The 57671-nt window shown below is 49.5% G+C and carries 58 protein-coding genes and 3 riboswitches (1 of these 61 only partly in view); of the genes, 44 read left to right on the plus strand and 14 right to left on the minus strand.

The window, feature by feature from the left end:
* A protein-coding gene (gene glpX, locus ASG02_RS13160; protein ID WP_035410722.1) for a class II fructose-bisphosphatase crosses the window boundary here: on the plus strand, window positions 1-467 show its 3' end. 499 nt of this gene lie to the left of the window's left edge; the window shows 467 of its 966 coding nt (coding positions 500-966); its start codon lies beyond the left edge, outside the window; its stop codon occupies window positions 465-467.
* Between the two features lie 397 nt (window positions 468-864).
* Here the strand turns inward: glpX and ASG02_RS13165 are convergent, their stop codons facing one another.
* Window positions 865-1542: a C40 family peptidase gene (locus tag ASG02_RS13165; protein ID WP_035410719.1), complete on the minus strand. Its 678-nt coding sequence runs from the start codon at window positions 1540-1542 to the stop codon at window positions 865-867.
* A gap of 355 nt (window positions 1543-1897) precedes the next feature.
* Here ASG02_RS13165 and rho point away from each other — a divergent pair, with 355 nt between their 5' ends.
* A complete protein-coding gene (gene rho, locus ASG02_RS13170; RefSeq protein WP_056064138.1) occupies window positions 1898-3271 on the plus strand; it encodes a transcription termination factor Rho in 1374 nt (457 codons plus the stop codon).
* A 91-nt stretch (window positions 3272-3362) separates the two neighbouring features.
* A complete protein-coding gene (locus tag ASG02_RS13175; protein ID WP_023469546.1) occupies window positions 3363-3608 on the plus strand; it encodes a type B 50S ribosomal protein L31 in 246 nt (81 codons plus the stop codon).
* Between the two features lie 35 nt (window positions 3609-3643).
* Here ASG02_RS13175 and ASG02_RS13180 read toward each other — a convergent pair whose 3' ends face one another.
* The gene (locus ASG02_RS13180; RefSeq protein ID WP_052019115.1) at window positions 3644-4294 is read right to left on the minus strand and encodes a DedA family protein; all 651 of its coding nucleotides are present in this window, start codon (window positions 4292-4294) and stop codon (window positions 3644-3646) included.
* A gap of 183 nt (window positions 4295-4477) precedes the next feature.
* Here ASG02_RS13180 and ASG02_RS13185 point away from each other — a divergent pair, with 183 nt between their 5' ends.
* Entirely contained in the window at window positions 4478-5092 is a 615-nt protein-coding gene (locus ASG02_RS13185; protein WP_035410895.1) for a thymidine kinase, read from the plus strand.
* An 82-nt stretch (window positions 5093-5174) separates the two neighbouring features.
* On the opposite strand, the gene ASG02_RS13190 is transcribed toward ASG02_RS13185, so the two are convergent.
* On the minus strand, window positions 5175-5933 hold the full coding sequence (locus tag ASG02_RS13190) for a carboxylesterase (RefSeq protein ID WP_069201499.1): 759 nt from the start codon (window positions 5931-5933) through the stop codon (window positions 5175-5177).
* Window positions 5934-6000: 67 nt separating this feature from the next.
* Window positions 6001-6102: riboswitch (SAM riboswitch) on the minus strand.
* Window positions 6103-6351: 249 nt separating this feature from the next.
* A riboswitch (SAM riboswitch) is annotated at window positions 6352-6455 on the plus strand.
* Window positions 6456-6541: 86 nt separating this feature from the next.
* On the opposite strand from ASG02_RS13190, the gene ASG02_RS13195 reads away from it, so the two are divergent.
* The 10 genes from ASG02_RS13195 (at window position 6542) to ASG02_RS13240 (ending at window position 16883) form a co-directional block, all read left to right on the plus strand.
* Window positions 6542-7570 (plus strand): methionine ABC transporter ATP-binding protein, encoded by a 1029-nt coding sequence (locus tag ASG02_RS13195; protein ID WP_035410710.1) that lies wholly within the window; start codon window positions 6542-6544, stop codon window positions 7568-7570.
* Window positions 7560-8210, plus strand: a complete 651-nt coding sequence (locus ASG02_RS13200; RefSeq protein ID WP_023469541.1) for a methionine ABC transporter permease — start codon at window positions 7560-7562, stop codon at window positions 8208-8210. Before ASG02_RS13195 ends, ASG02_RS13200 begins: the two co-directional genes overlap by 11 nt.
* A gap of 19 nt (window positions 8211-8229) precedes the next feature.
* Window positions 8230-9048 (plus strand): MetQ/NlpA family ABC transporter substrate-binding protein, encoded by an 819-nt coding sequence (locus tag ASG02_RS13205; RefSeq protein ID WP_056064144.1) that lies wholly within the window; start codon window positions 8230-8232, stop codon window positions 9046-9048.
* A 22-nt stretch (window positions 9049-9070) separates the two neighbouring features.
* Window positions 9071-10276: a M20 family metallopeptidase gene (locus ASG02_RS13210; RefSeq protein ID WP_056064147.1), complete on the plus strand. Its 1206-nt coding sequence runs from the start codon at window positions 9071-9073 to the stop codon at window positions 10274-10276.
* A 183-nt stretch (window positions 10277-10459) separates the two neighbouring features.
* Window positions 10460-10604, plus strand: a riboswitch (FMN riboswitch).
* A gap of 158 nt (window positions 10605-10762) precedes the next feature.
* On the plus strand, window positions 10763-11803 hold the full coding sequence (gene ribD / locus ASG02_RS13215) for a bifunctional diaminohydroxyphosphoribosylaminopyrimidine deaminase/5-amino-6-(5-phosphoribosylamino)uracil reductase RibD (protein ID WP_056064150.1): 1041 nt from the start codon (window positions 10763-10765) through the stop codon (window positions 11801-11803).
* Complete coding sequence (gene ribE / locus ASG02_RS13220; protein ID WP_056064153.1) at window positions 11788-12414, plus strand: riboflavin synthase; 627 nt, start codon at window positions 11788-11790, stop codon at window positions 12412-12414. Before ribD ends, ribE (ASG02_RS13220) begins: the two co-directional genes overlap by 16 nt.
* Complete coding sequence (locus ASG02_RS13225; protein WP_056064156.1) at window positions 12414-13604, plus strand: bifunctional 3,4-dihydroxy-2-butanone-4-phosphate synthase/GTP cyclohydrolase II; 1191 nt, start codon at window positions 12414-12416, stop codon at window positions 13602-13604. Before ribE (ASG02_RS13220) ends, ASG02_RS13225 begins: the two co-directional genes overlap by 1 nt.
* Window positions 13601-14059, plus strand: a complete 459-nt coding sequence (ribE, locus tag ASG02_RS13230) for a 6,7-dimethyl-8-ribityllumazine synthase (protein ID WP_035395821.1) — start codon at window positions 13601-13603, stop codon at window positions 14057-14059. Before ASG02_RS13225 ends, ribE (ASG02_RS13230) begins: the two co-directional genes overlap by 4 nt.
* Before the next feature lie 212 nt (window positions 14060-14271).
* Window positions 14272-15093 (plus strand): DUF6612 family protein, encoded by an 822-nt coding sequence (locus tag ASG02_RS13235; protein WP_035410693.1) that lies wholly within the window; start codon window positions 14272-14274, stop codon window positions 15091-15093.
* 431 nt (window positions 15094-15524) lie between these two features.
* Window positions 15525-16883, plus strand: a complete 1359-nt coding sequence (locus ASG02_RS13240) for a sodium:alanine symporter family protein (protein ID WP_056064159.1) — start codon at window positions 15525-15527, stop codon at window positions 16881-16883.
* A gap of 237 nt (window positions 16884-17120) precedes the next feature.
* On the opposite strand, the gene treC is transcribed toward ASG02_RS13240, so the two are convergent.
* The 8 genes from treC to ASG02_RS13280 all read right to left on the minus strand — a co-directional run bounded on the left by treC (window position 17121) and on the right by ASG02_RS13280 (window position 25626).
* Window positions 17121-18761, minus strand: a complete 1641-nt coding sequence (gene treC / locus ASG02_RS13245) for an alpha,alpha-phosphotrehalase (protein WP_200934386.1) — start codon at window positions 18759-18761, stop codon at window positions 17121-17123.
* Between the two features lie 21 nt (window positions 18762-18782).
* Complete coding sequence (gene treP / locus ASG02_RS13250; RefSeq protein WP_056064163.1) at window positions 18783-20222, minus strand: PTS system trehalose-specific EIIBC component; 1440 nt, start codon at window positions 20220-20222, stop codon at window positions 18783-18785.
* A 182-nt stretch (window positions 20223-20404) separates the two neighbouring features.
* Window positions 20405-21112 carry a trehalose operon repressor gene (treR, locus tag ASG02_RS13255; protein ID WP_056064166.1) on the minus strand — a complete coding sequence of 236 codons (708 nt, stop codon included), beginning with the start codon at window positions 21110-21112 and terminating at the stop codon, window positions 20405-20407.
* Window positions 21113-21240: 128 nt separating this feature from the next.
* Entirely contained in the window at window positions 21241-21888 is a 648-nt protein-coding gene (locus ASG02_RS13260) for a DUF4352 domain-containing protein (RefSeq protein ID WP_056064168.1), read from the minus strand.
* Window positions 21889-21899: 11 nt separating this feature from the next.
* Window positions 21900-23258, minus strand: a complete 1359-nt coding sequence (locus ASG02_RS13265) for an alkaline phosphatase (RefSeq protein ID WP_056064171.1) — start codon at window positions 23256-23258, stop codon at window positions 21900-21902.
* Between the two features lie 169 nt (window positions 23259-23427).
* A complete protein-coding gene (locus tag ASG02_RS13270; protein WP_056064176.1) occupies window positions 23428-24405 on the minus strand; it encodes a hypothetical protein in 978 nt (325 codons plus the stop codon).
* Window positions 24398-25264 (minus strand): ATP-binding cassette domain-containing protein, encoded by an 867-nt coding sequence (locus tag ASG02_RS13275; protein ID WP_035410673.1) that lies wholly within the window; start codon window positions 25262-25264, stop codon window positions 24398-24400. Before ASG02_RS13275 ends, ASG02_RS13270 begins: the two co-directional genes overlap by 8 nt.
* Window positions 25258-25626, minus strand: coding sequence for a GntR family transcriptional regulator (locus ASG02_RS13280; RefSeq protein ID WP_035410669.1), 369 nt, complete (start codon window positions 25624-25626; stop codon window positions 25258-25260). Before ASG02_RS13280 ends, ASG02_RS13275 begins: the two co-directional genes overlap by 7 nt.
* A 157-nt stretch (window positions 25627-25783) precedes the next feature.
* Here ASG02_RS13280 and prfA point away from each other — a divergent pair, with 157 nt between their 5' ends.
* From prfA to mreB, 27 genes are all read left to right on the plus strand, one after another.
* Entirely contained in the window at window positions 25784-26842 is a 1059-nt protein-coding gene (prfA, locus tag ASG02_RS13285) for a peptide chain release factor 1 (protein WP_056064179.1), read from the plus strand.
* Entirely contained in the window at window positions 26842-27690 is an 849-nt protein-coding gene (prmC, locus tag ASG02_RS13290; protein WP_056064182.1) for a peptide chain release factor N(5)-glutamine methyltransferase, read from the plus strand. Before prfA ends, prmC begins: the two co-directional genes overlap by 1 nt.
* The gene (locus ASG02_RS13295) at window positions 27687-28685 is read left to right on the plus strand and encodes an L-threonylcarbamoyladenylate synthase (RefSeq protein ID WP_035410658.1); all 999 of its coding nucleotides are present in this window, start codon (window positions 27687-27689) and stop codon (window positions 28683-28685) included. The genes prmC and ASG02_RS13295 overlap by 4 nt, the downstream gene beginning before the upstream one ends.
* Before the next feature lie 17 nt (window positions 28686-28702).
* Window positions 28703-29218 (plus strand): low molecular weight protein arginine phosphatase, encoded by a 516-nt coding sequence (locus tag ASG02_RS13300; RefSeq protein ID WP_035410655.1) that lies wholly within the window; start codon window positions 28703-28705, stop codon window positions 29216-29218.
* Between the two features lie 5 nt (window positions 29219-29223).
* Window positions 29224-29664, plus strand: a complete 441-nt coding sequence (gene rpiB, locus ASG02_RS13305) for a ribose 5-phosphate isomerase B (protein ID WP_035410653.1) — start codon at window positions 29224-29226, stop codon at window positions 29662-29664.
* Window positions 29664-30203: a TIGR01440 family protein gene (locus tag ASG02_RS13310; protein ID WP_035410650.1), complete on the plus strand. Its 540-nt coding sequence runs from the start codon at window positions 29664-29666 to the stop codon at window positions 30201-30203. Before rpiB ends, ASG02_RS13310 begins: the two co-directional genes overlap by 1 nt.
* A gap of 111 nt (window positions 30204-30314) precedes the next feature.
* Window positions 30315-31574 (plus strand): serine hydroxymethyltransferase, encoded by a 1260-nt coding sequence (gene glyA, locus ASG02_RS13315; RefSeq protein WP_056064185.1) that lies wholly within the window; start codon window positions 30315-30317, stop codon window positions 31572-31574.
* A gap of 77 nt (window positions 31575-31651) precedes the next feature.
* Entirely contained in the window at window positions 31652-32320 is a 669-nt protein-coding gene (locus tag ASG02_RS13320) for a response regulator transcription factor (RefSeq protein ID WP_056064188.1), read from the plus strand.
* Window positions 32317-33672 (plus strand): HAMP domain-containing sensor histidine kinase, encoded by a 1356-nt coding sequence (locus tag ASG02_RS13325; RefSeq protein WP_056064192.1) that lies wholly within the window; start codon window positions 32317-32319, stop codon window positions 33670-33672. Before ASG02_RS13320 ends, ASG02_RS13325 begins: the two co-directional genes overlap by 4 nt.
* 75 nt (window positions 33673-33747) lie before the next feature.
* Complete coding sequence (locus tag ASG02_RS13330; RefSeq protein WP_056064194.1) at window positions 33748-34776, plus strand: ABC transporter permease; 1029 nt, start codon at window positions 33748-33750, stop codon at window positions 34774-34776.
* Window positions 34773-35441 carry an ABC transporter ATP-binding protein gene (locus tag ASG02_RS13335; protein ID WP_056064197.1) on the plus strand — a complete coding sequence of 223 codons (669 nt, stop codon included), beginning with the start codon at window positions 34773-34775 and terminating at the stop codon, window positions 35439-35441. Before ASG02_RS13330 ends, ASG02_RS13335 begins: the two co-directional genes overlap by 4 nt.
* Before the next feature lie 154 nt (window positions 35442-35595).
* Entirely contained in the window at window positions 35596-36552 is a 957-nt protein-coding gene (locus ASG02_RS13340; protein ID WP_056064200.1) for a hypothetical protein, read from the plus strand.
* A gap of 72 nt (window positions 36553-36624) precedes the next feature.
* Window positions 36625-37254, plus strand: coding sequence for a uracil phosphoribosyltransferase (gene upp, locus ASG02_RS13345; RefSeq protein ID WP_023469504.1), 630 nt, complete (start codon window positions 36625-36627; stop codon window positions 37252-37254).
* Window positions 37255-37379: 125 nt separating this feature from the next.
* The gene (gene wecB / locus ASG02_RS13350; protein WP_056064203.1) at window positions 37380-38513 is read left to right on the plus strand and encodes a non-hydrolyzing UDP-N-acetylglucosamine 2-epimerase; all 1134 of its coding nucleotides are present in this window, start codon (window positions 37380-37382) and stop codon (window positions 38511-38513) included.
* Between the two features lie 773 nt (window positions 38514-39286).
* Window positions 39287-39505, plus strand: coding sequence for an AtpZ/AtpI family protein (locus ASG02_RS13360; protein ID WP_023469502.1), 219 nt, complete (start codon window positions 39287-39289; stop codon window positions 39503-39505).
* Window positions 39502-39888, plus strand: coding sequence for an ATP synthase subunit I (locus ASG02_RS13365; RefSeq protein WP_056064209.1), 387 nt, complete (start codon window positions 39502-39504; stop codon window positions 39886-39888). The genes ASG02_RS13360 and ASG02_RS13365 overlap by 4 nt, the downstream gene beginning before the upstream one ends.
* 8 nt (window positions 39889-39896) lie before the next feature.
* Window positions 39897-40640, plus strand: coding sequence for a F0F1 ATP synthase subunit A (gene atpB, locus ASG02_RS13370; protein WP_056064212.1), 744 nt, complete (start codon window positions 39897-39899; stop codon window positions 40638-40640).
* A 75-nt stretch (window positions 40641-40715) separates the two neighbouring features.
* A complete protein-coding gene (gene atpE, locus ASG02_RS13375; RefSeq protein ID WP_023469499.1) occupies window positions 40716-40928 on the plus strand; it encodes a F0F1 ATP synthase subunit C in 213 nt (70 codons plus the stop codon).
* Window positions 40929-41055: 127 nt separating this feature from the next.
* Window positions 41056-41589, plus strand: a complete 534-nt coding sequence (atpF, locus tag ASG02_RS13380; protein ID WP_056064215.1) for a F0F1 ATP synthase subunit B — start codon at window positions 41056-41058, stop codon at window positions 41587-41589.
* Window positions 41589-42122: a F0F1 ATP synthase subunit delta gene (locus ASG02_RS13385; RefSeq protein WP_056064217.1), complete on the plus strand. Its 534-nt coding sequence runs from the start codon at window positions 41589-41591 to the stop codon at window positions 42120-42122. The genes atpF and ASG02_RS13385 overlap by 1 nt, the downstream gene beginning before the upstream one ends.
* Window positions 42123-42141: 19 nt before the next feature.
* Window positions 42142-43650 carry a F0F1 ATP synthase subunit alpha gene (gene atpA, locus ASG02_RS13390; protein ID WP_023469496.1) on the plus strand — a complete coding sequence of 503 codons (1509 nt, stop codon included), beginning with the start codon at window positions 42142-42144 and terminating at the stop codon, window positions 43648-43650.
* A 42-nt stretch (window positions 43651-43692) separates the two neighbouring features.
* Complete coding sequence (atpG, locus tag ASG02_RS13395) at window positions 43693-44544, plus strand: ATP synthase F1 subunit gamma (protein ID WP_035410620.1); 852 nt, start codon at window positions 43693-43695, stop codon at window positions 44542-44544.
* 36 nt (window positions 44545-44580) lie between these two features.
* Window positions 44581-45999 (plus strand): F0F1 ATP synthase subunit beta, encoded by a 1419-nt coding sequence (atpD, locus tag ASG02_RS13400; protein ID WP_053454401.1) that lies wholly within the window; start codon window positions 44581-44583, stop codon window positions 45997-45999.
* Between the two features lie 26 nt (window positions 46000-46025).
* Complete coding sequence (locus tag ASG02_RS13405) at window positions 46026-46439, plus strand: F0F1 ATP synthase subunit epsilon (RefSeq protein ID WP_053454400.1); 414 nt, start codon at window positions 46026-46028, stop codon at window positions 46437-46439.
* Between the two features lie 317 nt (window positions 46440-46756).
* Complete coding sequence (locus ASG02_RS13410; RefSeq protein ID WP_029342736.1) at window positions 46757-46990, plus strand: DUF1146 family protein; 234 nt, start codon at window positions 46757-46759, stop codon at window positions 46988-46990.
* A 251-nt stretch (window positions 46991-47241) separates the two neighbouring features.
* Complete coding sequence (murA, locus tag ASG02_RS13415; RefSeq protein WP_035410617.1) at window positions 47242-48546, plus strand: UDP-N-acetylglucosamine 1-carboxyvinyltransferase; 1305 nt, start codon at window positions 47242-47244, stop codon at window positions 48544-48546.
* A gap of 217 nt (window positions 48547-48763) precedes the next feature.
* The gene (mreB, locus tag ASG02_RS13420; RefSeq protein ID WP_035410615.1) at window positions 48764-49744 is read left to right on the plus strand and encodes a rod shape-determining protein MreB; all 981 of its coding nucleotides are present in this window, start codon (window positions 48764-48766) and stop codon (window positions 49742-49744) included.
* A gap of 260 nt (window positions 49745-50004) precedes the next feature.
* On the opposite strand, the gene ASG02_RS13425 is transcribed toward mreB, so the two are convergent.
* A complete protein-coding gene (locus ASG02_RS13425) occupies window positions 50005-50874 on the minus strand; it encodes a hypothetical protein (RefSeq protein WP_056064220.1) in 870 nt (289 codons plus the stop codon).
* Window positions 50875-51054: 180 nt separating this feature from the next.
* On the opposite strand from ASG02_RS13425, the gene ASG02_RS13430 reads away from it, so the two are divergent.
* The 3 genes from ASG02_RS13430 (at window position 51055) to ASG02_RS13440 (ending at window position 54116) form a co-directional block, all read left to right on the plus strand.
* A complete protein-coding gene (locus ASG02_RS13430; protein WP_056064221.1) occupies window positions 51055-52254 on the plus strand; it encodes a multidrug efflux MFS transporter in 1200 nt (399 codons plus the stop codon).
* A gap of 278 nt (window positions 52255-52532) precedes the next feature.
* Window positions 52533-53321 (plus strand): flagellar hook-basal body protein, encoded by a 789-nt coding sequence (locus ASG02_RS13435; protein ID WP_056064225.1) that lies wholly within the window; start codon window positions 52533-52535, stop codon window positions 53319-53321.
* 12 nt (window positions 53322-53333) lie between these two features.
* Entirely contained in the window at window positions 53334-54116 is a 783-nt protein-coding gene (locus ASG02_RS13440) for a flagellar hook-basal body protein (RefSeq protein WP_035410604.1), read from the plus strand.
* Between the two features lie 50 nt (window positions 54117-54166).
* On the opposite strand, the gene ASG02_RS13445 is transcribed toward ASG02_RS13440, so the two are convergent.
* Together ASG02_RS13445 and ASG02_RS13450 are read right to left on the minus strand one after the other, a co-directional pair.
* Entirely contained in the window at window positions 54167-55015 is an 849-nt protein-coding gene (locus tag ASG02_RS13445; protein ID WP_056064228.1) for an NAD(P)-dependent oxidoreductase, read from the minus strand.
* A 100-nt stretch (window positions 55016-55115) separates the two neighbouring features.
* Window positions 55116-57656 (minus strand): HAMP domain-containing sensor histidine kinase, encoded by a 2541-nt coding sequence (locus ASG02_RS13450; protein ID WP_056064231.1) that lies wholly within the window; start codon window positions 57654-57656, stop codon window positions 55116-55118.
* Window positions 57657-57671: the final 15 nt, after the last annotated feature.

Consider the following 57671-nt stretch of genomic DNA (forward strand, 5'->3'; position numbering starts at 1 on the left):
ATGAAGAAATCATTCAACGGATTCGGGCAACAGGGGCACGGATTCGCTTGATTGGTGACGGTGACGTTGCTGGTGCGATCAATACGGCGTTCCCGCATACAGGGATTGATATCTTGCTCGGTTCAGGTGGTGCACCGGAAGGCGTTCTTGCTGCCGTTGCCTTGAAATGTCTCGGTGGAGAGCTCCAAGGGCGCTTGTTACCAGCAGACGATGCCGAGATCGAACGTTGTAAGAAGATGGGCATCGAAGATCCATCGAAGATTCTCATGATGGACGATCTCGTCGCAGGAGACGACTGTATCTTTGCTGCGACAGGGGTCACGGACAGTGAGTTGATGAAAGGTGTCCAGTTCACGGCACAAGGCGGTCAGACACACTCTGTCGTCATGCGTGCGAAATCCGGAACGGTTCGCTTCGTTGAAGGCATTCACTCGTTTAAGAAAAAACCGAAGCTTGTCATTAAGTAAAAGAGACGGACTCATACGTGAGGACTTGATCGATAAAAAAGAGTTGGTGTTTCGGATAATTTCCGAAACACCAACTCTTTTTGCTATGTTTCTAGGAATCAAGACGTTCATCCTCAACTCCTAGAGGAAAAGGAAACGTGCTAACGTTTTCCGCTTCGTTAAATCGTATGGGAAGATTGCAGTGTCTCCAAATCGCTCGACATGAAATTTCGTTTTGAAGAGCATTGTCTCACGTTTGACGAGCAGGACGTGATTTCATTATCGTACAGATAAGCGAATTCACGACTAAGACCTCTTAGCACCTGTGATGAAGACATGCATCCTATTTCCTTCTTATGAATTGAATGAGATGAAAAAAAGCGATCGAGCCAATGCTCAACCGCTTTGAGATGATGAATTAAAGGTAAGATCCTGCGCCGACAAGGCGTGAACCCCAGTACCCTGATTTGAAGCTTGAGTATTTAACGCCACCTGTTTCTGAGTTAACCATGCTTGACTTACTTGTTGCGATCCCGACGTGTTGAATGCCGCTACCGTGTGAGAAGAAGACAAGATCTCCTGGTTGTACGCTTGAAACGCTGACTTTCTTAGAAGAAGAATATTGTGAAGAAGACGTACGTGGCAATGTTTTACCAGCCGCTTTCTTGTAAACGTAGCTTGTGAAACCAGAGCAGTCGAATCCACGAGTCGTTGTTCCGCCCCATACGTATGGTGTACCTTTATGTTTTGCTGCTTCGTTCAGGATTTTCGTCCGTTTAGAAGATGTGCTTGTTGATTTTTTAGCGCTTGAAGATGATTTGTATGTCTTTGTGTATTGTGAGAAGACATAACGTGTTTTACCGCCGTATGAGATTTTTGTCCAGCTGCCTGATTTGCCTTTGTATGTAAAGACTTGACCAGCGTTGACTTTCCCGACGATGCTTGCTTTCGTAGAAGGAGCTGTCCGAACACGAAGACCGTTGTCCGTGATCTTGACTTTCGTGACTGTTGCTGCTTCAACTTTACCTGTACCCACTGATGTAAAACCTGAAACCACTAAGGCTGCTGTCGCGATCGATGCTAGAAAACGTTTCATGTTAAGAATTCCTCCGTTTTAATGTAGTGTGTTGCGTCCGTAAGTTATATGATGAAATCATTAAGTGTGTGATTAAGCAGTGAACCTTACAACTGTGTAAGAATTTTGTCTGCAGGAATATCTTAGCATGTGCGCCCTTAAAAACGTTTTTTCAGTTAGAAGACAAAATAGATGCTTTTGTAACATAACTGAAATAATATCCTTGAATATTACAAAGTAAGAAACGCAAAGGATTGTTGACGACGAATTTAAAAAAATATGATACCTTTAGTTCACGAAAGAAATTACATACCTCCTGATGTATGTATGGAAGTATGCTGAATGCAGTTGAATTTATAAAGAATAGGTGAAAAACATGCCAACAACTGATAAAAAAGATAAACCTGAACGTTCCTATACTTTGGCTCAATTGAGCCAGCTGACATTAAAAGAATTATATGAAATCGCAAAGACGAAGAATGTCCCGCAATATCGGGAAGCCCGTAAGCGTGAGTTGATGTTCAAGATTCTAAAAGCACAGGCGGAATCAACAGGTCTTTATTTCCTCGAAGGGGTACTTGAAGTCATCCCTGGTAATCCACAAATGCAAAACGATGGTGGCTTCGGCTTCCTTCGCCCTATCAATTATTCCCAATCCTCTGAAGATATCTATATCGCCGCTTCTCAAATCCGACGCTTCAATCTACGTAATGGTGATGTCGTCACAGGTAAAGTACGCCCACCGAAGGAAAACGAACGTTTCCAAGGGTTACTTAGTGTGGAAGCCGTCAACGGCGAAGCACCGGATACAGCGCGTAACCGTTTGTTCTTCCCGGCGCTGACACCGATCTATCCGGATCGTTTAATGCGTCTTGAGACAGAGCCGCGTCATTTATCGGTTCGTGTCATGGATATGATTGCACCAGTTGGGTTTGGACAACGCGGTTTGATCGTCGCACCACCAAAAGCAGGGAAGACGTCACTCCTCAAAGAAATCGCGAACTCGATTCAAGAGAATCATCCGGATGTCGAGCTGATCATTCTATTGATCGATGAGCGACCAGAGGAAGTAACTGACATCGAGCGTTCAGTTCCGGGAGCAGACGTCGTCAGTTCAACGTTCGACGAAACACCGGACAACCATGTGCGGATTTCTGAACTTGTCCTTGAACGGGCGATGCGACTTGTCGAACATAAAAAAGATGTCGTCATCTTGATGGATTCGATCACGCGTTTGACTCGTGCGTATAACTTAACAGTGCCGCAAAGCGGACGGACGCTTTCAGGGGGGATTGACCCAGCAGCGTTCCACAAACCAAAACGGTTCTTTGGTGCGGCGCGAAACATCGAACATGGTGGCAGTTTGACGATTCTTGCGACGGCACTCGTCGAGACGGGATCCCGCATGGATGACGTCATCTATGAGGAATTCAAAGGAACAGGAAACATGGAGCTACATCTCGATCGTAAGCTGTCGGAACGCCGAATCTTCCCGGCAATCGACATTCGCAAATCAGGTACGCGGAAGGAAGAACTCTTGCTTCCGAAAGAGCAACTCGATGCGCTCTGGACGATTCGTCGGACGATGAACGAGTCGAACGAGTTCGTCGATACGTTCCTGCGTAAGATTCGCGACACGAAAAATAATGAAGAATTTTTTGCTGAACTTGAGAAAGAAAAGAAGAAGACGGTCCGACGTGCACCTGCTAAACCGCGTACCGTCAAGAAGGAAGCAACGACGGAAAAATAACTATTGCGACGCGTAAAAAAATCGTTTAGTATAGGAAGGTAACTTACTCTGGCTCAGCAAATGGACCAGGGCGGAAGGAGAGAAATCAACCATGAAACAAGGAATTCACCCTAACTACAACAAAGTAGTATTTATGGATTCAACGACTGAGTACAAATTCTTAAGCGGTTCTACTCGTTCTTCGAACGAAACGATCACTTGGGAAGATGGTAACGAGTACCCACTCATCCGTGTGGATGTGTCTTCAGACTCGCACCCATTCTACACAGGTCGTCAAAAGTTCAACGCGGCAGATGGTCGTGTCGATCGCTTCAACAAAAAATACGGCCGCAAGTAATTACTTGCCGGTTCTTAAAAAACAGCCTGCCTCCATTACGGAAGCAGGCTGTTTTTGTATAGGCTGAATTGCGAACGGTACGTAAGGTACGTCTTTAAGACGAACGAGAAAGCAATCCCGCCGACGATCCCGATCAAGTACGGCATGGCATCTGGATGTGCCAAGATGTAGTCGACGACTTTATGGAACGAGATATGACGACCAACAAAGTAGCCGGCGCCCAAGAACACACTGACCCAAATCAAAGCACCTGTATACGCGTAACTCGCAAAAATGCGAAACGGCATTTTTGAAACACCTGCAAAAAAGGCAGAGAGTTGGCGAAGACCAGGTATGTAGTAACCGATGATCAAGACCGATTTGCCGTAACGACGAAATCCGGCTTCAGCGGAGAGAATGTGTTTTTCTGAGATGCGCATCTTTGGTCCGACGCGATGCAACAGGGGCATGCCGAGTTTTAAGCCCAGCACGTAGCTAATCGTCATTCCGATGCAACTGCCAGCGTAAGCGGCAAGAATCGTACCGAACAGCGGTAGATTGCCTTGATGCATCCAAAAACCGGACAGGACGAGCAAGGTCTCATCAGGAACCGGCAATCCCACGATACCACCTGCGAGAAGGACGGAAAGACCAAGGGCGCCATATTGGTGCAGAATGTCATGTAAGAGATGATGAATCGGGGACACCTTCTTTCGCGAGAATCTTCTTCTTTAGTGTACAGGAAATGGATGAAGGTTGGAATGAAAGGACAAAAATTCTAGGTAAAGAAAAAATGAATTTTGATTTCCGGAAGTCAACCCTTTTTCTCAATACCGTTTCGAGCTATACTCGTTAAAGTGACTATTTTTTGAGGACGGTGTCGGACGATGATGCATGTAATAAATCAGTACGGCTGGATCGAAGTAATTTGTGGTAGTATGTTTTCCGGGAAATCGGAAGAGTTGATTCGTCGTGTCAGACGGGCACAGTACGGCAAACTGCCCGTTCAAGTATTCAAGCCGGCAATCGACGACCGGTACCATGAAGAGCATGTCGTCTCTCACATCGGAAATTCCGTCGTGGCGATTCCAATGGCGACGAGTCGTGATCTCTATGCAGCAGTAGCGGAAGAAACACAAATTGTCGGAATTGATGAAGTTCAATTCTTTGATGATGAGATCGTTCAAGTCATCGAAGCACTTGCGCAAGACGGAAAACGCGTCATTTGTGCAGGACTCGATCAGGATTTCCGGGCAGAGCCATTTGGCAAGATGCCGGAATTACTGGCGCGCGCAGAATTTGTGACGAAACTTCAGGCGATCTGTCTCTCATGTGGCGATCCGGCTTCCCGGACACAACGTTTGATTGATGGAAAACCAGCGAACTATGATGATCCGATCATTTTAGTCGGCGCTTCAGAATCGTATGAGCCACGGTGCCGCCACTGCCATGAAGTGCCAGGAAAGCCGAAGCCGCTCCAAACGATGCAACACCAAAAAGGATAAACAAAAAAGACGAACCGATGATGGTCGTCCTTTGATGTAACAGCTGTTCGCTTCTAAGTGAAGACGAATAGCTGTTTTTTTATTATCCCGTTTCCTGTGAGACACGGCTCGAGCGTTCGATGAAACGAATCGTCTCACGCACGATCAAATCCTGATCATGATCGAGGGTCGCGACGTGGTACGAGTTAAGGAGACAGTAGCTTCTTTTATCATTCGTCCCGATATGCTGATGCAGGTAATCCGAGCTCGACGGCGGAACGACGTGATCGGTCGCCGAGTAAAGAATCAATGTCGGTAGAAGGATCGATCCAAGGCGTCCTTTCGTCTCATCCATCAAGCGGACGAGTTCGAATGCACAACGACTCGGAACGAGGTCATAGATGATTTCGAAAGCAGACCGTTTGATATCCGGTGCCCCTTCAGGTAGGTACTGTGGACCATCTTCAAACGACAGTGCTTCATAAGACGGAACGGAGAGAGCGGCATTGATCGTAACGATGCCTGAAAATGGAATCCCGTCAGCGGCGAGCGATAGTGCGAGCGTCGCGCCCATCGATTGACCGATGACGAAGACTTGATCGCATGTTTCTTGTAAACGTGCATAGCCGTCTTGCAGGCTCTGCTTCCAACATCGAGCAGTCGATTGTTCGAACTCACGGACGTTCGTCCCGTGACCACGCAAACGTGGAGCATAGACAGTGAATCCTTTAGCAGCAAATGCCTCACCGACGTCCCGAACACTTTGCGGGGTCGCATTAAAACCATGACAGATTAAAATGCCGATCGGTCCACCTTGAAGATAAAATGCTTCAGCACCAGTCAATACAGGATAGTTCATCATTACTATTTTTCCTCCATTCGTGAAAAAAACTCGTCAACGTCACTGCTTGGACGCCCACGAGTTTTTCACCGTATCATCCAAAGCCGCGCTTTGCTGGTCGGAGCACCTTACAGATTGCAGGTTGCCGTGAAGTCATAGAGCCAGGTCTCTCGTTCACTCTTGATAAATATCATATTGGAATTGTCGGATTAATCATTGAAACGATGGTAGCACGACCGAAAATGCCTTGTCAAATCGTTCTGGACGAATCGTGATTTGTTCTTTCAGCTAACTCATAACTTATGACTCAATCGATATGCGCCAAATGGATTATTTTTGCAAAGTTGGTTGACTTTTAAAGGTTCGACCCGTAATGTAAAAATTAGTTTTACGACATAAGCAATAACGCAACAACACACATACGAATTTCATACCGCAATACTTATCCAGAGAGGTGGAGGGACTGGCCCTACGAAACCTCGGCAACAGACTCATTATGAGCACTGTGCCAATTCCATCAGACAGATGTCTGAGAGATGAGTGGAGTGGATTCTGCCACTGTGCGGATCCAGGTCTCTTCTTGTTTCTCAAGAAGGGACCTTTTTTGTTGAATGAAGGGGGAAAACGGAATGATTGCATTTCATCAAGTCAAAAAAACGTACGTGACGAAGGATCAGACGATCGCAGCACTCGACGGTGTCGACCTGACGATCGAGAAAGGCGAAATCTTCGGTGTCATCGGCTTTAGCGGTGCCGGGAAAAGTTCATTGCTCCGCTGCGTCAACCTGTTAGAACGACCGACGTCAGGAACAGTGACGGTCGACGGAGAAGATTTAACACAACTATCACCAAAAAAATTACGCCAAGCGAAACAGCGGATCGGGATGATCTTTCAACACTTCAATCTATTGAATGCAAACACGGTCTTTACGAACGTTGCGAAACCACTCGTTCTCGCAGGTGTCAAGAAAGACGAGATTCGTCGCCGGGTGACGGAATTACTCGAATTCGTCGATCTCGCAGACAAGGCGGATCATTACCCGGATCAATTATCCGGCGGACAAAAGCAACGTGTCGGCATCGCCCGGGCACTAGCGACGCAACCATCCGTCCTCTTATGTGACGAAGCGACGTCAGCACTCGATCCTCAGACGACACATCATATTCTCCAGTTATTAAAACGCATCAATGCGGAATACGGGATTACGATTCTCTTGATCACCCATGAGATGGGTGTCATCCGGGAGATTTGTGACCGGGTCGCCGTCATCGAAGCCGGGAAGCTGATCGAGTCAGGAACAGTCTTTGATGTCTTTTCGAATCCGCAGACCGAGACAGCGAAAAACTTCGTCCGCTCCGTCATGCATGATGAAATTCCGGCATCAATTCGTCAGTTGATCGAGTCACGGAATGCGCATCCGATCTATAAGATTCATTTTCTCGGACATCACACCGGGCAACCACTCTTGTCGCAAGTCGCAAAACGCTTCGACGTCGATGTTAACATCCTGCACGGTAGCATCACGGAGTTACAGGAAACACCGTTCGGTACATTACTTGTTGAACTGATCGGTGAAACGATCGAAGTAAAACGGGCCTTACAGTACATCGATCAGGCACAGGTGACCGTCGAGGAGGTGCTTGCTGATGCTAGTTAACTACAGTGATATCTGGACAGCATTTTTGCAGACGATGACGATGGTGTCAGTGTCGTTATTATTTTCGACTTTGATCGGTTTACCACTCGGCATCCTGCTCGTCGTCACCCGAAAAGGGGCATTGCTCGAGAACGTCCCGCTGTTCACATTCTTCAACAGTATCGTCAATATCTTCCGTTCAATTCCGTTCATCATCTTACTTGTTGCGATCATCCCGTTGACACGGTTGATCGTCCAGACGTCGATCGGAACAGAAGCCGCCATCGTTCCACTCGTCTTTTATGCCGCCCCTTATATGGCACGGCTGATCGAGAGTTCCTTACTTGAAGTCGACAAAGGTGTCCTTGAGGCAGCAGAAGCGATGGGGGCGACGCCATTCCAAACGATTTTCCGCTTCCTTCTGCCGGAAGCACTCGGTTCACTAATCCTTAATTTAACGATTGCAACAGTTGGCTTGATCGGGGCATCAGCGATGGCAGGTGCCATCGGTGGTGGTGGACTGGGTGACTTAGCAATTACGTACGGTTATCAACGGTTCGACACGAAAGTCATGATCATCACGGTCGGGATTCTCGTTATCTTAGTCCAAGGCTTACAGACGACAGGCAACATCGTCGCACGAAAAATCAGAAGACATTAATCAAGGGAGCGATTCAGCCATGAAAAAAGCAGTAGCGATTGGGGCAACATTAACGACGATTTTATTTGCCGGGTGCTCAGCATCAGGAGAAGAAGAAAAGACGATCAAGCTCGGGGTCAGTGGTTCAGACACTCAAGTGTGGGATTACGTCGCGAAAAAAGCGGAAAAGGAGGGCATCAAAATCGAGCTCGTCAAGTTCTCCGATTATGTCCAGCCGAACATGGCACTGGCTGAGGGTGAGATCGACGCCAATGCTTTCCAGACGATTTCCTACTTCAACGCCTTCAAGAAGGAACATAATTTGAAGCTGTCGCCGATTGCGACGACCGTCATTGCACCGATGGGCATTTACTCAGATAAATATAAGGACGTCAAAGATATTCCAGTCGGTGGCAAAATCGCTGTTCCGAACGAAGCGACGAACATGGGACGTGCCTTCTTGTTACTACAAGAAGCAGGTTTGATCAAATTACCGGACGACTTCGACGGCAATGGATCGGTCGATAAGATCGTTGAAAATCCGAAGAAACTGAAAATCGTTCCGATCGTCGCTGGACAAACGCCACGCGTCTTACCGGACGTCGCTGCATCGATCATCAATAACGGTATTGCTGTTGACGCAGGACTAAATCCGATCAAGGACTCGATCGTCCATGAGAACGAGACAGCAAAACCATACATCAACATCATCGCGACACGGACGGAAGACAAGAACAAAAAAGAACTAAAAAAGATCGCGTCGCTTTACCAACAAAAAGATGTCGCGGCTTTCATCAAAAAAGAATATAAAGGTAGCTCGATCCCGACGTTCGTTCCACTAAGCGAAATCGGCGAATAAATTCTAAAGGAGAGTGGATAGCATGACGACACCAGTACGCACGACATGGGTAGAGACGATTGAGCAGGACATCGAACAAAAACGGGAATCGTATCTTGAGACGAGCCACCGGATTCATGCGACGCCGGAAATCGGTAACGAGGAATTCTTTGCTTCGCGACTACATGCAGAGCGTTTGACGGCAGAAGGCTTTACAGTAGAACTCGGCGTCGCAGGGCACGAGACCGCATTCTTCGCGAAGAAGTCAAGCGACCGACCTGGCGCGACAATTGCCTTTCTCGCTGAGTACGATGCGTTGCCGGGCATCGGACACGCATGCGGTCATAATATCATCGGAACGACGAGTGTCGCAGCGGCGATTGCGCTCAGCAAAGTGCTTGATGAAGTCGGTGGGAGTGTCGTCGTGCTTGGAACGCCAGCCGAAGAAGGTGGGCCGAACGGAAGTGCGAAAGGCAGTTTCGTCAAACACCAGTTGCTTGAAGGAATCGATGCGGCCTTGATGGTCCACCCGTCCGGACAAACGCGGATCACGGGGTCCTCGCTTGCGGTCGATCCGCTCGATTTTGCCTTTACGGGTCGTCCCGCGCACGCAGCGGCGACACCGGAAGAAGGTATCAACGCTCTCGACGCTGTCATTCAGCTCTTCAATGGAATCAACGCCTTACGTCAGCAGTTACCGGACGATGTCCGGATCCACGGGATCATCACGCATGGTGGCGATGCGCCGAACATCATTCCGGAATACGCAAAAGCACGTTTCTTCATTCGGGCGACGACACGGGAACGGCTGAATGCCGTCACGGAGAAAGTCAAAGCGGTCGCGCAAGGTGCGGCACTTGCGACCGGGGCGACGCTTGACGTCATCGCTTTCCAAAATGAAGTCGACAATCTTGTCTTCAACCGGACGTTTGATCGTCTCTTCCAAGAAGAAGCAGAGGCGCTTGGGCAAATCGTGCACCTCGACGAACGACCGGGTCTTGGATCGACGGACGCGGGTAACATCAGTCAAGTCATCCCGACAATCCATCCGTATATCAAGATTGGTTCGGACGATCTCGTCGCCCATACAGAAGCATTCAAAGAAGCAGCCCGTTCGGAAGCGGGGGATGAAGCGTTGATCGCAGGCGCTAAAATCCTCGCACGGACAGCACTTCGCGTCCTCGCTGATGAACGGACACGCGGAGCGATTGCCCAAGAATTCCACGACCGGAAGAACGGGTATTTGTAACCGGAACACAATGACTGGACGCACTGATATCAGGTGCTCCAGTCATTTTTAGTATCCAATAGATCACGAATTGGGGAGGGGTAACAGAAGTGGAACGAAATCATAAAAGAGCCAATACCGAAACATTTGCGCTTTGTTTTCTTGAAAAAGATATGCTAGGCTAAAGTTGTATAACTCAATAATCCAGTTCTTCGGGGTAGGGTGAAAATCCCAACCGGCGGTGATGCGATCGATCGATCGACGAGCCCGCGACCCGTGATGTACGCATCATGGCTGACTTGGTGAGATTCCAGGGCCGACGGTAAAGTCCGGATGGGAGAAGAACGAAACGACGCGATTCAAGCTGTTTTCTGAAAAAATGTTTTCAGGAGATGGTCTCTTTCTGCATGCGAAAAAGCAGAAGGCGAACCGTGTATTTCGTGAACCCTTCTATACAGACGCCCCTTTTTCAAGGGGCGTCTTTTTTATTTGAAAGGAGTGAACGCGATGTCACAGATGATGAGTTATGCCATGCAATTAGCACATATGTTAAACGGACAAACAAGTCCGAATCCAAGTGTCGGCTGTGTCATCGTCAAACAAGGACGCATCATCGGTTTTGGTGCGCACCGGTTTGCCGGTGGTCCGCACGCGGAAGTCGAAGCCTTGCGAATGGCAGGAGAGGCCGCCCGTGGTGCTGATCTCTACGTGACGCTTGAGCCATGCAACCATCATGGTAAGACACCACCATGTACGGAAGCGATTCTACAAGCCGGGATCAAACGGGTTTTCGTCGCAACGGAAGACAAACATGCGATTGTCGCTGGTTCAGGGATCAAACGGCTTCAAGACGCGGGAATCGAAGTCGAAGTCGGCTTGTTACGGCATGAAGCGGAAGTCCTCTACGAGACATTTTGGAAAACGATCGAACGGAAACGTCCGACCGTGACCGTCAAAATCGCTCAGACGATGAACGGGATCGCGGCAACGGGGGAACAGCGCTGGATCACGTCAGAAGAAGCACGCGCGAATGGTCGCGCCCTGCGTGGTCGCCATGATGCGATCCTCGTCGGAAGTGAAACGGTGCTCGTCGATGATCCAGCACTGACTTTACGCGCAGTGTCAGGCATCGAGCCGATTCGAGTAATCGTCGATCGCCGTGGTCGGGTGCCAGAGACCGCGCAAGTCTTTTGCGATGGGAAAAATCCAACGTACTGGCTGACGAGTGTTCCTCGGATAAGTCATGATCAAGTGACGGTGCTCGTCGGTGAATATGAGACGCCGGAAGCGATTCTTAAACGCTTATACGAACAAGACATCCGCAGCGTTTTGATTGAAGGTGGACCGACGATTCAAGCCACATTCTTTGAAGCAGATCTCGTCGATCGGATTGAAGTCTACCAAGCCCCGTCGATTTTTGAAGGGACTGCCTGGAACGGACGACATGATATCGAAGAACGTTTTCAAATCGATCAGATTGAAATGGTCGGACCGGATCTCCATCTGACGTACATCCGAAAGGAGGAGACGATATGTTCACCGGATTGATTGAAGAAGTCGGGACCTTAAAACGAAAGATTCCGCGACCGAATGGATTAGCACTTGAAATTGAAGCGCACCGGGTGCTCGAAGGAACGAAGATTGGTGACAGCATCGCCGTCGACGGGATTTGTTTGACGGTCACGTCAATGAGCCCAACCGGTTTTACGGCGGATGCTGTCCATGACACGATTCGTTCGACAGCACTCGGCACGTACCGGGTCGGAAACCCGTTGCAACTCGAACGGGCGATGCCGGCAGACGGTCGGTTCGGTGGACATTTCGTCAGTGGGCATATCGACGGGACGGCACGACTAATCAGTCGGCGACCGGACGGAGAAGCGATGGTGTATACGTTTGATGTCGGATCGTGGCAAAAGTATTGCATTCCAAAAGGATCAATCGCGATCAACGGCACGAGCCTGACCTTGCAACGCGTCACCTCGGAAACGATCTCGATTTCATTGATTCCGCATTCCCGTCAAGTGACGACGTTTGATCGATTGGCAAGCGGCGCAGTCGTCAATATCGAGTGTGACATGATGGCGAAACATCTCTATCATTTCACGCAACATGAGAAACAGACGGACTGGGCAGCATTCTTAGGAGGCGACATGTAATGAACGGATTCGACTTGATTGAAGACGCGATAGAAGATTTGAAGAACGGACGACCGATTATCGTCTGTGATGACGAGGATCGTGAGAATGAGGGCGATCTCGTCATGCTCGCAGAACACGCGACACCAGAAAACATCAACTTCATGATTACGTATGGAAAAGGACTCGTCTGTGTTCCGGTTAGTCCACATGTGGCAGAGCGATTACATCTCTCGCCGATGACGGACAATAATACGGACCCGCACGGTACGGCATTCACGCTCAGCATTGATCATGAAGAAGCGAAGACCGGTATCAGTGCCGAAGAGCGTTCGCTGACGATCCAGCGGATGCTGACGGATGGACCGGAGCGCTTCAAACGACCGGGTCACATCTTCCCGTTGATCGCAAAAGAGGGCGGTGTTCGGGAACGACGCGGACATACGGAAGCAGGTGTTGACCTTGCCCGTCTTGCCGGTAGCGATGAGATTGCCGTCATTTGTGAAATCATCAAGGAAGATGGCACGATGGCACGGGTGGATGATTTGCTTCTCTATAAGGAAGAACACGACTTAAAACTGATCACGATCGAGGCACTCGTCGCGTATCTCGAGCGTCCATTGACTCGGGAAGCGGAAGTGTTGCTTCCGACGACATTCGGAGCCTTTCGGATGGTCGGCTATACGACGCAAGATAAAAAAGAACATGTCGCCGTCTTATCCGGTGAAGCGCACGATGGGATGCTCGTCCGTCTGCACTCGGAATGTCTGACAGGGGATGTCTTCGGTTCGAAACGTTGCGATTGTGGTCCACAACTCGATGCGGCACTTGAGCGAATCGAACGAGAAGGTGGAGCCGTCTTGTATCTACGTCAGGAAGGACGCGGCATCGGTCTGATGGCGAAGTTGAAAGCGTACGAGTTGCAGGAACAAGGACTCGATACAGTCGAAGCGAACCATGCACTCGGTTATCCGACAGACATGCGTGATTATACGGTCGCGGCCAACATGTTGCGTGATCTTGGCGTGACGAAGATTCGCTTGATGACGAACAATCCAGACAAACAACGGGTGCTCGAGCAAGAGGGGATTGAAGTCATCGAACGTATTCCCCATCAAGTACCCGTTGAACCGGAAAATCAGCGTTATCTGAAAACAAAACAAACGAAACTCGGGCACTGGCTCGATATCCAAGGAGGACACACATCATGATTTACGAAGGTTTCTTAACAGGAGAAGGACTACGCGTCGCAATCGTCGCAGCACGTTTTAATGAATTGATCACATCAAAACTCGTCGGAGGAGCAAACGACGCGTTCCGTCGTCACGGTGTTGCGGCGGATGCTGTGGATACAGCATGGGTTCCTGGAGCATTTGAAATTCCACTCGTTGCGGAAAAGTTAGCGAAAAGCGGTAAGTATGATGCGGTCATCACACTGGGTGCCGTCATCCGCGGAGCAACATCACACTATGACTATGTCTGTAACGAAGTCGCGAAAGGTGTCGCGAGTGCGTCGCGTGATACAGGCGTACCCATCATCTTCGGTGTCCTGACGACGGATTCGATCGAGCAAGCGGTCGAACGTGCCGGTACGAAAGCTGGAAATAAAGGCTACGAAGCTGCCGTTTCCGCGATTGAGATGGCGAATCTTTTACGCACGATCTAACGAAATAAGGATAGGGTGACGGAAGTTTCCGTCATCCTATTTTTTTGTGGACATTTTGCAGGTGATAAATCAAATTTCAAAAAAAGAATAGTAGATTTGAAATATGAGGATTTGTTTTGAAGAAGAACGGTAATGAGGTAATAAAGAAACTTTGAAACATTTTCCAATGTTTTTCGTAAATCAGGGTAACGCGTATAAAGGAGGAAATGAATATGAAGAAAACAAGGTGGGTAGCAGCTGGAATCGTCGCAGCATCGATTGGACTAGCTGGATGTCAAGATGGGCAGACGGATTCGGGTAGTGGCAGTGGGTCTGGTTCGACGAAGTCGGGGGAACTCTCGAATACGGAATTACTGAATAAAGCGACAGCCGCTCAAAAAGATATTAAATCGTTCCACATGGAAGGGACAGTCAATTCAAAAGCAGGTGAGATGGCAGTGGATCAGAAGGTATCAGCCGATATCATCCAGAAGCCGCTTACGATGCATCAGACGATGACGATGAAAAATCCACAGGACGGTAAGGACATGTCGATCGAGAGCTATATCGTCGACGATAAGATGTATCTATCGCAAAACGGACAATGGCTCGTTCAAGATGTCTCGGAGCTAGGTGATATGGTTGAGGCGATGGAGTCATCGGCATCGACGGATCAAAATCTCAAGCTACTGAAAAAGTACAAAGACAACTGGACCGCCAAAAAAGAGGGTGACGTTTATCAAATCGACGTCAAACTAAAAGGGGACGACCTCAAAGCATTCATGAAGGATTCGCTCGAGCAGACAGGACAGATGGCACAGATGAAAGATGCGATGGACAGCATCGATTACAAGAAAATGAATTACACGATGACGTATGATGCGAAAACATTCTATCCGAAATCACTCGATATGGACATGGTGTTTGCGATTGAAAAAGATACCGAGTTCAATATGAAGAACGAGTCGACGTTCTCGAAATTCAATGAGATCAGCGAAATCAAATTACCTGCGGAAGCAAAAGATGCACAACCGCTCACAGGTGCAGCACAATAAACATCGAAGTCCCCTCTCTTCCATGAAGATAAGGGGACTTTTTTGAGACTTGGAACTGACGAAGAACTTCTTTTGGTGCTTCCGTCTGTTTTTGACTGACGGAAATCTGTTCGTGCATATCGCGGAATGCTTGAGCGTCATTCTAGTATTGAATCGAGATAGCTTCGAATAAATCATTGTCATTGACGACTTTCGTATCGATGAAGGACAGCACCTCACCGGACGCGGCATTCAAATGTTCGATCGTCTTGAGTGGCAAGTTCGTAGGTTTTGCCTGCAGTTGGCGAAGAGGACCGAAGATCGATTATAAAATCAAGATAATAAAGATTACACTGAACACTCCAGTTTCATAAAAAAATAGTTTGACAATTATCAGTAAATTCTGAAAAAATGGTAAAGAACTACATATTTCATAAAGGGAGGTAACATGAATGGGAAATTCATTTAGTGACTGGATCAGTACGGTGTCCAATCTTGTTTGGGGACCACCGTTACTTATTCTGTTGGTCGGTACGGGGATTTACTTGACGATTCGCTTAGGATTCATTCAAATTACCAAACTACCGTATGCGCTGAAGCTCGCGTTTTCAAAGCATCAGGACGATAAGTCGGAAGGCGACATCAGTCACTTTCAAGCATTGATGACGGCACTGGCTGCGACCGTCGGTACGGGGAATATCGTTGGTGTCGCAACCGCCGTCGTCCTCGGCGGACCGGGTGCGATCGTTTGGATGTGGTTGTCCGGTCTATTCGGGATGGCGACGAAGTATGCGGAAGCAATCCTTGCCGTCAAGTACCGTGTCGTTGATGAAAATGGACAGATGGCAGGGGGGCCAATGTATTATCTCGAGCGTGGGCTGAAGCAGAAATGGCTGGGTGTCTTGTTTGCCGCATTCGCTTCAATCGCTGCGTTCGGGATCGGGAACGGGGTCCAGACGAATTCGGTCGCCCTCGCGATGAAATCAACGTTCGATGTGCCACTTTACGTGACGGGGATCGTATTGATGGTACTGACAGGCGTCGTCATTCTTGGTGGGGTCAAATCAATCGGAAAAGTTGTCAGTTTGTTTGTTCCGTTTATGATTTTCTTCTATGTTGGAAGTGGATTACTGATTCTCGTCATGAACTATGACTTGATTCCAGGTGCGATTTCGACGATCTTCAGCAGCACGTTCTCAAGCGAAGCAATTACGGGTGGCGCGATCGGGGCGGCGATTCGTTATGGTGTCGCGCGTGGTGTCTTCTCAAATGAAGCGGGTCTTGGTTCAGCACCGATTGCAGCCGCTGCAGCGAAAACGGACTTCCCAGGACGTCAAGCGCTCGTTTCGATGACGCAGGTGTTTTTAGATACATTGGTCGTCTGTTCGATCACAGGTTTGACGCTCGTCATGGGAGGACAACTTGATACGAAGTTACAAGGCGTTGAATTGACGACAGCAAGCTTCGAGGTCTTCCTCGGTCCTGCCGGAAAATACATCGTCACGATTGGACTCGTCATGTTTGCTTATTCGACTGTTCTTGGCTGGTCGTATTATGGCGAAAAATCAATCTATTATCTATTCGGTCAAAAATCGATTCTCCCATACCGTATCCTGTTCGTCTTAGTCGCCGGAGCGGGTGCGATGACGACGAACTTGAACATGGTCTGGGCGATTTCCGATGTCTTCAATGGATTGATGGCGATTCCGAACTTAATCGGTTTGATTGGATTGTCCGGTGTCGTCATTGCTGAGACACGACTGTTCCGCGAACAGTTGAGACGAGAAGAAGCGAATCGGAAAGTTTCGTAGAACATGCGAAAATGAAAGACTCGGAAGGAACTAGTGCTTAAAAATCATTTTTGAAAACGAATGACTTTGCCATCCTCGCTTTCCCTGACAAAAGAATGTACCATGCTTTCTTTTCCTGTAGGAGTCGAGGAATAGGCATTCACATTCTATATCTATTCAACGAAAGAGAAGATTGGTTTCTAGGGTATCCCTTGGAAACCAACCTTCTCTTTTTTGCGTGTGCTCCGTCTCATTCAATCACTTTTTACGATAAAGCATCAGTGATTCATAAGGTCGTAACGTTAAAGTGTACCCCTCTGTCTGCATCTGCTGATAATTATGAAGCAACACCGTATAGTCCGATCCGTCATGAGGTAACGTGAACGTCGTGTCCGTTCCGTAGAAATTCGAGACGACGAGTAATTCTTCTTCACTCGTTGCGCGTTCGTACGCCCAGAGTGATGGATCGTCCGGTGTCAACAGCCGGTATGAACCGTTCGTGAGCACGTCATACTGTTTGCGGAGTTGAATCAACCGTTTGTAATGATGATAGACTGAATTAGGGTCTGCGACAGCAGCCTCGACATTGATTTGATCGTACGTCGGCGAGACCGGGATCCATGGCTCACTTGTACTAAAGCCACCGTTGACGGCGTCCGACCAAGGCATCGGTGTCCGCGCGTTATCGCGTGATTTTTGACGGATCGCAGCGAGAATTGCTTCTTCCGATACGCCGTTGGTCCGTGCTTCTTGATAGGCATTCAATGTCTCGACATCACGGTAGTCGGACAGATTCGTGAAGTCCGGATTCGGCATTCCGATCTCTTCTCCTTGGTAAATATACGGTGTACCTTGCAAGCCATGAAGCGTTGTCGCGAGCATCTTTGCACTCTCAACACGATACGCGACGTCGTCACCAAACCGGCTGACGACGCGGGGTTGGTCATGGTTACACCAAAAAATCGCGTTCCATGCTTGTCCGTTCATGCCAGTTTGCCAGTCGGAGAAAATTTGTTTCAACTGCTTGAAGTCAAACGGTGCAGCCGTCCATTTCTCACCGTTCGGATAATCGACCTTCAAGTGATGGAAGTTGAACGTCATCTTCAGTTCTTGATTTTCGAGCGAAGAATATTGAAGACAATGTTCAAGCGACGTCGACGACATCTCACCGACCGTCAAGAGATCGTGTCCGGCAAAAACGGATGCGTTCATCTCTTGCAAGTAGTCATGAATGTTTGGTCCGTCCGTATAGTACGCACGTCCGTCTCCCTCGGGATCATTGGGAAGCCCTGGCGTCTTCGAGATCAAGTTAATGACGTCGAGTCGGAAGCCGCTGACCCCTTTATCGCGCCAAAAGCGCATCATCGCGTAAACGTCTTCCCGGAGTCGGGGATTTTCCCAGTTCAGGTCCGCTTGCGTCTTGTCGAACAGGTGCAAGTAGTACTTACCAGCTACCTCATCAAATGACCAAGCAGGACCGCCGAACTTCGATACCCAGTCGTTCGGCGTCTCGCGCCAAATGAAGTAATCGTGATAGGAACTGTCTGGATGACGTCCTTCTTCAAACCAAATATGTGACGTCGAGCAGTGATTGACGACGATATCCATCATGACCGACAGACCACGTCGTTTTGTTTCTGCGAGTAACATCTCGAAATCATCCATCGTTCCATACGAGGGATCGATTGCGTAATAGTCACTGACATCATATCCATTATCGTTTTGCGGTGAGGCATAGACCGGCGTCAACCACAGGTAATCGACACCAAGATCCGCCAGATAATCGAGTTTGGCCGTGACCCCGCGCAATGTACCGGTCGCTTTGCCCTCCGGACTATAAAAACTCTTCGGATAGATTTGATAAACGGCGGATTTGCGCCAATCGGTTGTCGTGATCATCAGATACACACCTTTCTGAAATTACGCCGCTTTGTTCAGTGCGGCTTTTTTTGCGCGTTTCGTTGAGACATAGTGGAACAGGAACGTACAGGCAATAGGAACGATAATTGCGATTACCATGCCGACAATGAACGATAGAATCGACCCAGGTACGATCGAGATGAAAGCAGGTAAGCCACCGACACCGATTGCAGGAGCAAGGACACCGCTGACTGCGATGAAGGCAGACGCGATTGCTGATCCGACGAGTGCCGCATAAAACGGATATTTGAATCGAAGATTAACCCCGAACATCGCTGGTTCCGTGATCCCAAAGTAAGCGGATAGGGCCGACGTCGACGCCATGTTCTTATCGTTGACGTTTTTCGCGAGGAAAAGCATCGCAAGCGTTGCTGAACCTTGGGCGATGTTCGAGATCGCGATCATCGGCCAGATAAACGTCGTTCCGCTTTGTCCGATCAACTGTAAGTCGACGGCGATGAACATGTGATGCATGCCGGTGATGACGAGCGGTGCGTAGAGTGCACCGAATAATAAGGCACCGAGTAACGGAACAGCTTCGAACGTATTGACGACACCAATCGTGATCCAGTCACCGACTTGACGTGTGACCGGTCCGATGACGGCAAGGGCAAGGAAGCCCGTTAATGTGATCGTCGTAATCGGTACGACGAGTAATTGGATGGCGTTCGGTACGCGTTTTTTGAGCCAGCGTTCAATCGTACTAAGGACATAAGCGGCTGCGAGCACCGGGAGAATTTGTCCTTGATAGCCGACTTTTTCGATTTCAAACAGACCGAGGATGTTGAACGTCGGAATTTCACCTTTTAAAGCGCTCTGTCCGTAATTCCAAGCGTTTAAGAGATCAGGGTGAACAAGCATTAGACCCATGACGATTCCGAGGATCTCACTTCCACCGAAGCGTTTCGTTGCCGACCAGCCGACGAGTGCCGGGAGGAAGACGAAAGCGGTATTTGCCATCATATTGATCAGGTCCCATAATCCTTGTAGATTCGGATAACGATCAATCATCGTCTTGCCACCGAATTCGATACCAAACAGGTTATTGATCCCCATTAAGAGACCAGCGACGATGATCGCCGGGATGATGGGCATGAAGACGTCGGAAAAGACTTTGATCAACTTTTGGAACGGGTTCATTTTCGCCGCTCCTGACGATTTAACATCTGCAATCGTTGTCGCCTGCAAACCAGTCAGTTGAATGAATTCAGCATAGACCCGGTCGACATCACCGGCACCAATGACGATTTGATAGACGCCTGCGTTCAAGAACGCGCCTTTGACGAGCGGAACTTCAAGTAAGGCTTCTTGGTCGACAAGCTCTTGATTTTTAAGCGTTAAGCGAAGACGGGTGACACAGTGAGCTGCCTGCTCAACGTTCTCCTTGCCTCCGATTTTCTCAATGATTTGCTCTGCAATCTGACGATAGTTTGGTTTCATCTCGATGCTCCTTTTTGGAAGTGACGTACTCGACCACTTTTGAAATGAAAACGTTTTCTTATCTGCGCACACTTATCTTAACTTATCTATATAAGTTGGTCAAGAACTTATATAGATAAGTTGAAATGGTTAAAAAAGAGAGAACCCGTCATGTACGGATTCCCTCATGGATCATCATCTATTCAACGCCGTGCGATATCGGTGAATTGAAATTTATCGAGGCGGTGACGTGATTCCGTTCGCTCGAAATGTTGTCCTTCATAGAAGTACGTATCGTTCGTGACGACGATGACGTGTGTCATGTCGTGAAGATCAAGTCGTTCTTGGTCTTCCCGTGTCGCAGGGCGCGCTTCAATCTTTCGTTTCGCATAGCTGATCTGCCGTCCGAGTGTCTCTTCGATGTAATGATAGATGGACCCTTTAGCAATGTCAGCGGTTAGGTCGGGCACAAGTGCGGTTACGAAATGATTAATGTCACGGATGACGCGTTCGCCATCAATCTGACGAATCCGCTCAATACGGGTTACGTCTGTTCCTTGTGCCACATGCAATAACGAAGCGAGCTCAGGAGAGGCGGAGAGCACTTCGCATGATAGCACATCCGTCTCGACAGCATGTCGACCCATCCGGCGATGCGCCTCCGAAAAGCTGACGATTCCGTTGAACTGAAACTCGATCGCTTCTTGCGACAGAACGAAGACACCCTTTCCTTGGTGTTTGCGGACGAAGCCTTTCTCTTGCAGGGCATCGATCGCTTTTCGGACCGTTCCACGACTCGCCTCGAATTCATGCATCAATTCTGTCTCAGAAGGTAATTTCATGTCAGCTGGAAGCGTTCCTTCTTGAATCCGTTGTGCGAGTTGATGATAAATGGTTAAGTATTTCGGCATACAATCCGTCCTTTGCACTCAAATAGTGCTTTTAGTGTAGCATGGAACGAATACAGGCATCAAAATAGCTCCACCTATGGTCCGGGTACAACCGGAAAACAGATGGAGCGCAAAAGTGTGAAGGGTAGTTAACGAAGGGATGTCGAATACGTCGTACCCTTTTGGAGGACCGCTTGTTTTTCATCGAGTACGTCACTCGTCAAGAGTTCGATTGATGTGACCGGGCGTTCCAAGATGAATCCAAAGTTACCACTATGAGTTTCGGACGGAGCATATGTCTTTGCCAGGGATTCGAGATAGACATCGTCTTCAAGTGTCTTTTCCGCTTCGTCATCCAGTTTGAAATGAGCAACGGGATTAAAGGTGACGGGTGCGTCACTCGTGTTTGTGATCGTGACACGTATCTTAATCAGATCAAAGGACTCATCGTGCGTATAACCATGGAAGAAATCGATCATGCCGTAGCTTGGACGGGCGTGAAAGACTTTGATTTCTTCGATCGTCATCTTGATTGGACCAATCTTCCGCGTTTCATTCACTGGTTTGAACTGTTTTAACGTCAGGTCGCCTTTGTCGTCCGTCACGGTTTGATCGATTTTCGTCAGCTGACGATCATCTGGAAGTTGTGGGTTCGGGACATAGGCGCTTGTTTTTTCAAGCAGTACCGGCTGCTCTTGTTTCGCAGACGATGGTTCTTTCGGTGTGTCTTGTGATGCGGAAGTGCTACAACCAGCGAGCACTGTCCCAAGCATCAAAGTAGCAAGGATCTGTTTCATGAGACGTCTCCTTATTTCTTCGCCTTCAACAGATCGAAGATGATTTTGGCGTGATCCGTGTTATCGACTTGACCAGCGAATCGGTCTTTCGCAGGACCGAACGCATAGACGGGTACGTCTTCACCCGTATGACCACCTGTCGTCCAGCCCGTATGCGAGCGTTCGTTGAAGATCTCTTCGATGGCATTATCGATGTCGAGTAATGTTTTCGATTCAGCAGCGCGAGAGACGCTGTCGATTTCTTGATCCGTCAAGGCGAGTTTGTCTTGGTCGATGTACTTCATTAACGTTTTCCGTACGTCCGCGCCTTCGACGATTTGCTGCGCCATGAAGTCAGGTGTCTTCTTCGCTGCTTTGATTGGCTCAGCGAACCAGTTGTAAATGCCATCTGCACCAATCGAGTAACCGCCAGTCGAGTGGTCGGCTGTTGCGACGACGAGTGTATGCTTATCTTTCTTCGCGAAAGCGATCGCGGCTTTAAAAGCACGTTCGAAATCTTCCATCTCACTCATCGCACCGACGATATCATTGTCGTGTCCTGCCCAGTCAATTTGACTGCCTTCGACCATCAGGAAGAATCCTTTTTTATTCGAATCAAGTCGCTTGATTGCGGCGTTCGTCATTTGAGCAAGTGACGGGACTGAGTTTTCGCGATCGATTCGTTTAGGTAATCCACCGTCTGCGAACAATCCGAGCACTTGTTTATTTTTATCCGCTTGCAGCTGATTGAGGTCAGTGACATAGCTATAGCCATCTTTCTTGAACGCTTTCGTCAAATCGACGTCTGGACGGACGAAGTTCGATTTCCCACCCCCGAGCATGACATCAATCTTATGTTTGCCGTTCACACGTTCTTTGAAATAGTCATCTGCAATCGCATTCATGTTTTTACGACTTTCGTCATGCGCACCGAATGAGGCAGGTGTTGCATGCGTGATTTCCGATGTCGCGACGAGTCCCGTTGACTTGCCACGTTCTTTGGCTGCTTCAAGGACGGTCTTGACTTCCGATTTATCATTATCGACCGCAATCGCTGCATTGTACGTTTTCACACCAGAGGACATCGCTGTCGCGGCAGAGGCGGAATCGGTGATATTCTCCTTCGCATCTTCCGGATACGTCATCTGTTGACCGACGAGATAGGGATCAAAGGCTGTTTTTTCAGCCGTCGTCGTCGAAGGATCGTTCTTTAAGTAACGGTGTGCAGACGTGTATGAGACACCCATGCCGTCACCAATCAGGAAGATGACGTTCCGGATTTCGGGTGAGTGAGTATGTTTGGCTTTCGCTTCGGCTTCCGGCATCGAAATCATCGTACTCAGGGAAAGGGTCGATAAGGCAAAAATCGGGATCAGACGTTTTAGTTTCATAGGGATTCCTCCTCAAAAGGTAATGGGTTATGGCGCTACGACCTACAAACACAACCTTACGCAGAAAATATGAAATCCATATGGACCGTCTGTAAAGGTTTGTGAAGAAACGATGACAAACGAATAGCCCTTCTGAAAAATCATCTCAGAAGGGCTACTTGTGTATAGATTAGCGACTCCATCCGATCATCCGACGGTAGGAACTGAACGTCGGCCATGCGAGAATGACGATCGCGAGCCAGTACAGGAACTGGTTCTCGGATGAAATCAGACCAATGATTCCTGCGAGCAGGATCGTCGTGTAGATCGAGAACGTGATGATCAGTGCTGGATGTAGTTTCGGGAAAATGGTGAACCGACCGAGTCGTTCGTTCGCTCCGCGGATATATAGGCGGCTACCAAAGAAGAGTAAGGCAATCGTCAAAGCTAAACAGAACAAGACGGGATATGTTAGATTCAGATCGACATTACTTTCGAAAAAGAGTGCGAAGGGTGTCGTGATCGTCATCAGGAAACTTGTCGGCTTGTCTAACTCCTCGTAGGTCACGCCAAAACCGAGCAGGGCGACGGCGTAGATGCTGAAATACGTGAAGTAGTTCAAGAACAAGAAGAACGTGCCGAGCAACAGTTGTCCGATGATATCACCAGCGATTGTTCCGGCGAATAAGAAGATCGTCAAAATCGTCACATCAAATAGAAGGAAAAGACCAAAATCTTGGAAGAGTGACGACCACGTGACGTAATCAAACGGATTGATACCGCCGAACGCTTGCAACAACAACCAGCTGACGAAGAAGCCGATGATCGGAAACACGATCAGTGTTACGACGCCAATCGCCCATTTGATCCAGAACAACCAGACCTTCGGAAACGGTAACGCGTGCAAAATCAGGCTGCGACCACTCCCGCGCTCGGAACCGAGCATCAGGATCGCGAAGACAGCAATGAGAATCGCTGCGAATCCGGCGAAAAAGGGACTGACGAGTACGGTGTTGAGTAGAGCAGGTTGCTGAGACGCCTCGTATTTCTCGAACTCATTGATGACGGTATAACTGCCGAACCCATAGCTGAAGATCGCAAGCAGAATGAAACAAGCGAGCGGCCAGATGCCTTGTTTGATATGATAACGGATCAATTGCTTAACCATGTCGTTTCCCTCCAAATGTCCCTAAGAAGTAATCTTCCATCTGCACTGGCAAAGCATCTTTTAACAAGGGGTTCGTCGTTTCAAGATACTGCGCGCCTGCATCGGATAAGACGAGCAATGTCACGACCCGACCTGTTTGGGATAAGACGTGAAGATCAGCGTGTGATAATTCCGGAACGTCCTCATAGACGACTTGCCATTTCTGCATGCTGGCTTTGGCGTCGTCGAGTGCTTTGGGTTCACGGACGAGATGCTTTTCGATCGTCATGACACGGTCAGCGAGTGAATCAAGCTCTTCGAGTTGGTGTGAGGCGATCAAGACGGCAGTTTGGCGCTCCGCAAGTAACGAGACAAGCTGCTTTAAGTAATCTCGTTTGTTGATTCGATCGAGTCCGTCTGTTGGTTCATCCAGTAAGAGGACCGGAGCATTCGTCGCGAACGCAAGTTGAAGAAGGAACAACTGAGCTTGTCCTTTGGATAATGACGTCACGCGACGTCCGCGATCGAGGTTTGACGAACGACAATAGTTTTCGATGTACGTTTTCTCGAAGTTCGGATAGAACGCATTGTAGAAGTTGATCAGTTCGCCGAGTGTCATCTGGCGATAGACGGAAACAGAATCCGGAACGAGGAAAAGGTGCTCGCGTGTCTTCGGGACGTGGTGGATCGACTCGCCATTCCATTCAACTTTTCCGCGCGTTGGCTCAAGAGCACCGACAAGTGTTTTCAGTAATGTCGTTTTTCCGGCACCATTACGCCCGATCAACGCAGTAATCGTTCCTGCTGGTAGAGTAAAGGATGCATTTTCATAAATCATGGTACGGTCAATTTGTTTCGTTAGATGAGAAACGGTCAACATGAGGAATCCTCCCTAATGTGTAAGATGAGTTGATAGAGTTCTTCGTTTGAAATGGAGAGTTCGTCGGCGACGGAACAAAGACGAATGAGTGGATCTTGAATGGCGGCTTTCTTGACTTCATGAAGTGGAATATCTGAGATGAAGGATCCTTTGCCGCGCATCGTGACGATGAAGTTGCGGCTCTCGAGTTCCTGATAGGCGCGGGAGACAGTGTTCGGATTGACAAGAAGTGTACCAGCAAGTTCACGGACGGATGGCATCTGTTCGCCAGAGCGGAGTAGACCACGGGCAATCGAGCGGATGATTTGAGCGACCAACTGTTCATAGATCGGTAACGGACTTTTCGGATCAACGGTGAACATTTCTTCACCTCCTTAAGTGTACTAATTCAATTAATACACCAATTATAGGAATTTAAAACCCGTCTGTCAACGTTTCTTTTCAAGAAGACGATGACGCCATCGATCGCAATATTTGCTATACTGACGACAGAAGAATCGCCAGGAAGGATGACCCGAGATGTTGGATCGATTGAGTGCGTTAGAGGACCGTTATGAAAAACTGAATGATATGTTGGCTGATCCAGCCATCATCAATGATACGAATCAATTGCGAGAGGTCTCAAAGGAGCAGTCACAACTTGCGCCGACCGTCGAGACGTACCGTGTCTATCGCGAGAAGATGGAAGCTTATCAAGAGGCACGTCAAATGTTGACGGATCCGGAGATGCGCGACCTTGCGAAGGAAGAAGTCGCGATGCTTGAGCCGGAGATCAAAGAGCTTGAAGCCAAGCTGAAAGCTTTATTATTACCGAAGGATCCGAATGACGATAAGAACGTCATCGTCGAGATTCGTGGTGCGGCAGGCGGAGACGAGGCAGCCTTATTTGCGGGTGACCTTTTCAAGATGTACTCGAAGTTTGCTGAGAAACAGAACTGGAAGATCGAAATCATCGACGCGAGCTATACGGAGCTTGGTGGTTATAAGGAAATTATCTTTATCGTCAAAGGAACGGGTGCCTACTCGAAGTTAAAATACGAGAACGGAGCACATCGTGTCCAACGTGTTCCGTCAACGGAATCCGGCGGACGGATCCATACATCGACCGCAACGGTCGCCGTGTTACCGGAAGCAGAAGACGTTGAAGTCGAAATCCACGATAAGGATGTCCGGGTTGATACGTTCACATCGAGTGGACCGGGCGGGCAGTCCGTCAATACGACACAGTCCGCTGTCCGTGTCACACACGTGCCGACGGGAATCGTCGCCAGTTGTCAGGACGAGAAGTCGCAGATCAAGAACAAGGAAAAAGCGATGAAGGTCTTGCGCGCACGTGTCTACGATAAGATTCAACGCGAGCAGCAGGCGGAGTATGATGAAAAACGGAAGTCGGCTGTCGGTACAGGTGACCGTTCAGAACGGATCCGGACGTATAATTTCGCACAAAACCGAGTGACGGACCACCGAATTGGTTTGACGATCCAGAAGCTCGACCGGATCCTCCAAGGAGAGATGGATGAGGTCATCGATACGCTCGTCATGGAGTATCAAGCACGGGCATCGGAGGCGGCAAACTGATGCGGATCGCAAAACGTCTAAATGAAGCAAAAACGATGATGGAACAAGCAGGACGCGAGGGTTCGAGTGCCGAATGGTTACTCATGCACGTCTTAGAAGTCGACCGGACGGGACTCCTCGTCCGTCTGTCAGATGAATTGACGCCGGAGCAGGATTTACGATTCAGTGAATACTTGCTCGCCCATGTTCACGGTGTGCCCGTGCAACATTTAATCGGCTATCAGCCGTTTTATGGACGGAACTTCAGCGTCACACCAGATGTTTTGATTCCGCGACCAGAAACGGAAGAGTTGATCGTCTTCGTGACGGAGCGCCTCGAACGTGAGTCGTTCACCGCGGGACAGATCGTCGACATCGGAACTGGTAGTGGGGCGATCGGAATCACACTCGCGCTCGAACTCGAGCAACCGGTCACGACCGTCGATATTTCACCAGCCGCGATTGCGGTCGCGAAGCAGAATCAAGCGACGCTTGGTGGGGACGTGACGTTTCTCGAAGGGGATCTACTGGCACCACTTGCGGACGATTCCGTGCGGGTGCTCGTCTCGAACCCTCCTTATATTGAGGAAGAAGAATTGCTCAGTGAGGTCGTATTCGACCATGAACCGCATCTCGCTCTGTTTGGTGGAAAAGACGGTCTCGTCTTTTACCGACGTCTCGTCGAGGAGAGCGGACGGGTTCTACGCGACGATTTCCGACTGATTGCGTTTGAAATTGGACACAATCAAGGACCAGAAGTGCAAATGATGTTAAAAGAACGTTATCCAAGTGCGGAAACGGGTATTTTAAAAGATATAAACGGTAAAGACCGTATCGTGTATGCGGAACGAAAGGATTGTACAGCGTGAAGACGGAAATGATTGATTTACAGACAATGGATGAAGCAGTTCGGTTATTGCAGGAAGGAGAGGTCGTAGCGATGCCGACCGAGACCGTCTATGGTCTCGCAGGGGACGCAACGAACGAAGCGGCTGTTCGGCGAATCTTCGCCGCGAAGGGTCGACCTTCCGACAATCCGCTGATTGTCCATGTCGCATCCGTAGAACAGGCACATCAGTTCGTCACGCACATTCCCGATGTTGCAACACGTTTGATGGAGGCGTTTTGGCCAGGAGCCTTGACGATCATCCTCGAATCGAACGGCACCGCATCCACACTCGTCACAGCAGGACTAGATACGATCGGATTACGGATGCCAGATCATCCGCTCGCGCTTCAATTGATTGAAGCGACAGGGCTGGGTCTCGCAGCACCGAGTGCCAACCGTTCTGGAAAACCTTCACCGACGTCATCTGCGCATGTCGCACATGACCTCTCGGGACGCATCGCTGCGATCGTCGATGGAGGGGAGACGGGCATCGGGGTCGAATCGACTGTCATCGATTGTACGATGACGCCACCGGCGATTTTACGACCGGGTGGCGTGACACGCGAACAAGTCGAGGCAATCATCGGTCCTGTCACACTCGATCCTGCCTTATCGATGAAAGATGTTACACCGAAGGCACCCGGGATGAAATATACCCATTATGCGCCGGAAGCGACACTGTCCGTCGTCGAAGGGGATCTTTCATTCTTACAGCAACTCATCGATGATGCACGACAAACCGGACACAAGACGGGCGTTCTCCTGTTCGATGGAGAGGATGTCGACGCAGATGTTCGCTGCTCCCTTGGTAATTCGATGGAGACGGCGGCACAACGTCTTTACGATTGTTTACGGCGATTTGATCAGACGACGGTGGATCAGATTTTTGTACGAGACCTATCAGAAGAAGGGGTGGGGCTTGCGGTCCGCAACCGCCTCCATAAAGCAGCAGGTGGTCGGGTCATTCGCCCTTGAAGAAGGAGGATACGGAGATGAGCACACGTCGCGTTTTATTCATCTGTACAGGAAATACATGCCGTAGCCCGATGGCGATGGCGTTACTACGCTCGAAAGTCGCTGATCAGGAATTCGATGTCCGTTCAGCAGGACTACGTTCGATGCAAGGATTCGATGCGTCCGAGAACGCACTACAAGTGTTACGCGAACGCGGCATCGAACTCGAGCACTATACGCAAGTCTTTGATGATGTACTCGGACGCTGGTCTGACATCATCTTGACGATGACGCGTCAGCACAAGCAGGAAGTCGGTGAACGCTATCCGGAACTGAAGGAACGGACGTTCACCTTGTACGAATATGTGACTGGGCTTGAACGGGATATCAACGATCCGTACGGCGGATCGATGAACGTCTATCGCCAAGTACGTAATGAACTAGAACCCCTCGTCAATCGTCTTGTGTTAAAATTAACGCAGAACGGAAACGGAAGAAAAACTCCGGACACACGGAAGCTTCCGAAAAAACAACCTAAACAAACGGGGGAATAGTAAAGATGAAAGTAGCAATCGGCGCGGATCATGGCGGTTTTAAGTTAAAGGCAGAAATCAACGATCTCTTGCAAGAGCTCGGCATCGACTATACGGACTTCGGTACGCATTCGTCCGACTCGATCGATTATCCGGATGTCGCGATTCCAGTCGCGGAGGCCGTAGCGAACGGAGAATTTGACCGTGGCATCTTGATTTGTGGCACAGGCATTGGGATCGGTATCGCAGCGAACAAGGTCAAGGGCATCCGAGCAGCGCTCGTCCATGATACGTTCAGTGCGAAAGCGACGCGGCAGCACAACAACTCGAACATCTTGACGATGGGCGAACGCGTTATCGGTCCAGGACTGGCTCGTGAGATCGCACAGCTTTGGCTTGAGACGGAATTCGAAGGTGGACGTCATGAGAACCGCGTTTGCAAAATCTCGGATTATGAGGTGAAGTAATGGACGTGACACGCATCCAGCACGATTTAGAAGAAACACTGAACGCTCTGGATGAACGATTTTCCTTAAAAGGAAAATTGCTCGTGATCGGCTGTTCGACGAGTGAAGTGATTGGCAAACAAATCGGCAAGGCAGGTTCACCAGAAGTGGCGGACGCCTTGTTCGATGTCTTCGATGCCTTTCGTCGATCGCATCAAGTCGATCTCGCCTTCCAAGGCTGTGAGCATATCAACCGAGCGCTGACACTTGAGCGGCAAACGGCCGAACGTCTCGGGCTTGATCCGGTGACGGTCGTTCCCGTTCCAGAAGCGGGTGGATCGATGGCGAGTGCTGCGTACCAGCGCTTCTCGGCACCTGTCGTCGTCGAAGCGATTCAGGCTGATGCCGGAATCGATATCGGTGATACATTCATCGGGATGCACTTGAAAGCTGTTGCGATTCCAGTGCGCTTGCCGCATAAGGAAATCGGTGAGGCACACGTGACGGCAGCCGTGACACGACCAAAATTAATCGGTGGGGCACGTGCTAAATACGAATAATTCATGCAAGGGGTTGCGCACCCCTTGCTTTTTTGATGTTGTTTTGGGGGATGCCGGGAAGGAAACATTCGTGTTAAGATAGGTTTATCGAAATGAAATGGGGGAATTCAGATGGAACAAACACCGCTTACGTATCTGAAACAACAAGATGAGGCACTCTTTTCGGCAATGCGCCAGGAACTAGGTCGTCAACGGGATAACATCGAATTGATCGCATCCGAGAACTTCGTCTCGCAAGCTGTCATGGAAGCACAAGGCAGCGTCTTAACGAACAAGTACGCAGAAGGTTACCCAGGTCGTCGTTATTATGGTGGCTGTGAGTATGTCGATCTCGCTGAGAATCTCGCACGCGACCGCGCGAAGGAAATCTTCGGGGCAGAGCACGCGAACGTGCAGCCGCACTCCGGTGCACAAGCGAACATGGCGGTCTACTTCACGATTCTCGAACAGGGCGATACGGTCCTCGGGATGAACCTATCGCACGGTGGCCATCTGACGCACGGTAGTCCCGTCAATTTCTCCGGTGTCCAGTACAACTTCGTGGAATACGGTGTCGATCAAGAGACAGAGATGATTGATTACGACGTCGTCGCGAAATTAGCAGAAGAGCACAAACCAAAATTAATCGTAGCGGGCGCATCGGCGTATCCGCGCGTCATCGACTTCAAGCGGTTCCGTGAAATCGCAGACAGCGTCGGTGCTTACTTGATGGTCGACATGGCACACATCGCTGGACTCGTCGCAGCAGGTCAGCATCCGAACCCAGTCGAGCATGCACACTTCGTCACGACGACGACGCATAAGACGTTGCGTGGTCCACGTGGTGGGATGATTCTCTGTAAAGAAGAGCATGCGAAAGCGATTGATAAAGCAATCTTCCCAGGGATCCAAGGTGGTCCACTCATGCATGTCATCGCCGCGAAAGCTGTTGCATTTGGTGAAGCCCTTGCACCAGAGTTCAAGGACTACATCGGTCAAGTCGTCACGAACGCCAAAGTACTCGGTGAGGAATTGACGAATCGTGGACTCCGGATCGTTTCAGGCGGAACAGACAATCACTTGCTCCTCGTTGACTTGCAACCACTCGGTATCACAGGTAAACTCGCCGAGCATGCGCTTGACGAAGCTGGCATTACGGTCAACAAGAACACGATTCCGTTCGACCCAGCGAGCCCGTTCGTCACGAGCGGTATCCGGATCGGAACGGCAGCGATGACATCTCGCGGATTCAAGGAAGCTGAGATGAAAGAAATCGCAGAGTTGATCGAACTCGTCTTGAACCACCCAGAAGAAGCAGACGTTCTCGCACAAGCACGTGAGCGTGTCGTTACTTTGACAGGTCGTTTCCCACTCTACCCAGAGCGCGGATGATCGTCATCCCCTTCATCCTTTTCATTTTGAGAAGGGGGAAGGGGATTTTTTTGTTTGTCTAAAAAAGGAGGAGTACGATGTATATTCTAGTCGCAGAAGATGATCCCCATATCCAAGCCCTTGTCGTGTCAACGTTACAAGCCGACGGGCATTCCATCCGAGCGACAGCAGACGGAAACGAAGCGCTTGCTTGGATCGAGAAGATGACGTTCGAAGCAGCCGTACTTGATGTCCTGCTCCCCGGACAGACCGGTCTCGTCTTATGCGAGCGATTACGGCAACACGGGGACATCCCGATCTTGATGCTGACGGCACTCGGGGAGCTGACAGATAAACGGGACGGTTTCGCAGCAGGTGCCGATGATTACATCACAAAACCGTTTGATCCGGAAGAGTTAGTATTTCGCCTCCACGCTGTGGCTCGGCGCTATCAAAAAGCGGCGCAACCTGTTTTGCATCTTGGAAATGTCACGATCGATAAACGTAGTCAGCTCGTGACGATTCAGTCGACCGAGTGGACACTCCCGCGACGTGAATTCGAATTGTTGCATCAGTTGGCGAGTTTCCCGGGACGGGTTTTCAGCCGCGAGGAGTTGATCGAACACGTTTGGGGACTCGATTTCATGGGGGATGACCGGACGATTGATGTTCACATCAAACGCCTCCGTGGACGCTTAAAGGAGACGAATCAGGTGAAGATTGAGACGGTCCGCGGACTCGGGTACCGATTGGAGGTCGACGCATGAGATCCCTCTATACGAAAATCGTCGGACTCGTCTGCGCTGTCTTACTCGTGTCGGCACTACTGGCGCTCCTGATTAGTAATATTGCCTATTATTCCTTTTGGCAGGACAGCTACAGCCAAAAAGTCGAGGAAGCGGTCGAGACGGCGATCGATTATTATGAAACGCACGGGGACGGAAAGACGGAGTCGTTTTACCGGATGTTACAAGCGACCGGCTTTCAACTTTATGTGCGCACGGACGACGCAATCGAGCGTTACGGAAACCCGTTTCGTGATGAAGCGCTCTCGAATCGGGTCGTCGAGCAAGTGAAGAGTGGTCAACCGTATTACGGAATGCGTGAATATCCGTTCCATCTCTTCTTGCTCGGTCTGTTCGATAACGAAGTCATCAATACGTACGGCACGTCGGTCAAGACGGCGCAAGGCACGGACGCGATCTTCGTCCGACCGGACTTGAGTCGTCAGATCCGTGAGTTGCATCTGTTCGTCGGTCTGTTCCTTGGACTGCTTGTCGTGATCAGTTTCCTTTTGCTTGTCTTTTCAATCCGCTATCTCGTTCGTCCGATCCGGCGCCTGACAAAAGCGACGGAACAGATGGCAGACGGTGACTACGGAATCCGCGTCGGAACGAAGGCACGCGATGAAATTGGTGAGCTGTCCCGGCGGTTTGACGAAATGGCAACGGCAGTCGAAGCGTCTGATACGGAACGGCGCCGATTCGTTGCGAACGTCTCGCATGAATTCCAGTCGCCGCTGACGACGATTGCTGGTTACGCGGGACAACTCGATGTGACGGGAGAAGACGTCAGGAAACAGACGGTCATCCGTCAAGAGGCGGAGCGAATGTCGGAGCTGACGCGTCAACTGTTGATCTTAGCGAAGCTCGATGAAGGACGACGCTTCAAACGACAAGCACTTAATCTGCGGACGAATCTTGAGGCGACACTCACGACACTTGCCTTCCAGCTGGATGAGCAAGGAATCGCTGTTGCACTCGATGTTCCGACGGTGATACAAATACAAGCGGATGTCAGTGCGTTGGAACATGTCTTCCAAAATATCATCCGAAACGCTGTCTCGGTCTCAAAAGACGGAGCGACGATCCAGATTCAAGCGCAAGAACAAGCGGATCAGATCATCATCCGAATCAAGGATGAAGGACCAGGCATGACTGATGAACAGATGAAACATGCCTTCGAACGCTTTTATCAAGGCGATGCATCCCGGACGACGCGCGGGACGGGTCTTGGTCTAGCGATTGTCAAAGAGACGATGCGTCAACTCGGCGGGGATGCGAGCTTGTCGTCCGCTTCATCGGGTCTAACCGTAACGTTAACTTTTTTACGCGCGTGACACCTGCGTTCATGTTCCGTTCATATTGCGGCTGTATCATCAATCCTGTAGCGAACATACAGGAGGGATCACACAATGAAACTAGGATGGAAAGAACTCGTCCGGATGAAAGGGCGATTCAGTTGGATGACGATTGTGACGATGTTGATCGTCTTATTGATCTTGATGATCACCGGTCTTGCAGATGGACTAGCTTATGACAATGGGGCAGCCGTCCGTAATCTGCCGGTCGAACAGTTTGCGCTAAGTAAAGATGCAGAAGGGCAGCTGACCCGTTCATTCTTACAGGCGGATGAGACACCAAAGGGCGCGGAAGCACTCGGTGTCCAGAACATGGTGCTTGAGAAGAAGAATAAAACGAAGGACGACGTAACGGTCTTTGCGTTACCACAGACTACGAAATATGGTCCCAAACAGCTGCAATCGTTGCAAAAAGGGGAGGTACTTGTCGATGCTGCGTATGCGGAGCAACGCGGGACGCGCGTCGGCGATACGATCACGGATTTTCGAACGAAGGAGACGTTCCAGATTGCCGGTACAGTGAAGGACGGTCGTTATAGTCATGCACCCGTTCTCTGGATGACGGATGAATCGTGGCAAGCCTGGCAATCGAAAATGGGCACGTCATACGTATCGGCGTACATCGGTCAGTCGTTGCAAACGGATCAAGCGCTCTTTTTGAAACAAGCGGTTGTCGAGAACGTTCCGGGTTATGCGGCAGAACAAAACTCCTTTCAGATGATGCGGGTCGCGCTCGTCGTCATCGGAGCATTGATCCTGACAGCCTTCTTCTATATTTTGACGATGCAGAAGATGAAACAGCTTGGTGTCTTAAAGGCAATCGGCATCCGGACACGGACGATGGGTGCGAGTCTGCTCGTTCAAGTCGTCATACTGACGAGTCTTGCCTTTGGTGTCAGTGTCGTCATCACCTATCTAACGAGTCGTTTCCTGCCGACGGATCTTCCCTTCCGATTTAAATGGTCGACGAGTCTGATGTACGGTGGCATTCTACTCGTAACGGCGATTCTCGGTGCGCTCGTTCCGTTACGAATGCTCAAGAAACTCGAAGCGGCAGATGCGATGGGAGGAATGGACGGATGATTCGATTAGAACAGATTGAGCAAAGTTATGGTGAGATGACGGTACTGTATGACATCAACTTACAAGCAGAAGCGGGCGAGTTGATTGCTCTTGTCGGACCGAGCGGTAGTGGGAAAAGTACACTGCTCCAGCTGCTTGGATTGTTACAGACACCAACGAATGGTGCCGTCTACTTTGATCATACGTGTGTTAGTGAAGCAGTGGACGAAGAACGCCGTCGCTTACGTCTCGAAGAAGTCGGATTCACCTTTCAAGAATCACATCTCGTGCCGTTTTTGACGGCAGGTGAGCAACTGGAGCTAGTCGCGAAGGAAGCCGGTCGATCGGTTGACGCGACGGCGGCACTCGCTGTGTTTGGACTCGAGCACCGAAAAGACCATTTGCCGCACGCCTTATCGGGTGGGGAACGTCAACGTGTCGCAATTGCCCGGGCTTTCGTCAATGACCCACGACTTGTACTCGCGGATGAACCGACGGCGAGTCTCGATTACCCAAATGGACGCCGGGTGATGGAGTTATTGCAACAGCAAGCGCATGATGCGAACAAGACCGTCATCGTCATCACCCATGACGAACGGATGCTAGATGTCTGTGACCGGATTTGGCGAATTGAAGACGGACGGATTACGGAAGCGACAGCATCCCGGTCCTATTCTCATAGTTAAACGAGTTTCCCTTTTGTTTTCGTGCCTCAGTGCATGTGAAAACAAAAGGGTTTTTTGCTGATTCGTCACGAAGATAGGGGAAACGGACCATTTGCGGAAGCGTTATCTTTGATATACTTAACCGTAGTAAAAAAAGATAAGGGTGGAAATAAATGTGAATTTAACAACCTTGATTCAAAGCGAATTACAAGCCATTCAGACTGAGCGACTAACGGAATGGTTTACACATAAAAGCCACGAGCGCCGGGAATATCAACGGATGCTCGAAGATTTCAAAGCAATCGTCATCATGCAACAGGCCGGATTTTATGAACAAGCGGATGCTCGTTTTGAACAGTGGAAGACGTTACCGATGCCGGCAGAGGTTTATCGTTACCGCCTAGCGATCGCAGGAAAAGCAGGCGGGAAACGTCTTGTTCAGAAACGACTGGCATCGTTTCCTATGACCGTTCAGAATCATCCACAGCTGAAAAACTGGAAGCGAATCGGAAAACTAAACCCGTGGTGGCTCGGTGGAGCTGTAGCTGTCGTTTGTCTCGGTCTAATCTGGACACAGTTGGACGATGAACCGGCAACACCGGTCGCGACGAAACAGACAGAGGTCGAGCAACAACTCGCAGCGCTGCAAACAGAAGTCGAACAGTTAAAAGAAAAAAACGAACAGTTGGCAAGTGAGCAAGAGAGAGCGAAAGCGATCAAGCCAGAGAAGAAGGAAACAAAAACGGAAACGCAGAAGCCGAAAGTGTCTGCGAAAGAATCGCTCGAGCAAGGGGTCGCTGCCGTTCAGGCGAAGGACTACAAACGAGCAGACAGTATCTTGAACGGATCCGTCTTGACGAACAAAGAGACAGCAGGCATGGCACGCTTTTATAAGTTGATTGCGGCCGGAAAGTTGAAGAACACGACACAAGCAGATTACATCGCCTATCGGGAAGATTTTCCGAAGTCCGGTTACATAAGTGATGTCCTCTGGATGCAAGCCGTTTATGAACAAAAATATAAAAAAGGCGACTATCGAGCGACCTTACAAGAACTCGCGAAACAACCGGAAAATGAATGGTCTTACGCGGCAAAAGCGATTCTATCGGGTAAGAGTACGCTCGGGAACTGACGAAAAAACAGTTCCCAAGCAGTACGCTTATAGAGTACAATGCGAAAAGAGAATGGAGAGGAGATGCAAACAATGAGTAAAGTACATGTATTTGATCACCCATTGATTCAGCACAAGATGACGATCATGCGTAAAGTCGAAACAGGAACGAAACAATTCCGGGAACTTGTCGACGAGGTGGCTTCATTGATGGCATATGAAATCACACGTGACCTTCCACTCACAGATGTCGCGATCGAGACACCGGTCACGAAGACGACGCAGAAGATGATCGAAGGCAAGAAACTCGGGATCGTCCCGATTCTCCGCGCCGGTCTCGGTATGGTCGACGGCATGCTCCGCATGATGCCGAACGTCAAAGTCGGTCACATCGGTTTGTACCGTGATCCGGAGACACTCGAGCCAACGGAATACTACCTCAAGCTCCCAACAGACGTCGCAGAACGTGATTTCGTCGTCGTTGACCCGATGCTTGCGACAGGTGGTTCGGCGGCAGACGCCATCTCCTCCTTAAAGAAACAAGGGGCGAAGAGCATCAAGCTCGCATGTCTCTGTGCAGCACCTGAAGGCGTTAAACGCGTTCAAGAAGAACACCCAGACGTCGACATCTATCTCGCGGCACTCGACGAGAAGTTGAACGACCATGGATACATCGTCCCAGGACTCGGTGATGCAGGAGACCGTCTCTTCGGAACGAAGTAAAAAACAGCAAGATATACGAAAAGACCGCAGACGATGATCTGCGGTCTTTTCGTTGCTATTTCGTAAACTGCGCAAGATTGCTGAAATATGCTTTAATGAAAAAAGGAAAAAAGGAGGAAGTCACCATGCCGATTACAGTCATGCCGATTTTCGGGACACGACCGGAAGCCATCAAGATGGCACCGCTCGTCAACGCCCTAAAGCAACACCCTGCTTTTGATGTTCATGTTACGATCACTGCCCAACACCGCGAGATGCTCGATCAAGTGCTCGATCTGTTTAAAATCGAACCGGATCATGATTTGAATATCATGAAGCAACGTCAAACACTCGTCGACATTACGACGCGTGGTCTTGAAGGACTTGATGCCATCATGAAGGACATCAAACCGGATCTCGTCCTCGTCCATGGGGACACGACGACGACGTTCGTTGGAAGCCTGGCTGCCTATTACAATCAGATCGCGGTCGGTCACGTCGAGGCGGGACTGCGGACCTATAATAAGTACTCTCCGTTCCCAGAAGAGGTCAATCGTCAGTTGACGTCGACGCTCGCGGACTTACATTTCGCTCCGACAGCGCAAGCGGCAGCGAATCTCGCATCCGAAAATCGTCACGCCGGTGTTTACATTACAGGAAACACGGCAATCGATGCCCTGCAAACGACCGTCCAATCGGATTACGTCCACCCGATGCTCGAGACGGTCGGGGACCGGAAGTTGATCTTGATGACAGCGCACCGTCGTGAGAACCAAGGCGAGAAAATGCACCAAATGTTCCGGGCGATTCGTCGCCTCGTCGATGCGTTCCCGGAGACGCACGTCGTCTATCCGGTCCACCTCAATCCAGTCGTTCAAGAAGCAGCGAAGAAGGTTTTTGAAGGGCATGATCGGATTTCGTTGATTGCTCCACTCGACGTCTTCGATTTTCATAACTTCGCGAGCCGTGCCCATTTGATCTTAACTGACTCGGGTGGCGTACAAGAAGAAGCACCATCACTCGGTGTTCCTGTTCTTGTCTTACGCGATACGACGGAACGTCCGGAAGGGATTACTGCCGGAACGTTGAAGCTTGCCGGAACGGAAGAAGAGACGATCTATCAGATGGCAACAGAACTCTTGACGAACAAAACACTTTATCAGGAGATGGCGCATGCTTCAAACCCGTATGGAGACGGTCACGCGTCCGAACGCATCGTCCAAGCGATTCTGCATCACTTCGGTCAAGGAGAAGCACCGGCACCGTTACTCACGCAATAAAAAACGATCATCCTCGAATCGCTTGCATTCACTTGCTTTCCTCAAGCGAGACGTGAGCCGCGCCTCCTTCGTCTTTAGACGAGGAGTCGGATCTCACTTGTCTCTGACAGCACGAAAACTCGTGCTTTTTCCTGTAGGAGTCGCGTGATGTGAGCGATTCTTTGTTATGTCTTGAATTTCGTGTAATCGCAATAGTTGATTTAGGAGGATAATATCTTTAAATCTTACCATTTCCACTAAAATCAGCCCATTTGTTTAGAAAATGTAAAACCAGATGACCTTGAAACTGGAAAGGAAACGATGACGATTCAAGCTGTGACGTACCGCACGATTGAAAAAATGGAAATCGCTGAAATGTATTGTTACAAACAGATGTCAGAGCTGTTTTTATGTCCCGATTCGGAAGCGTTTTCAATTGTGAACAAAAAATGTTTTTTCACAAAATCGACACAAATCAATTTTAGAGGTCTTGTTTCGCTTTAATGGGCACGATATAACGTTACTGTTCAACGGTTTTGTTCACCATATGAACAATCTCTTTAACCGTTGATAGCACTACATATTTTCTTCACATCTTCGTGAAATGACTTGCACGAATGACATCTGTGAAAACCTTATCAATCGTTGATATGTATAGGTTTTTCGGCTCTGTTTTTATTGTGAATTCATTTGACTATGAAAGCTGCTTCATTGTATTCTTGACTAGTATGAAAATCCGCAAATTGTGGGAAAGAAAAAGAACTCACAATTGGGAAAAAAGGGGGTCGTCTCTAGTGCGCCAAAGTGGGCTCGCGAAGAGTATGGTCATGGCCTCGCAAATTTCGACGGCACTGGCTGCACCGATCGTCATTGGCTTTTTGGTTGGGAACTATGGGGAACAACAACAATGGTGGGAAAAAATGGGTGCAACGTTCGCCGTGTTCATCGGGATTTTCATCGGCATTCTTTGCATGATCGCCATGATCAGGCACTTGTTAGGGGAGAAGACATGAACATCATCCTTCAAGATGCGTTGTATCGTGCGTACTTACGATGGTTTGGACTCTTTTACGGGATCCTGGCTATCCTGCTGCTCATCGGACGCTCGAGTGAATCGGTCATTTATGGACTGGCGCTTGGTGGAACTGGCAGCTTTCTGATCTTGACGCTTCAACGACTCAGCGTCGATCGGATGTATCGTGTAATCGAGACGGGGCGTAAGCCGGTGTCTCGTGGGACCGTTTCACGCATGGCGGTCGCGGTACTTTGTGTGATGATTGGTTTGAAATATCAAACTGAATTGTCATTAACTGCGGTGGTAATAGGCCTTCTCGCCGGCCACGTCATACAATTTTGTGAGTTCTTGACTCACGAACTCAAGCGGGAAAAGAGGTGAATAGTCAAATGAACCACGAAATGCCACTTTACGAAATCCCACTCTGGGGTGACTTCGTTCTGTACGGTAGCTGGACGAACTTGATCACAGTATTGATTGCTGCTGCTCTCGTCTTCTTGATTGCCGTGGCCGGTACGCGACGTCTTGTGATGAAGCCAACCGGTGCTCAAAACGTGATGGAGATGTTCCTCGAATTCGTTCGCGGTATCATCAGCAGCACGATGGACTGGAAAACAGGGGGTCGCTTCCTTACGTTCGGAATGACATTATTCCTGTTCATCCTTGTGTCCAACCTCATGGGTCTTCCATTCAACGTCGTGACGGGACACTACATTTGGTTCAACTCACCAACTGCAGATCCTTACGTGACACTGGCACTTTCATCTATGGTAGTGGTCATGAGCCATTACTACGGTGTGAAGATGCGCGGCTTCGGTGCTTATGCGAAAACATTCATGACGCCGATGTTTATCATTACCATCATCGAGGAGTTTGCAAACACGTTGACACTCGGTCTTCGTCTTTACGGAAATATCTTCGCTGGTGAGATCATGATCGGAATCATTCTTTCGATCGGTATCGTCTCTGGTACGAACGATTTCCAATTCCTCGGACCAATCGGCGCGATCATCTCGGGTATCCCGATGTTGATCTGGCAAGGATTCTCACTCTTCATCGGTGGTATCCAAGCGTACATCTTCCTTATCCTAACGATGGTTTACATCGGACATAAGGCAGCGCACGACCATTAATTCGAAGGTAAAGCATCCGCTTTTCCGATAACAGCACGACAAATCAATGAACATACTCTAGGGAGGCAATTTATCATGAATCTTATTGCAACAGCGATCATCATCGGACTCGGCGCACTCGGCGCAGGTATCGGTAACGGTCTTATCGTAAACGGTACAGTATTAGGTCAAGCACGTCAGCCAGAACTCAAAAACGAACTTCGTCAAACAATGTTCATCGGTATCGGTCTCGTCGAGGCACTTCCAATCATCGGTGTAGCGGTCGGTTTCCTTCTTCTCAACTCTTAATCCACGATTAACGAGAACGGACTACATAGGGCGCTATTCGTTCAACGTTTGAGTGAACCGTCACGGGAGCTTAGGCTCCCTTATGTAGATATTGAAGTTGAACCAACCACGAGGGGAGTGTAATCGAATGAATCTAACGTATCTTGCGGCTGAAGGAGTAGCGGAATCAAACCATCCTCTTATCGCCAACATGATCGTCACGATCGTCGTTTTCCTCTTGCTCCTCATCCTCTTGAAGAAATTCGCATGGGGCCCGCTCGTCAACATGATGAAAGCGCGGGAAGAGCATGTGGCTAGCGAGATCAACTCGGCTGAAAAGAGCCGTAAAGACGCTGAAGTCTACGTAGAACAACAACGCGAAGAATTAAACAAGGCGCGTACGGAAGCACGCGATCTTTTAGAAGCATCACGCCGTCAGGCAGAAGCAGAGCAAGCACGTGCGATGGAGCAGGCACGTCTTGAATCCGAAATGAGTAAGGAAGAAGCTCGCCGTGCGATCGAACGTGAACGCGCTGAAGCACAAGCTGCTTTGAAGAACGATGTCGCTCTTCAAGCAATCGCTGCAGCACGCCACGTCATGAAAACACAGCTTGCGACGGACGAAGTCGCTCAAAAGGCACTCGTCGATCAATTCCTTGCTGATACTAAGGGCACGAACTAATGCGTGATCACGTAGCGGGACGCTACGCAAAAGCGCTCTTCGATCTTGCGCTTGAGCACCATGTGCTCGAGCAAGCAGAAGCTGATGTGCGGACGCTCGGCGAAGTGCTCCACGCAACACCAGAGCTCGCTTCGGTTTTAGATAACCCATCGATTTCTGCTGAAGAGCTCAAGCAAGTTCTTCAAACAAGCTTCACTGGCTTCAACTCGATCGTCTTGAACACGTTGCTCGTCATGGTCGAAAACGACCGGGCGGCAGAGATCGTCACGTTACCGGAACACTACATTGCATTGTTGAATGAACACCGCAATGTCGCGACGGCAATCGTCACGAGTGCATACAAATTGTCAGACGAGGAACTCACGAAAGTGAAAGAGACGTTTGGCCAAAAATCAGGTAAAACGCTTGAAGTCGAGAACGTCGTCGACACGAGTGTCATCGGAGGACTTCGCGTTCAAATCGGTTACACGACATATGACGGTACGATCGAAACTAAACTAACGCGCCTTGAGCGTGAGCTGTTAAAAGCGTAAGAAAATAGGGGTGAAACGCATGAGCATTAGAGCTGAAGAAATCAGCGCCCTGCTTAAAGCGCGTATCGCGCAGTACGGTTCTACGATGGAAGTGAACGAGACAGGTACGGTCATCCAAATCGGTGATGGTATCGCTCGTGCACACGGACTCGACAACGTCATGTCGGGAGAGCTCGTAGAATTCGCTAACGGCACAATGGGCTTGGCGCAAAACTTAGAAGAAGGCAACGTCGGTATCATCATCCTCGGTGACTACCTTGAAATCAAAGAAGGCGACTCTGTTCGCCGTACGGGCCGCATCATGGAAGTACCAACTGGAGACGCACTTCTCGGACGTGTCGTCAACCCACTCGGTATGCCAATCGATGGTCTTGGTCCAATCGAAACAGAACACTACAACCCGATCGAGCGTAAGGCGTCTGGCGTCATGGCGCGTAAATCGGTACACGAACCACTTCAGACAGGAATCAAGGCAATCGATGCCCTCGTTCCAATCGGTCGTGGACAGCGTGAGTTGATCATCGGTGACCGTCAGACGGGTAAAACGTCGATCGCAATCGATACGATCATCAACCAAAAAGAAGAAAACATGATCTGTATCTACGTCGCAATCGGACAAAAAGAATCAACAGTCCGTGGCGTCGTTGAGACGCTCCGTAAAAACGGTGCCCTCGATTACACGATCGTCGTTTCGGCAGCGGCTTCACAGCCAGCTCCACTTCTTTACCTCGCACCATTCGCAGGTGTCGCGATGGGTGAACACTTCATGGACCAAGGCAAACACGTTCTTGTCATCTATGATGACCTTTCAAAACAAGCAGCTGCTTACCGTGAGCTTTCACTTCTCTTGAAACGCCCACCAGGCCGCGAAGCTTATCCAGGGGATGTCTTCTACCTCCACTCACGCCTTCTTGAGCGTGCAGCGAAGTTGAACGACGAGCTTGGCGCAGGTAGCTTGACTGCCCTTCCGTTCATCGAGACGCAAGCGTCGGATATCTCAGCTTATATCCCGACAAACGTTATCTCGATCACGGATGGTCAAATCTTCCTTCAATCGGATCTCTTCTTCTCAGGTGTCCGTCCCGCGATCAACCCGGGTCTCTCGGTATCGCGTGTAGGTGGTTCGGCTCAAGTAAAAGCGATGAAGAAGGTAGCGGGTACGCTCCGTCTTGACCTCGCATCTTACCGTGAGCTTGAAGCATTCGCACAGTTCGGATCTGACCTTGATAAAGCGACTCAGTCGAAGCTTAACCGTGGTGAGCGGACAGTTGAAGTCTTGAAACAGGACTTGAACCAACCCCTTACTGTCGATAAGCAAGTCATCATCATCTATGCCTTGACTCGTGGTCACCTTGATGATGTTGCTGTAACGGATATTCGTCGTTTTGAAAAGGAACTCAACCTCTGGCTCGATCAAAACCGCAAACAACTTTGCGATGAGATCCGTAAGACAGGTAACCTTCCAGCAGACGAAGAGATCGTAGCAGCAATCTCAGAATTTAAGAAAACGTTCCAAGCGACGGTTTAATCCGGCGGAACGCTCTTGATACTAACAAGGTGGTGAATCGAAATGGCATCGTTGCGCGAGATACAAACGCGGATCAACTCGACGAAAAGTACGAAACAGATCACGAAAGCGATGAACATGGTTTCGGCGTCGAAACTGAACCGCGCTCAAGCACATAGCGCGAAGTTCCAACCTTACATGCTGAAAATGCAAGAGGTACTCGGAACCATTGCGAATGGCACGACAGGTGCGAGCCATCCGATGCTCGAGAAACGTCCCGTCAAAAAGACAGGATATATCGTCATCACATCGGATCGCGGCTTAGCTGGTGCATATAACGCCAACGTGCTGCGTGAAGTCTACCGGGAAATCAAAGAAAAGCATACTACGGACAGTTACGTTCTCTTCGTGGTCGGTAAAGTCGGTGTCCAGTTCTTCCGTTCACGCGGAATCACGGTCACGGATGCGATCACAGGCTTGAACGATTCTCCTTCGTATGTCGACGTCGCTGAAATCGTGAAGCGCACAGTGAGTGCGTTCACGGTCGGCGAAATCGACGAGCTCAAGCTGTGCTACAACCACTTCTTATCTGTCATCAGCCAGGAAGTGAAAGTCGAAACCCTTCTCCCACTCGGAGAAATCGAAGCTTCGTCTTCGACGACTTATGAGTACGAGCCAAGCGAGGAACAAATCCTTGCTGAACTCCTCCCGCGTTACGCGGAGAGCTTGATCTTCGGTGCGCTTCTTGACGCGAAAGTAGCAGAACATGCGTCACGTATGACAGCAATGCAAAGTGCGACAGATAACGCAGATGACTTGATCGGTCGATTGACTCTCGTCTACAACCGAGCTCGACAAGCTGCGATCACGCAAGAAATCACAGAGATCGTCAGTGGGGCTGCTGCGCAGCAGTAATCCCGACTGGCGTAACGATAGGTAGGAGGAAACACGATGAACGAACTCGGTTTAAAAGGCCGCGTCGTCGCGGTCATGGGACCTGTCATCGACGTTAAGTTCGAAGGACACTTACCGAACATCTACAACGCGCTCCGTATTCAATATACGCCGCAAACTGTAGAAGAAGTGGCTATCGACTTGACGCTTGAGGTCGCCCTGCACCTTGGTGACGACGTCGTCCGTACCATTGCGATGGACTCAACGGATGGAGTACGCCGTGGAATTGAAGTAATCGATACGAATGCTCCAATCTCGGTACCCGTCGGAGAAGCGACACTTGGTCGCGTCTTCAACGTACTCGGTAACCCAATTGATGAAAAAGAAATCGCTGCTGACGTGGAACGTCTTCCGATCCACAAAAAAGCACCGACTTTCGATAACCTTTCAACGAAAGTTGAAATCCTCGAGACTGGAATTAAAGTCGTCGACTTGCTCGCTCCTTACATCAAGGGTGGTAAGATCGGTCTCTTCGGTGGTGCCGGTGTAGGTAAGACCGTCCTCATCCAGGAATTGATCAACAACATCGCGCAAGAGCACAGCGGTATCTCGGTATTCGCAGGTGTTGGTGAGCGGACGCGTGAAGGAAATGACTTGTTCCACGAGATGACGGATTCAGGCGTTATCAAACAAACAGCGATGGTCTTCGGTCAGATGAACGAACCACCTGGTGCACGTCTTCGTGTTGCCTTGACTGGTTTGACGATGGCAGAATACTTCCGTGATGAGCAAGGACAAGACGTTCTTCTCTTCGTTGATAACATCTTCCGTTATACACAAGCAGGTTCTGAAGTATCAGCCCTTCTTGGTCGTATGCCATCTGCCGTTGGTTACCAGCCAACACTCGCAACAGAGATGGGTATGCTCCAAGAGCGGATCACATCAACAAACAAAGGTTCGGTTACATCGATCCAAGCGGTTTATGTACCAGCCGATGACTATACTGACCCGGCTCCTGCAACGACGTTTGCTCACTTAGATGCAACGACGAACCTTGAGCGCCGTCTCTCTGAGATGGGGATCTATCCTGCCGTGGATCCACTTGCTTCGACATCACGTGCCCTTTCACCGGAAATCGTCGGCGAAGAGCACTATGGTATCGCTCGTCAAGTTCAGGAAACACTTCAGCGTTATAAAGAACTTCAAGATATCATCGCGATCCTCGGTATGGACGAGTTGTCAGAAGACGACAAATTGACTGTACACCGTGCGCGTCGTATCCAGTTCTTCTTGTCGCAGAACTTCCACGTAGCTGAGCAGTTCACAGGACAAAAAGGATCGTACGTCCCAGTTAAGGACACGATCCGCGGCTTCAAAGAAATCCTCGAAGGTAAACACGATGATTTAACGGAAGAAGCATTCCGTCTCGTTGGTCCGATCGAAGATGCGATTGAAAAAGCGAAGGCGCTTGTCTAAGTGACAAAGCATAAGGGGGACTTGAGATGAACACACTTCATGTCAATATCGTCACCCCGGATGGCGAAGTGTATGATGGCGATATCCGTATGGTCGTTGCGAAGACGATTTCTGGTGAGATCGGGGTTCTCCCGCACCACGTCCCACTCGTGACACCACTCGATATCAGCATCTTGAAGTTGCGCCACGAAGATGGCGGACGCACGTTGATCGCTATCAGCGGTGGCTTTATGGAAGTGCGCCAGGATACTGTAACGGTTCTTGCGGAAACTGCGGAGCAAGCAGACAAGGTCGATTACGACCGGGCTGCAGCTGCGAAGGTTCGCGCAGAACGTCGTCTCCAGGACACGAAACTATCAGAACTCGAATTCAAACGCGCAGAGCTTTCATTGAAACGGGCAATCAACCGTCTCAGCTTGAAAGACTACGGTCGCGATTGATTCGACCAAAGACCCGAATTCCTTTGCGGAATCGGGTCTTTTTTTGTACGATACGTCAATGATTTTTCTAAAGGCAAACGTTTTCGCAAGAGGGGGGACGATACAGGTTTAAAACACCGTAAAAATGTAAAAGTACATTATATGCCTCGTCTTCACAATTTCTTCAACATTTTTTCTTTGGAAGACTAAATTTATCTTCAATAAATATATTTTATACGCTAAAATTAATTCAGCGTGTTCTTTTTTGTTTGCGCAATCATTCATTTTATGAAATCATAGTAAAGTTGGAGAAACTATGAAGAAGAGGTGCAACGAAAGTGACATCTATTGGTGTGAGTGCGTTAGTTAGTATGCTGGTCTACATCGTAGCGATTCTACTCGCTTGGTGGTCCTTATTACCAGTCAAATGGGAGAAAATCCTGCAACATCCTAAAGGACCGCATGCGGTAGCCTTGCGAACGATTCTAGCCATTGCACTCGGATCGATCGTCGCTCGCTTTTTATTGGATTATGCCGGTTTTGCACAGCGTCTTCAGTTTTTAATTGGGTGAACTTGTAACTGCATTGTAAACCCTGAAATGGTAATTTGTTTTAACATGGAACAGGACACTGCTCTTTCAATGAAGGAACACAGTCATTTAGCAATCATCTAACATTACAATCGAAACGTCGTATTGGCTTTGGAGTAAGAGATCAACTATAGGGAAGTTTCTTTTCTAACATTCGTTGAATTCCAACTATGATCCTCACCAATCACGAATTGAACATACTAGAACAGAAACGAAGCAGAGGAGTAGGGAGAATGGAAAAAATCGTTGTCCGTGGCGGACGTAAATTAGCTGGAACAGTCAAAGTAGAAGGTGCAAAGAACGCGGTCTTAAAAACACTCGTCGCGACATTGCTTGCATCAGAGGGCCAATCGGTTCTTCAAAACGTACCACGTCTAGCAGACGTCTATACAATCAATAACGTCTTACGCAACTTGAATGCGGAAGTCGAGTTCGACGCTGAAGCAAATACGGTGACGGTCAATGCCGAACCGAATCTCAAAGATGAAGCGCCACTCGAATACGTCCGTAAGATGCGGGCTTCGATCCTCGTCATGGGTCCATTACTTGCACGTCTCGGTCGCGCACGTGTCGCGATGCCAGGTGGCTGTGCGATTGGTTCACGTCCAATCGATCTTCACTTAAAAGGCTTCGAAGCGATGGGCGCGAAGACGATCATCGGAAACGGATTCGTCGAAGCACATGTTGACGGTCGTCTCAAAGGTGCGAAAATCTACCTCGACTTCCCATCAGTCGGTGCGACAGAAAACATCATGATGGCTGCGACACTCGCAGAAGGAACGACAGTTATTGAGAACGTCGCAAAAGAACCAGAAATCGTTGATCTTGCGAACTTCTTGAACGCAATGGGCGCAAAAGTCCGCGGTGCAGGTACAGAAACGATCCGCATCGAAGGCGTCGAGAAATTACACGGTGCAACACACTACGTCATCCCAGACCGGATTGAAGCAGGTACGTTCATGATCGCAGCAGCAATCACAGAAGGTGACGTCGAAGTCATCGGTGCAGAGCGTGAACACCTTCGTCCACTCATCTCGAAGATGGAAGAAATGGGCGTTAAGATCACGGATACAGAAGAAGGTCTCCGTGTCGTTGGTCCAGAAAAACTCGAAGCAGTCGACGTCAAGACGATGCCACATCCAGGGTTCCCGACAGATGTTCAAGCACAAATGATGGCACTTGTTCTCAAAGCAGGCGGCACATCGGTCATCACGGAAACAGTTTTCGAGAACCGCTTCATGCACGTCGAAGAATTCCGTCGTATGAACGCAGATATCAAAATCGAAGGTCGTTCATCGATCATCAATGGTGGCGTTCAATTACAAGGTGCAGAAGTGCTCTCAACAGACCTTCGCTCAGGTGCGGCACTCGTCACAGCAGGATTGATTGCTGAAGGCGAAACGCGCGTTGGCGCACTTCACCACATCGACCGTGGATACGTCGACTTCCACTTGAAGTTACAAGCACTTGGTGCAGACGTAGAACGTGTGACAGAAGAAGCGGCAGTCGTTGAAGAAACAGCTGCAACAAAACTTTAAGCACTCATTCAAGAGCATTCTCTCGTTTCTGGGAGGATGCTCTTTTTGTCGTCTTTTCAAAAAGATGACAATGAAATCAGAAAAGCCGAAAAAGAAAGTCGTTTCACGATGAGGCATATGCTAGAATTGAAAGGTATGTATACATAAATGGGTTAGACGTCCAAACGACGTTCTATATTTTGGAAGAATAGCCAGTGGATAAAGGAGAGCACACGAGATGTTTTCAAGAGATATCGGAATCGACTTAGGGACGGCGAATGTCGTCATTCATGTAAAAGGTAGAGGCATTGTCCTCGATGAGCCATCGGTCGTCGCGATCGATAAGGCGACAGGCAAGATTCACGCGGTAGGGACAGAAGCACACTTGATGGTGGGCCGGACACCGGGAAACATCGTGGCCATTCGACCGCTTCAAGACGGCGTCATTGCTGATTTCGAAATGACAGAAGCGATGCTACGCCATTTCATCGATAAGATTGAGGTCCGTAAGATGTTCGGTGGAGTCCGCATGTTGATTTGTACACCAGCAAGCATCACAACGGTCGAAGCAAAAGCGATTCGCCAAGCTGGTGAAAAATCAGGTGCGAAGACGGTCTTCCTCGAAGTCGAGCCGAAGGTCGCAGCAGTCGGTGCCGGTATGGACATTTGGATGCCAGCAGGGCACATGGTCATTGATATCGGTGGCGGAACGACGGATGTTGCTGTACTTTCAATGGGTGATATCGTTTGCGGTGAAACGATCAAAGTCGCAGGTGACCGGTTTGATCACGATATCATCCGCTCGATCAAGGATACGCATAAGTTGATCATCGGGGAACGGACAGCGCAAGCCGTCAAGACGACGGTCGCGACGGTCTCAGAAGACGGACGTCGGGAACAGATGGATATTCGTGGACGTAATCTCGTGACGGGCTTACCGCACAACATCACGGTGACATCAGAAGAGATGCATGAGGCACTCGCAGAAGCAGCAATGGAGATCGTCGAAGCAACGAAGCGTGTGCTCGAGAAGACACCACCAGAGCTTGCAGCGGACATCATCGACCGTGGCATCATCCTGACGGGTGGGGGCGCACTTCTTGACGGAATCGACCAGTTACTTGCAAAAGAACTCGGCCTACCAGTTCTGATTGCAGAAGATCCGATGTTATGTGTCGCACGCGGTACAGGGATCATGCTCGACAATCTTGGGAAGTAAGAAAATCGTGATTGATTAAAAGATGGTTCTTCTCAGTGATGGGAAGGACCACTTTCATTTTTTGGACAATGTTGAAGAAAAGAAAGGCTTGCCCCATTTGATCCGCTTTTCTCAGGCAAGACACAAACCCGTGTTCACTGTTCGTATAACAGTGAACACGGGTCTTGTTTGTCTCTGACGGCGCAAAAATTTGCACTTTTCCTGTAGGAGTCGGATTAATGGTAGCAAGCCTCTTGTCATGTCTTCTTTTGAGCCTGTCCTTACTGCGTACTACGCATGAAAGCCTGGTAGGCTTCAAAATCATGATAGACAATGGCACTTGGTGGCAACGAACTTGCCATCGTCTGATTAACGAGCTGATTTAGTTGCGTCCGTGTTTTGCCGTAGAACGTAATGTCCGGTGTTTCCGGAAGCTCCGTGAATTCGATAGCATACGATAAACGATATCCGTTACTCGCTGCATACAATGCATCCGTCATCGTGATGGCGCCAAGTCCGTTACCGCCACCGTAAACGGTCCGGTAACTCATCAACGTGACTTCGTCAGCGAGATCCATCGCCCATTCGCTGATGGAACGCCCACCTGCACCCTGTACGGTATGGAACCAGAACGGGAGGAACAGCTGAAGCGGTAATCCTTCAGCAGATGCTTTTTCGCGGAAGGCGAGTAAGATGCGTTCGTAGGAGGCGATGACTCCTGGCTGGTCCGTCTCCCATTCCGGTAAGGCGTACGGTTCGAGATCGACACTGATACCGTCCGGATGACTGATCGTCTCCTGCTGATAGGTCGAGATCCAGGCTAGCGGATCCTCGACGTTCGGTCGAGCTGTCGTTCCTTCGTTTGTAATCCAGCGCGGCTGTCCGAACAGAAAGTAGACTTCGATTCCGACAGCATGCGCTTTTTCAACGAACGTTCGGTAGAGAGTACGGTCACCCTCGACAGCGACATGCAGATAGACACGTTTCATCTGTCTGTTTGCCAGCTGATTGATCTTCGTTGAAATGGATTTGGCCTCTGGGATGGACCAGATGACCGTGTGACGAGTGACGGAAACGGCAGCTGAACTCTTGAGCGGTAGTCCGAATTGAAGCAACGATAGGCAGACTACGCTAATCAAAAAGCGTTTCATTTCAATTTCACTCCTTCGTGTGGATTACCTTACTATCGGTCGTTGCGCATTCACTTATATGCATCAAAGGTCCTGTTCTACACTTTGACAGTTCAAATCCTAGACATTTCACATTGTGAAGTGTATATTAAAAATTGTTACCTTGAAACGAATTGTCAAATAAAAGGAAGTGATGCCACAATGCCATTGTGGAAAAGAAATTTAGTAGTCGTCTGGTTCGGTAGTTTTTTGACTGCCGCCGCTCTTAGTCTCGTTTTACCGTTTTTGCCCTTATTCATTGAAGAGCTCGGTGTCGACGGCCGACAAGATATTACGACGTGGTCCGGGATCGCCTTTGGTGCTACCTTCCTCGTCGCTGCGATCGTCTCACCGATTTGGGGACGTCTTGCCGATCGAAAAGGACGTAAGCTCATGCTACTCCGAGCAAGTCTTGGTATGTCGATCGTCATGTTCTTGATCAGTTTCGTCCAAGATGTGTATCAACTTGTATTCTTACGTCTTGTCATGGGAGCCGTCTCCGGATTCATCTCAGCCGGAATTACAATGGTTGCTTCCCAAACCCCAAAAGAGAAAAGTGGCTGGGCGCTCGGCACCCTGTCGACCGGTGGGATTGCTGGTGGATTGCTAGGACCTCTTATTGGAGGATTCCTCGCCGACGTTGTTGGGCTTCGACCCGTTTTTCTCTTTACGAGCGTTCCGCTCTTCATGACCTTCCTCGTGACCTACTTCTTCGTCAAAGAAGAATTCGTCCCACTGGAAGTCAAAAAGATGGCGTCTGCGAAGGAAATCATCCAGTCACTTCGCCATCCGGAACTCATTTTAAGCCTCTTCTTGACGACGTTCCTGATTCAGTTCGCGGCACAATCGATTAGTCCGATTCTTTCGCTGTACGTCCGGGAACTCAGTCCGGGTACGGAACGACTTGCCTTGTTATCTGGGATTGTTGCCTCGGCACCAGGGATTGCGGCACTGATCGCTGCACAACGACTGGGTCGTCTATCCGATAAGATTGGCGCTGAGCGTGTCTTATTCTTTGCGTTACTCATCTTTGCAGCTTTCTTGATTCCGCAAGCATTCGTCACGGATACAAGTCAATTGATCGTCTTACGGATGGGGATCGGTTTTGCGACAGCAGCACTGCTGCCATCTGTCCAAACCTTGTTACGGAAGAATACGCCAGCGAATGCATCGGGACGGATCTTTGGATATAACCAGTCCGCGCAGTTCATGGGGAACTTCCTCGGACCACTCGCAGGTGGACAGATTGCCGGTCACTTTGGTTTTGAAGCGCTGTTCCTCTTTACTGGCTTGATCGTCATCACGAATGCGGTGCTAGAGCGAACACAAACGGCTGTTTTAAAGAAAAATCCGAATAACTAATGAGAAGCTTCCATTTCCTAGACTGTGTTTGGGGAACGGAAGCTTTTTTCATAGGATTGACCTTAAGTATCTTTAAATTATTATCTAAAGTATAACAAAATTTGTTAATTTTCAATATGTAAACTATTAAAAAGTGGATTATGGAATTGAGGTAGGTCTTTCGATGCATCTCTGCTGAATATTACCGTTTTGTTCAAAAAAGCTCATAATTCCTCTTCGGTCGACCGATATACTGAAAGGAAAGAATTGAACATGAAGTCAATGAGGAGATGGAACGCATGCTACGAGGAATGTACACGGCGTCGAATGCGATGCAGGCATTACAACGTCAACAGGAAATGCTCAGTAACAACTTGGCGAATGCGCGGACGCCGGGCTTCCGCGCTGATCAAGCATCACTCCGGACGTTTCCAGAGATGCTGATCCAGCAAACAGCAAACAATGAACGGACGGGTGTGAGAGGAGTCGCGACGGTCGGGAAACTCGCGACCGGTGTCTTCATGCAGGCAGCGACCCCGAACTTCACGCAAGGTTCGATCACGGAGACAGGCAATGCGACCGATCTACAAATCAGTTCACTTGAAGGAGCACCGCTCTTCACGATTCGTCACCGGGATCCGTTGACAGAAGAGGAAGAGACGCTTTACACGACGAACGGACAGTTTGCCGTCGGACAAGACGGGTTACTCCGGACGACAGAAAATGATCTCGTTCTTGATACGAACGGACAACCACTCGACGTCGTCAATGAGGACTTCAAAGTCGACGCGGACGGAGCCGTCACGGATGGAAATGGTCAAGCGATCGGCAATCTCGGTCTCGTCGTAACGGATCAACCGGAGACGCTCGAGCGGACAGGAAATGGTTTGTTCCGTTCAGCCAATCCATTGAATGCCGGAAACGTCCGAGTCGATCAAGGTGTACTCGAACTCGGAAATGTCGAGATTGAACAGACGATGGCGGAGATGAATGCTGGTCTGCGTCAGTTCGAAGCCAATCAAAAAGTCATTCAAGCGTACGACCGGACAGCGGAAAAAGCTGTTTCCGAAATCGGACGCGTTCGCTAATAGGAGGATATGATGCAATCAATCTATACATCCGCAAGTACGATGGGACAACTGCAAAAACAGCTTGATACGACCGGGCAAAACCTTGCCAATGTGGATACGAACGGCTATAAACGGCGGGATGCTCAGTTCAATGAACTGCTCGTCCGTAACATCAATAACCAAGCGACAGGCTTCACGCCAGGTCCCTTGACGACGCCAGAGGGGCTTCGACTCGGCGTTGGTGGTTATGTCGCGAACGAAGCGACACGTTTTGGCGTCGGAACGTTCCGGACGACGGATCGAAAACTCGATGCGGCACTCGGAAACCCGCACCATTTCTTCGGTGTCATCGATACGGATGGCGTGACGAAGTTTACGCGGGACGGAAACTTCCAGTTGTCGCCGCAAGCGAACGGACAGGTTCTGTTGACGGACGATGCCGGGCGCTCCGTCATCAACCAGGCGAATGATCCAATCGTCTTACCGGCGAACGCGACCGAGATTGAACTGAACAAGGACGGCAACATCACCGGCATCTTAAACGGGGATCGTCGTGTCCTCGCTCGAGTGGGTGTCGCGGACATCCCGAACTACGGAGAGCTGACGGAAGTTGGGGGAGGCTTGTTCACGGCAACCGGACAATACCAGAATGCGACAGGGAATCCGTTGACGGTCGGTCGGCTTGAGACATCGAACGTCGATATGGCGCTTGAGATGACGAACTTGACGCAACTCCAGCGGGCGTATCAGTTTAACTCGAAAGCGTTGATGACGAGTGATCAGATGATGGGGATCGTCACGTCACTGAAATAAAACATCACAAAAGGGTGATGCTTCTCGCAAGAGAGGTATCACCCTTTTCATTATTTTTCCTGTAACGCAAGATAGATCGCGGCCATGTCCGCGTCGCCGTAAGCGGGTTTCGCATCAGTGTAGCTAGCGTCCGTTGTTTGCGCAAGTGGTAGCTTAAGCTGTTGTCGTCTCGCTTCTGCCGTGATGAGTCCAAGATCCTTTGCCATCAGACGGAGCGGGAAAGCAGACGGGAAGTCGTTCTTCCGGTACATGTCACGTTTACCACTGAAGAGCGGAGTGTTCATCCCGGAAGCACTGATCATCTGGAGCAGCTTCTCTTTCTCGAGCCCGGCACCTTCCCCAAGCAGTAATGTTTCCGCGACTCCTTGACCGACGACAGCGAGCAATAAATTGATGGCGAGCTTCGCCGCACTGCCTGAGCCATGTGGTCCAAAATGAATCGTTTCCTTACCAAGTAGGTCAAGATACGGCTGACAAGTCGCGACGACGTTCGCGTCACCGCCGGCAAGCAGGACGAGCTGACCGTTTTCTGCGACCGGAACGGAGCCCGAGACAGGCGATTCTAGATACGTTCCGTCATTCTTTTCGACGAGACGAGCCATCTCCTTCGTTTCTTCCGGTGAGATTGTACTTAAGTTAACGATTGTCTTACCTGTGAGGTTCTCTTGGATACTTTCGAGAACGGACGCGACGGCAGGTCCGTCCGCTAACATGACGAAGAGAATGTCGCTCTGACGTACCACGTCCTGTACTTCTCTGACAGCTGTTGCTCCTAATTCTGTCAACGGAGCAGTCTTTTCATACGTCCGATTATAGACGAGCAAATCATGACCGCCATCAATTAAACGTTTTGCCATCGGTACACCCATATGTCCTAAACCAATCCATCCGAGTTGCATGTCGATTCCTCCTTATCATGAAGCGCTTTTGACTATACCCCGCGCGTCGCTGAATCTAACGACAAAAAAGACCGTCCACATGATGTGAACGGTCGCGTGATTAATCTTCATACGTGAGGATGGTCGAGATGACGGCGATTGGGAAACGAATCGTAAAGGTCGATCCGACACCGACGACGGATTCGACGTCAATCGTTCCGTTGTGGTGCTTGACGATCTCCTTACAGATCGATAGACCAAGACCGGTTCCGCCAATTTTGCGTGTCTCGGAGTTATCGACACGGTAGAACTTATCGAACAATTTGGGAAGGGCGTCTTGCGGAATCCCGATGCCTTCATCTTGGATACGGATTTGAGCGAAACCAAGTTCATTTGTAATCCGTATCAAGACGGTACCACCGCTCGGCGAGTATTTGACAGCGTTGCTGAGCAGGTTGTTCAGCAACTGTTTCATCTTTTCCACATCCCCGTCGATCATGATCGGTCCACGAGCCTCAAAATCAATCGTATGCGTCTCATGCGAGACATCATAGAACTCGATCAAGTCCTGAGCGAGTTCGACGACATCAAACGTCGTCATCTCATAACGGTGTTCACTCGACTCCATGCGCTGGACGTCGAGGAAGTCGTTGACGAGTGTCGTCAGGCGACCAGTCTCGGAGTGGATCGTCTGGAGGTACTTCCGTTGCCGTTCCTCCTCGAACCGTTTGTTGAGCATCAGTTCCGTGAAGCCATAGATCGAAGAGAGCGGTGTCCGTAACTCATGCGAGACGGTCGAGACGAACTCCTCCTTCATCCGCTCGGCTTCCGTTTCTTTCGTCACGTCGCGGAGAACGAGCATCGTACCGACCCACAGGCCATCGACCTCGATTTTCTCAGCGTAGATCTGGATGTAAGTACTATGCTTGCGGATCGAGACGATCAAGCTGTCTTTTGGTAAATCGAGTTCGACGATCTGTTCAATGTAGCGTTCGAAAGCTGCCGGTTCGTCAATGATGTCAGCGAGTGCCTGCATCGCTTGCTCGAAGGCAGAGCGTTCTTCGTCTTCGAACGTTGTTGGAACTTCCGGAAACAACGTCATGAGGGGTTCGTTGACGAGCAACTCATCCGTCTCATGTTCGATGTAGACGACAGCTTCCCGAATCGAGTTCAACAGTTGCGTCGTCTTGTTCTTCTCGCGGATCATTTCCTCATAGATCCCCATCCGTAGGAGGGAGAGCGACAATTGATGCGAGAACGACAAGATGTCGCTCATCTGCTCCGTCGTGAAGGCATCACGATAACGAACGAGATAGATGCAGGCGATCATATGCTCTTTTGACGGATCAAGGACCGGAACCGCGACTTCATACATATAGTACGGGTACGGAAGCGGGCTTTCGTGCGCGACCTGTTTCGATGAGTGCACAGGACGCTTCAGAAGACGTGCCCGGTGCAGGAGTGACTGATCATCAGAGACGAGACGACCGACCATCTCTTCTGTCATCCCGTAATCGATTGTCGAGCGGACTTCCTGTTGATCGAGGAACAAGAGGGCACCGATTTCAGAATGCGTGATGGAGACGAGTTTCTCGATGATTTCCGGATAAGCCGTCAACGTCTCACGAGAAGCAAGCGTCTCAGTCAGTTCGTTACGATACTTGAGGTGTTGTTCACTCCGAAGTGTGATATCAAGTGCTTCCTCGAGTTCTTCCTGCTGCGCTTGCAATTCTTCTTGCTGCGCGACGAGTTCTTCCTGTTGCGCTTGGAGTTCTTCGTTCTTCGCGAGCATATGGACCTTATTATCCGCAATCGACGCTGCCATCTGATTGAACGATGCCGTTAGCATATGCAACTCGTCCTTACGTTTCGGTAACGGAATCGCTTGGATATCTTCTCCTGTCGCAAGTAGCGCACTATCGCGAGACAACGTATTGACCTGCTTCGTGACGCGACTGATGAACGGACGCACGAGAGATAAGAGGACGAGAATCAAAACGACGAGATTCGACAGCCAGATGAACTGCGCGACACGCATCTCGCTTAAGAGATCGTTTTTCGCGTCCACTTCCTTCTTTTCGATCAATGTCAGATAATCTGAAAGCAACGTATCAATCCGTGTCATGTCGACGTCTGCTTCTGATAAGCTGACCGATCCACGTAACGTCCCATTTTGGGTGAACAAGTCTTTCCCGTTGGAAAGAGCAGCGAGCGTATTTGGATCAACGAAGTCTTCGTTGATTTTACCGTTTTTCTTTCCTTCAACATATTCGTTGAGAAGTGGAAGCGATGTGCCGAAATAATCGTCATACAGTTGACGTGTTGCTGTGGCGTATTCCTTCCCTTGCTCGTACACCGCATACTTTTCGAACCATGTCGTCAGGCGATTGATCTCCTGTTGATTGGTCTTGACGGCATCGAACGTTTGCTGTGAGCCAGTCAATAAGTAGGATTTGACGTTACTTTGTGTGACGGTCCACTCATTCGCGAGTGCATTGGCATTCGTTCGTCGTTCGCGTAAGTCATCGAACGTTGTATTCGCTTGATCGATCTTCTGTTCTGTATAGAAATAAACGATTGCAGACGTGATGCTAAGCGCGACGAACACCATATAGAAGGCGAACATCAATTGGCGTCCGATAGTATGATTGATCCATTTCACTAGAGTATCCTCCGT

This window comes from Exiguobacterium sp. Leaf196, from assembly GCF_001423965.1.
Classification (GTDB): Bacteria; Bacillota; Bacilli; order Exiguobacteriales; family Exiguobacteriaceae; genus Exiguobacterium_A.

What these genes read in the sequence shown, in the direction of transcription:
- ASG02_RS13165 (WP_035410719.1), bottom strand. Translation starts at nt 1,542, where the DNA reads ATGAAACGTTTTCTAGCATCGATCGCGACAGCAGCCTTAGTGGTTTCA.
- rho (WP_056064138.1), top strand. Translation starts at nt 1,898, where the DNA reads ATGCCAACAACTGATAAAAAAGATAAACCTGAACGTTCCTATACTTTG.
- ASG02_RS13175 (WP_023469546.1), top strand. Translation starts at nt 3,363, where the DNA reads ATGAAACAAGGAATTCACCCTAACTACAACAAAGTAGTATTTATGGAT.
- ASG02_RS13185 (WP_035410895.1), top strand. Translation starts at nt 4,478, where the DNA reads ATGCATGTAATAAATCAGTACGGCTGGATCGAAGTAATTTGTGGTAGT.
- ASG02_RS13190 (WP_069201499.1), bottom strand. Translation starts at nt 5,933, where the DNA reads ATGATGAACTATCCTGTATTGACTGGTGCTGAAGCATTTTATCTTCAA.
- ASG02_RS13195 (WP_035410710.1), top strand. Translation starts at nt 6,542, where the DNA reads ATGATTGCATTTCATCAAGTCAAAAAAACGTACGTGACGAAGGATCAG.
- ASG02_RS13200 (WP_023469541.1), top strand. Translation starts at nt 7,560, where the DNA reads ATGCTAGTTAACTACAGTGATATCTGGACAGCATTTTTGCAGACGATG.
- ASG02_RS13205 (WP_056064144.1), top strand. Translation starts at nt 8,230, where the DNA reads ATGAAAAAAGCAGTAGCGATTGGGGCAACATTAACGACGATTTTATTT.
- ASG02_RS13210 (WP_056064147.1), top strand. Translation starts at nt 9,071, where the DNA reads ATGACGACACCAGTACGCACGACATGGGTAGAGACGATTGAGCAGGAC.
- ribD (WP_056064150.1), top strand. Translation starts at nt 10,763, where the DNA reads ATGTCACAGATGATGAGTTATGCCATGCAATTAGCACATATGTTAAAC.
- ribE (WP_056064153.1), top strand. Translation starts at nt 11,788, where the DNA reads ATGTTCACCGGATTGATTGAAGAAGTCGGGACCTTAAAACGAAAGATT.
- ASG02_RS13225 (WP_056064156.1), top strand. Translation starts at nt 12,414, where the DNA reads ATGAACGGATTCGACTTGATTGAAGACGCGATAGAAGATTTGAAGAAC.
- ribE (WP_035395821.1), top strand. Translation starts at nt 13,601, where the DNA reads ATGATTTACGAAGGTTTCTTAACAGGAGAAGGACTACGCGTCGCAATC.
- ASG02_RS13235 (WP_035410693.1), top strand. Translation starts at nt 14,272, where the DNA reads ATGAAGAAAACAAGGTGGGTAGCAGCTGGAATCGTCGCAGCATCGATT.
- ASG02_RS13240 (WP_056064159.1), top strand. Translation starts at nt 15,525, where the DNA reads ATGGGAAATTCATTTAGTGACTGGATCAGTACGGTGTCCAATCTTGTT.
- treC (WP_200934386.1), bottom strand. Translation starts at nt 18,761, where the DNA reads ATGATCACGACAACCGATTGGCGCAAATCCGCCGTTTATCAAATCTAT.
- treP (WP_056064163.1), bottom strand. Translation starts at nt 20,222, where the DNA reads ATGAAACCAAACTATCGTCAGATTGCAGAGCAAATCATTGAGAAAATC.
- treR (WP_056064166.1), bottom strand. Translation starts at nt 21,112, where the DNA reads ATGCCGAAATACTTAACCATTTATCATCAACTCGCACAACGGATTCAA.
- ASG02_RS13260 (WP_056064168.1), bottom strand. Translation starts at nt 21,888, where the DNA reads ATGAAACAGATCCTTGCTACTTTGATGCTTGGGACAGTGCTCGCTGGT.
- ASG02_RS13265 (WP_056064171.1), bottom strand. Translation starts at nt 23,258, where the DNA reads ATGAAACTAAAACGTCTGATCCCGATTTTTGCCTTATCGACCCTTTCC.
- ASG02_RS13270 (WP_056064176.1), bottom strand. Translation starts at nt 24,405, where the DNA reads ATGGTTAAGCAATTGATCCGTTATCATATCAAACAAGGCATCTGGCCG.
- ASG02_RS13275 (WP_035410673.1), bottom strand. Translation starts at nt 25,264, where the DNA reads ATGTTGACCGTTTCTCATCTAACGAAACAAATTGACCGTACCATGATT.
- ASG02_RS13280 (WP_035410669.1), bottom strand. Translation starts at nt 25,626, where the DNA reads ATGTTCACCGTTGATCCGAAAAGTCCGTTACCGATCTATGAACAGTTG.
- prfA (WP_056064179.1), top strand. Translation starts at nt 25,784, where the DNA reads ATGTTGGATCGATTGAGTGCGTTAGAGGACCGTTATGAAAAACTGAAT.
- prmC (WP_056064182.1), top strand. Translation starts at nt 26,842, where the DNA reads ATGCGGATCGCAAAACGTCTAAATGAAGCAAAAACGATGATGGAACAA.
- ASG02_RS13300 (WP_035410655.1), top strand. Translation starts at nt 28,703, where the DNA reads ATGAGCACACGTCGCGTTTTATTCATCTGTACAGGAAATACATGCCGT.
- rpiB (WP_035410653.1), top strand. Translation starts at nt 29,224, where the DNA reads ATGAAAGTAGCAATCGGCGCGGATCATGGCGGTTTTAAGTTAAAGGCA.
- ASG02_RS13310 (WP_035410650.1), top strand. Translation starts at nt 29,664, where the DNA reads ATGGACGTGACACGCATCCAGCACGATTTAGAAGAAACACTGAACGCT.
- glyA (WP_056064185.1), top strand. Translation starts at nt 30,315, where the DNA reads ATGGAACAAACACCGCTTACGTATCTGAAACAACAAGATGAGGCACTC.
- ASG02_RS13320 (WP_056064188.1), top strand. Translation starts at nt 31,652, where the DNA reads ATGTATATTCTAGTCGCAGAAGATGATCCCCATATCCAAGCCCTTGTC.
- ASG02_RS13325 (WP_056064192.1), top strand. Translation starts at nt 32,317, where the DNA reads ATGAGATCCCTCTATACGAAAATCGTCGGACTCGTCTGCGCTGTCTTA.
- ASG02_RS13330 (WP_056064194.1), top strand. Translation starts at nt 33,748, where the DNA reads ATGAAACTAGGATGGAAAGAACTCGTCCGGATGAAAGGGCGATTCAGT.
- ASG02_RS13335 (WP_056064197.1), top strand. Translation starts at nt 34,773, where the DNA reads ATGATTCGATTAGAACAGATTGAGCAAAGTTATGGTGAGATGACGGTA.
- upp (WP_023469504.1), top strand. Translation starts at nt 36,625, where the DNA reads ATGAGTAAAGTACATGTATTTGATCACCCATTGATTCAGCACAAGATG.
- wecB (WP_056064203.1), top strand. Translation starts at nt 37,380, where the DNA reads ATGCCGATTACAGTCATGCCGATTTTCGGGACACGACCGGAAGCCATC.
- ASG02_RS13365 (WP_056064209.1), top strand. Translation starts at nt 39,502, where the DNA reads ATGAACATCATCCTTCAAGATGCGTTGTATCGTGCGTACTTACGATGG.
- atpB (WP_056064212.1), top strand. Translation starts at nt 39,897, where the DNA reads ATGAACCACGAAATGCCACTTTACGAAATCCCACTCTGGGGTGACTTC.
- atpE (WP_023469499.1), top strand. Translation starts at nt 40,716, where the DNA reads ATGAATCTTATTGCAACAGCGATCATCATCGGACTCGGCGCACTCGGC.
- atpF (WP_056064215.1), top strand. Translation starts at nt 41,056, where the DNA reads ATGAATCTAACGTATCTTGCGGCTGAAGGAGTAGCGGAATCAAACCAT.
- ASG02_RS13385 (WP_056064217.1), top strand. Translation starts at nt 41,589, where the DNA reads ATGCGTGATCACGTAGCGGGACGCTACGCAAAAGCGCTCTTCGATCTT.
- atpA (WP_023469496.1), top strand. Translation starts at nt 42,142, where the DNA reads ATGAGCATTAGAGCTGAAGAAATCAGCGCCCTGCTTAAAGCGCGTATC.
- atpG (WP_035410620.1), top strand. Translation starts at nt 43,693, where the DNA reads ATGGCATCGTTGCGCGAGATACAAACGCGGATCAACTCGACGAAAAGT.
- atpD (WP_053454401.1), top strand. Translation starts at nt 44,581, where the DNA reads ATGAACGAACTCGGTTTAAAAGGCCGCGTCGTCGCGGTCATGGGACCT.
- ASG02_RS13405 (WP_053454400.1), top strand. Translation starts at nt 46,026, where the DNA reads ATGAACACACTTCATGTCAATATCGTCACCCCGGATGGCGAAGTGTAT.
- murA (WP_035410617.1), top strand. Translation starts at nt 47,242, where the DNA reads ATGGAAAAAATCGTTGTCCGTGGCGGACGTAAATTAGCTGGAACAGTC.
- mreB (WP_035410615.1), top strand. Translation starts at nt 48,764, where the DNA reads ATGTTTTCAAGAGATATCGGAATCGACTTAGGGACGGCGAATGTCGTC.
- ASG02_RS13425 (WP_056064220.1), bottom strand. Translation starts at nt 50,874, where the DNA reads ATGAAACGCTTTTTGATTAGCGTAGTCTGCCTATCGTTGCTTCAATTC.
- ASG02_RS13430 (WP_056064221.1), top strand. Translation starts at nt 51,055, where the DNA reads ATGCCATTGTGGAAAAGAAATTTAGTAGTCGTCTGGTTCGGTAGTTTT.
- ASG02_RS13435 (WP_056064225.1), top strand. Translation starts at nt 52,533, where the DNA reads ATGCTACGAGGAATGTACACGGCGTCGAATGCGATGCAGGCATTACAA.
- ASG02_RS13440 (WP_035410604.1), top strand. Translation starts at nt 53,334, where the DNA reads ATGCAATCAATCTATACATCCGCAAGTACGATGGGACAACTGCAAAAA.
- ASG02_RS13445 (WP_056064228.1), bottom strand. Translation starts at nt 55,015, where the DNA reads ATGCAACTCGGATGGATTGGTTTAGGACATATGGGTGTACCGATGGCA.